The sequence below is a fragment of the Ottowia cancrivicina genome (genome assembly GCF_029813755.1).
Lineage (GTDB): Bacteria > Pseudomonadota > Gammaproteobacteria > Burkholderiales > Burkholderiaceae_C > Ottowia > Ottowia massiliensis.
The window spans coordinates 1-55,408 of record NZ_JARVII010000001.1; the positions used below are offsets into that span (position 1 = coordinate 1).

Annotated in this window: 53 protein-coding genes and 2 pseudogenes (1 of these 55 cut by a window edge); 24 read left to right on the forward strand and 31 right to left on the reverse strand. The window is 65.2% G+C overall.

Translation table 11 applies throughout. The annotated features are described in order from the left end of the window. Positions 1-486 precede the first annotated feature (486 nt). A complete protein-coding gene (locus QB898_RS00010) occupies positions 487-1,374 on the forward strand; it encodes a fumarylacetoacetate hydrolase family protein (protein ID WP_279523297.1) in 888 nt (295 codons plus the stop codon). Positions 1,375-1,399: 25 nt separating this feature from the next. On the opposite strand, the gene ptsP is transcribed toward QB898_RS00010, so the two are convergent. The 4 genes and pseudogenes from ptsP to fdxA form a co-directional block, all read right to left on the reverse strand. Continuing rightward, a complete protein-coding gene (gene ptsP / locus QB898_RS00015) occupies positions 1,400-3,196 on the reverse strand; it encodes a phosphoenolpyruvate--protein phosphotransferase (protein ID WP_279523298.1) in 1,797 nt (598 codons plus the stop codon). Positions 3,197-3,428: 232 nt separating this feature from the next. Next, positions 3,429-3,524, reverse strand: a pseudogene (locus QB898_RS00020) (amino acid transporter); the annotation flags it as partial. 216 nt (positions 3,525-3,740) lie between these two features. Next, positions 3,741-4,829 (reverse strand): NAD(P)/FAD-dependent oxidoreductase, encoded by a 1,089-nt coding sequence (locus QB898_RS00025; RefSeq protein ID WP_428982704.1) that lies wholly within the window; start codon positions 4,827-4,829, stop codon positions 3,741-3,743. A 26-nt stretch (positions 4,830-4,855) separates the two neighbouring features. Further along, the gene (fdxA, locus tag QB898_RS00030) at positions 4,856-5,185 is read right to left on the reverse strand and encodes a ferredoxin FdxA (protein ID WP_050715859.1); all 330 of its coding nucleotides are present in this window, start codon (positions 5,183-5,185) and stop codon (positions 4,856-4,858) included. Positions 5,186-5,401: 216 nt separating this feature from the next. Between fdxA and QB898_RS00035 the strand changes: the two genes are divergently transcribed. After that, positions 5,402-6,748 (forward strand): 3-deoxy-D-manno-octulosonic acid transferase, encoded by a 1,347-nt coding sequence (locus tag QB898_RS00035; protein ID WP_279523300.1) that lies wholly within the window; start codon positions 5,402-5,404, stop codon positions 6,746-6,748. 148 nt (positions 6,749-6,896) lie between these two features. Continuing rightward, complete coding sequence (gene xerD / locus QB898_RS00040) at positions 6,897-7,829, forward strand: site-specific tyrosine recombinase XerD (RefSeq protein WP_050715861.1); 933 nt, start codon at positions 6,897-6,899, stop codon at positions 7,827-7,829. An 11-nt stretch (positions 7,830-7,840) separates the two neighbouring features. Here the strand turns inward: xerD and QB898_RS00045 are convergent, their stop codons facing one another. The 3 genes from QB898_RS00045 to map form a co-directional block, all read right to left on the reverse strand. Then, positions 7,841-9,040 (reverse strand): mechanosensitive ion channel family protein, encoded by a 1,200-nt coding sequence (locus QB898_RS00045; RefSeq protein ID WP_279523301.1) that lies wholly within the window; start codon positions 9,038-9,040, stop codon positions 7,841-7,843. A gap of 359 nt (positions 9,041-9,399) precedes the next feature. Next, positions 9,400-10,203, reverse strand: a complete 804-nt coding sequence (locus QB898_RS00050) for an SDR family NAD(P)-dependent oxidoreductase (RefSeq protein ID WP_279523302.1) — start codon at positions 10,201-10,203, stop codon at positions 9,400-9,402. A gap of 97 nt (positions 10,204-10,300) precedes the next feature. Next, entirely contained in the window at positions 10,301-11,101 is an 801-nt protein-coding gene (gene map, locus QB898_RS00055; RefSeq protein ID WP_279523303.1) for a type I methionyl aminopeptidase, read from the reverse strand. Positions 11,102-11,466: 365 nt separating this feature from the next. Here map and tolB point away from each other — a divergent pair, with 365 nt between their 5' ends. The 7 genes from tolB to rplI all read left to right on the forward strand — a co-directional run bounded on the left by tolB (position 11,467) and on the right by rplI (position 15,749). Beyond that, entirely contained in the window at positions 11,467-12,762 is a 1,296-nt protein-coding gene (gene tolB, locus QB898_RS00060; protein WP_279523304.1) for a Tol-Pal system beta propeller repeat protein TolB, read from the forward strand. Positions 12,763-12,805: 43 nt separating this feature from the next. Continuing rightward, complete coding sequence (gene pal / locus QB898_RS00065) at positions 12,806-13,318, forward strand: peptidoglycan-associated lipoprotein Pal (protein WP_279523305.1); 513 nt, start codon at positions 12,806-12,808, stop codon at positions 13,316-13,318. Between the two features lie 3 nt (positions 13,319-13,321). Beyond that, entirely contained in the window at positions 13,322-14,152 is an 831-nt protein-coding gene (ybgF, locus tag QB898_RS00070; protein WP_279523306.1) for a tol-pal system protein YbgF, read from the forward strand. 112 nt (positions 14,153-14,264) lie between these two features. Next, positions 14,265-14,636 (forward strand): 30S ribosomal protein S6, encoded by a 372-nt coding sequence (rpsF, locus tag QB898_RS00075; protein WP_102282964.1) that lies wholly within the window; start codon positions 14,265-14,267, stop codon positions 14,634-14,636. A 45-nt stretch (positions 14,637-14,681) separates the two neighbouring features. After that, a complete protein-coding gene (gene priB / locus QB898_RS00080) occupies positions 14,682-14,975 on the forward strand; it encodes a primosomal replication protein N (RefSeq protein ID WP_050715868.1) in 294 nt (97 codons plus the stop codon). 10 nt (positions 14,976-14,985) lie between these two features. After that, positions 14,986-15,267 (forward strand): 30S ribosomal protein S18, encoded by a 282-nt coding sequence (gene rpsR / locus QB898_RS00085; protein WP_050715869.1) that lies wholly within the window; start codon positions 14,986-14,988, stop codon positions 15,265-15,267. Between the two features lie 26 nt (positions 15,268-15,293). Next, entirely contained in the window at positions 15,294-15,749 is a 456-nt protein-coding gene (gene rplI / locus QB898_RS00090) for a 50S ribosomal protein L9 (RefSeq protein ID WP_102282962.1), read from the forward strand. On the opposite strand, the gene QB898_RS00095 is transcribed toward rplI, so the two are convergent. Then, a complete protein-coding gene (locus tag QB898_RS00095; RefSeq protein ID WP_279523307.1) occupies positions 15,731-15,979 on the reverse strand; it encodes a hypothetical protein in 249 nt (82 codons plus the stop codon). The genes rplI and QB898_RS00095 overlap by 19 nt on opposite strands. Positions 15,980-16,380: 401 nt before the next feature. Between QB898_RS00095 and dnaB the strand changes: the two genes are divergently transcribed. Both dnaB and QB898_RS00105 read left to right on the forward strand, forming a co-directional pair. Beyond that, the gene (dnaB, locus tag QB898_RS00100; RefSeq protein ID WP_279523308.1) at positions 16,381-17,898 is read left to right on the forward strand and encodes a replicative DNA helicase; all 1,518 of its coding nucleotides are present in this window, start codon (positions 16,381-16,383) and stop codon (positions 17,896-17,898) included. Positions 17,899-17,952: 54 nt separating this feature from the next. After that, positions 17,953-18,285 (forward strand): cupin domain-containing protein, encoded by a 333-nt coding sequence (locus QB898_RS00105; protein WP_050715871.1) that lies wholly within the window; start codon positions 17,953-17,955, stop codon positions 18,283-18,285. Between the two features lie 226 nt (positions 18,286-18,511). Here the strand turns inward: QB898_RS00105 and QB898_RS00110 are convergent, their stop codons facing one another. Then, on the reverse strand, positions 18,512-20,632 hold the full coding sequence (locus QB898_RS00110; RefSeq protein ID WP_279523309.1) for an ATP-dependent DNA helicase: 2,121 nt from the start codon (positions 20,630-20,632) through the stop codon (positions 18,512-18,514). Positions 20,633-20,790: 158 nt separating this feature from the next. Here QB898_RS00110 and QB898_RS00115 point away from each other — a divergent pair, with 158 nt between their 5' ends. Genes QB898_RS00115 through QB898_RS00125 form a run of 3 tightly spaced genes read left to right on the forward strand, consistent with a single transcriptional unit; the run spans position 20,791 to position 23,282 of the window. Then, positions 20,791-21,612, forward strand: coding sequence for a PP2C family protein-serine/threonine phosphatase (locus tag QB898_RS00115; RefSeq protein WP_050715873.1), 822 nt, complete (start codon positions 20,791-20,793; stop codon positions 21,610-21,612). Between the two features lie 39 nt (positions 21,613-21,651). Next, positions 21,652-22,431: an oxygen-binding di-iron domain-containing protein gene (locus tag QB898_RS00120; RefSeq protein ID WP_050715874.1), complete on the forward strand. Its 780-nt coding sequence runs from the start codon at positions 21,652-21,654 to the stop codon at positions 22,429-22,431. A gap of 59 nt (positions 22,432-22,490) precedes the next feature. Next, entirely contained in the window at positions 22,491-23,282 is a 792-nt protein-coding gene (locus QB898_RS00125) for a cobalamin biosynthesis central domain-containing protein (protein WP_346429786.1), read from the forward strand. Here QB898_RS00125 and QB898_RS00130 read toward each other — a convergent pair. Next, positions 23,252-23,611, reverse strand: coding sequence for a DUF4870 domain-containing protein (locus QB898_RS00130; RefSeq protein WP_279523310.1), 360 nt, complete (start codon positions 23,609-23,611; stop codon positions 23,252-23,254). The two genes, QB898_RS00125 and QB898_RS00130, sit on opposite strands and share 31 nt — an antisense overlap. Before the next feature lie 155 nt (positions 23,612-23,766). Here QB898_RS00130 and QB898_RS00135 point away from each other — a divergent pair, with 155 nt between their 5' ends. Then, on the forward strand, positions 23,767-24,207 hold the full coding sequence (locus tag QB898_RS00135) for a cobalamin biosynthesis protein (RefSeq protein ID WP_279523311.1): 441 nt from the start codon (positions 23,767-23,769) through the stop codon (positions 24,205-24,207). A 4-nt stretch (positions 24,208-24,211) separates the two neighbouring features. After that, complete coding sequence (gene cobJ / locus QB898_RS00140) at positions 24,212-25,231, forward strand: precorrin-3B C(17)-methyltransferase (protein ID WP_279523482.1); 1,020 nt, start codon at positions 24,212-24,214, stop codon at positions 25,229-25,231. Positions 25,232-25,609: 378 nt separating this feature from the next. Here cobJ and QB898_RS00145 read toward each other — a convergent pair whose 3' ends face one another. From QB898_RS00145 to QB898_RS00180, 8 genes are all read right to left on the reverse strand, one after another. Then, positions 25,610-26,482, reverse strand: a complete 873-nt coding sequence (locus tag QB898_RS00145; RefSeq protein ID WP_199170925.1) for a hypothetical protein — start codon at positions 26,480-26,482, stop codon at positions 25,610-25,612. Positions 26,483-26,505: 23 nt separating this feature from the next. Further along, entirely contained in the window at positions 26,506-27,051 is a 546-nt protein-coding gene (locus QB898_RS00150; protein WP_050715877.1) for a GTP-binding protein, read from the reverse strand. Positions 27,052-27,057: 6 nt separating this feature from the next. Continuing rightward, on the reverse strand, positions 27,058-28,281 hold the full coding sequence (locus QB898_RS00155; protein WP_279523312.1) for a hypothetical protein: 1,224 nt from the start codon (positions 28,279-28,281) through the stop codon (positions 27,058-27,060). Continuing rightward, a complete protein-coding gene (locus QB898_RS00160) occupies positions 28,278-28,877 on the reverse strand; it encodes a hypothetical protein (protein WP_279523313.1) in 600 nt (199 codons plus the stop codon). The genes QB898_RS00155 and QB898_RS00160 overlap by 4 nt, the downstream gene beginning before the upstream one ends. A gap of 34 nt (positions 28,878-28,911) precedes the next feature. Next, positions 28,912-29,664, reverse strand: coding sequence for a phosphate/phosphite/phosphonate ABC transporter substrate-binding protein (locus QB898_RS00165; protein WP_279523314.1), 753 nt, complete (start codon positions 29,662-29,664; stop codon positions 28,912-28,914). Further along, positions 29,661-30,158 (reverse strand): PAS domain-containing protein, encoded by a 498-nt coding sequence (locus tag QB898_RS00170; RefSeq protein ID WP_050715881.1) that lies wholly within the window; start codon positions 30,156-30,158, stop codon positions 29,661-29,663. The genes QB898_RS00165 and QB898_RS00170 overlap by 4 nt, the downstream gene beginning before the upstream one ends. 21 nt (positions 30,159-30,179) lie before the next feature. Continuing rightward, positions 30,180-30,542: a roadblock/LC7 domain-containing protein gene (locus QB898_RS00175; RefSeq protein ID WP_050715882.1), complete on the reverse strand. Its 363-nt coding sequence runs from the start codon at positions 30,540-30,542 to the stop codon at positions 30,180-30,182. A 307-nt stretch (positions 30,543-30,849) separates the two neighbouring features. Next, positions 30,850-32,157 (reverse strand): replication-associated recombination protein A, encoded by a 1,308-nt coding sequence (locus QB898_RS00180; protein WP_279523315.1) that lies wholly within the window; start codon positions 32,155-32,157, stop codon positions 30,850-30,852. A 342-nt stretch (positions 32,158-32,499) separates the two neighbouring features. Here QB898_RS00180 and QB898_RS00185 point away from each other — a divergent pair, with 342 nt between their 5' ends. Beyond that, positions 32,500-32,901 carry a YccF domain-containing protein gene (locus QB898_RS00185; protein ID WP_050716568.1) on the forward strand — a complete coding sequence of 134 codons (402 nt, stop codon included), beginning with the start codon at positions 32,500-32,502 and terminating at the stop codon, positions 32,899-32,901. 249 nt (positions 32,902-33,150) lie between these two features. On the opposite strand, the gene QB898_RS00190 is transcribed toward QB898_RS00185, so the two are convergent. Continuing rightward, positions 33,151-34,452: a pyridoxal phosphate-dependent aminotransferase gene (locus QB898_RS00190; protein ID WP_279523316.1), complete on the reverse strand. Its 1,302-nt coding sequence runs from the start codon at positions 34,450-34,452 to the stop codon at positions 33,151-33,153. Positions 34,453-34,502: 50 nt separating this feature from the next. On the opposite strand from QB898_RS00190, the gene QB898_RS00195 reads away from it, so the two are divergent. The 4 genes and pseudogenes from QB898_RS00195 (at position 34,503) to prmB (ending at position 38,974) form a co-directional block, all read left to right on the forward strand. After that, positions 34,503-34,880, forward strand: coding sequence for an Mth938-like domain-containing protein (locus QB898_RS00195; protein ID WP_050715885.1), 378 nt, complete (start codon positions 34,503-34,505; stop codon positions 34,878-34,880). A gap of 98 nt (positions 34,881-34,978) precedes the next feature. After that, positions 34,979-35,467: pseudogene (locus QB898_RS00200) on the forward strand (peroxiredoxin); the annotation flags it as partial. 656 nt (positions 35,468-36,123) lie between these two features. Next, positions 36,124-37,803 carry a PhoH family protein gene (locus tag QB898_RS00205; protein WP_279523317.1) on the forward strand — a complete coding sequence of 560 codons (1,680 nt, stop codon included), beginning with the start codon at positions 36,124-36,126 and terminating at the stop codon, positions 37,801-37,803. 277 nt (positions 37,804-38,080) lie between these two features. Next, a complete protein-coding gene (gene prmB / locus QB898_RS00210) occupies positions 38,081-38,974 on the forward strand; it encodes a 50S ribosomal protein L3 N(5)-glutamine methyltransferase (RefSeq protein ID WP_279523318.1) in 894 nt (297 codons plus the stop codon). 288 nt (positions 38,975-39,262) lie between these two features. Here prmB and QB898_RS00215 read toward each other — a convergent pair whose 3' ends face one another. Next, entirely contained in the window at positions 39,263-41,053 is a 1,791-nt protein-coding gene (locus QB898_RS00215; RefSeq protein ID WP_279523319.1) for an acyl-CoA dehydrogenase C-terminal domain-containing protein, read from the reverse strand. 354 nt (positions 41,054-41,407) lie between these two features. Then, a complete protein-coding gene (locus QB898_RS00220) occupies positions 41,408-41,860 on the reverse strand; it encodes a hypothetical protein (protein WP_279523320.1) in 453 nt (150 codons plus the stop codon). Positions 41,861-42,097: 237 nt separating this feature from the next. Between QB898_RS00220 and QB898_RS00225 the strand changes: the two genes are divergently transcribed. Beyond that, positions 42,098-42,904, forward strand: a complete 807-nt coding sequence (locus tag QB898_RS00225) for a TatD family hydrolase (RefSeq protein ID WP_050715891.1) — start codon at positions 42,098-42,100, stop codon at positions 42,902-42,904. Continuing rightward, on the forward strand, positions 42,901-43,590 hold the full coding sequence (locus QB898_RS00230) for an ankyrin repeat domain-containing protein (protein WP_279523321.1): 690 nt from the start codon (positions 42,901-42,903) through the stop codon (positions 43,588-43,590). The genes QB898_RS00225 and QB898_RS00230 overlap by 4 nt, the downstream gene beginning before the upstream one ends. 792 nt (positions 43,591-44,382) lie before the next feature. Here the strand turns inward: QB898_RS00230 and QB898_RS00235 are convergent. The 10 genes from QB898_RS00235 to QB898_RS00280 form a co-directional block, all read right to left on the reverse strand. Then, positions 44,383-44,706 carry an integration host factor subunit alpha gene (locus QB898_RS00235; RefSeq protein ID WP_279523322.1) on the reverse strand — a complete coding sequence of 108 codons (324 nt, stop codon included), beginning with the start codon at positions 44,704-44,706 and terminating at the stop codon, positions 44,383-44,385. 355 nt (positions 44,707-45,061) lie between these two features. Then, complete coding sequence (pheT, locus tag QB898_RS00240) at positions 45,062-47,497, reverse strand: phenylalanine--tRNA ligase subunit beta (protein WP_279523323.1); 2,436 nt, start codon at positions 47,495-47,497, stop codon at positions 45,062-45,064. A gap of 25 nt (positions 47,498-47,522) precedes the next feature. Then, the gene (locus QB898_RS00245) at positions 47,523-48,194 is read right to left on the reverse strand and encodes an FxLYD domain-containing protein (RefSeq protein WP_279523324.1); all 672 of its coding nucleotides are present in this window, start codon (positions 48,192-48,194) and stop codon (positions 47,523-47,525) included. A gap of 4 nt (positions 48,195-48,198) precedes the next feature. Continuing rightward, the gene (gene pheS, locus QB898_RS00250; RefSeq protein WP_279523325.1) at positions 48,199-49,269 is read right to left on the reverse strand and encodes a phenylalanine--tRNA ligase subunit alpha; all 1,071 of its coding nucleotides are present in this window, start codon (positions 49,267-49,269) and stop codon (positions 48,199-48,201) included. A gap of 112 nt (positions 49,270-49,381) precedes the next feature. Further along, on the reverse strand, positions 49,382-49,741 hold the full coding sequence (gene rplT, locus QB898_RS00255; RefSeq protein ID WP_050715897.1) for a 50S ribosomal protein L20: 360 nt from the start codon (positions 49,739-49,741) through the stop codon (positions 49,382-49,384). 25 nt (positions 49,742-49,766) lie between these two features. After that, positions 49,767-49,970, reverse strand: a complete 204-nt coding sequence (gene rpmI / locus QB898_RS00260) for a 50S ribosomal protein L35 (protein WP_050715898.1) — start codon at positions 49,968-49,970, stop codon at positions 49,767-49,769. Between the two features lie 179 nt (positions 49,971-50,149). After that, complete coding sequence (gene infC / locus QB898_RS00265; RefSeq protein WP_279523483.1) at positions 50,150-50,767, reverse strand: translation initiation factor IF-3; 618 nt, start codon at positions 50,765-50,767, stop codon at positions 50,150-50,152. Between the two features lie 44 nt (positions 50,768-50,811). After that, entirely contained in the window at positions 50,812-52,728 is a 1,917-nt protein-coding gene (gene thrS / locus QB898_RS00270) for a threonine--tRNA ligase (protein WP_279523326.1), read from the reverse strand. 460 nt (positions 52,729-53,188) lie between these two features. Continuing rightward, entirely contained in the window at positions 53,189-54,061 is an 873-nt protein-coding gene (locus QB898_RS00275; RefSeq protein WP_279523327.1) for an energy transducer TonB, read from the reverse strand. A 55-nt stretch (positions 54,062-54,116) separates the two neighbouring features. After that, a protein-coding gene (locus tag QB898_RS00280) for a ribonuclease catalytic domain-containing protein (RefSeq protein WP_279523328.1) crosses the window boundary here: on the reverse strand, positions 54,117-55,408 show its 3' portion. The gene runs 832 nt beyond the window's last position; only the last 1,292 of its 2,124 coding nucleotides appear in the window; the start codon falls outside the window, past its right edge — the gene reads right to left on this strand; its stop codon occupies positions 54,117-54,119.

The following is a 55,408-nucleotide window of genomic DNA, read 5'->3' on the forward strand; positions in this document are numbered from 1 at the left end:
TCTGGATGGCTTTGCGCTCGGCTTCCAGCGCGCGGAAGGCCGCTTCGTCCAGAAAAGGCTGCGGGTTTTTGCGGGTGGCCAGGCGCTGGAGCACGTCCTCCAGGTCTTTGCGTAGGAGTTGGGGATCAAGCATGGAGCGCGATTGTAGGAAGGCGCTTGCCCGGCCCAGGCCCGCTGCCAGAGGCCCGCCGCGCCAGTTTCAGCCCGGTTTTCAGCCCCACTGTCACCGGCCGCCGCCAGGCTGCCCGCTGGAAGGCATCAAAAACAGGAGCGAATCCAGGGCGCCAAAAAGCTGGTCTGCGCTGGTTCCACTAGGACGGACAGCTATGGATAGAGGAGCGAAAAGCAGCCCGCTTCTGCTCATGTGCTGGCGCGCCCTGAGCCGCCTGAACCGCTCTTTTGGCGCTCTGCGCCAGGCATGAGGGCCTGCCCAGAGCGCCGCAGGGCCTGCTCTTTGGCCAAGGGAAAGCCGCCATACTTGCCCGCATGAAATTGGCCTCTTTCCACGACGGCTCGCGCGACGGGCAGCTCGCTGTCGTCTCGCGCGATCTGGGCAGCGCCTGCTACGCCAGCGGCATTGCCGCCACTTTGCAGCAGGCGCTGCAAGACTGGAACTTCATCGCTCCGCAATTGCAAACGCTGTCTGACGCGCTCAACAGCGGCCACGCCCGTCACGCCTTTGCCTTCGACCCCGCCCTGTGTCTGGCCCCGCTGCCGCGCGCCTTTCAGTGGGCGCTGGCAAGCTGCGCGCCAGAGGAGAGCGCGCCGCCAGGCCACGCGCCAGACGGCGCCGCTCCCGCTCTCTTTCTGGCTGCGGGCGATACCTTGCGCGGCCCTTGCGGCCCTCTGCCCGCCCTGCCCGGCGCGCTGGACTTTGAGCCGCAGCTGGCCGCCATCGTGGCTGATGCGCCCCGCGCCGCCACCGCCGATCAGGGGCAGGACGCCATTCGCCTGCTTGCGCTGGCCTGCCCCTTGCGCCTGCGCGAAGCGCCCTGGGCCGATAGCTGCCCTGCCACCGCTTTCGCCCCCGTTGCCCTCACACCCGATGAACTCGGCCCCGCCTGGCAGGCGGGCGTGGCCAGCCTCACTCTCCAGGCCAGCCTGAACGGGCGCAAAACCGGCCTGCTCGATACCCGCCGCGCCTGGCCGCTGGGCCAGCTGGCCGCCGCCTGCGCCCGCACCCGCGCGCTGACGGCCGGCAGCCTGCTGGGCGCAGGCCCCACGCCTGCCGCCTCCGGCCACTCCAGCATTCAGCAGCGCCGCGCCAGCGGCCTGCAAGCTGCCTGGCTGCAAGCTGGCGACGCCCTGCACCTGCAAGCCAGGGCCAAAGACGGCGCGCCCCTGTTTGGCGCCATTGACTTGCGCCTGTCCTGAGCGCCTGTTCAGGGCAAGCAGGCGCTCAAGGCCGCTGCGCCAGCAATTCGGCCGGTTCGTCGCTGGCGATGACGGCCTGCGCCCAGGCGGCCAGGCGGGAGGCGTCGGATTGCAGGATTTGCTGTTTGACAGCGAGGATGCGCGCCGGGTGCATGGAAAAACTGCGCAGGCCCAGGCCCAGCAGCAGGGCGGTCATGGCGGCGTCGCCCGCCATTTCGCCGCACACGCACACGGGCTTGCCGTGGGCGCGCCCTGCGGCGATGGTGCCGGCAATCAGGCGCAGCACGGCGGGGTGCAGGGGGTCGTACAGGTGGGCCACGGCGGGGTCGGCGCGGTCTATGGCCAGGGTGTACTGCACGAGGTCGTTGGTGCCGATGGACAGAAAGTCGAAATGCCGCAGAAACAGCGGTGCGGTGAGGGCGGCGGCCGGAATTTCGATCATCGCGCCCACCGCGCAGGGGCCGTGCGCCTGCCCGCGCGCCTGAAGCTGCGCGCGCGCTCTGGCGATGAGTTCCAGCGTCTGGCGGATTTCGCTGCCGTGCGCGAGCATGGGAATGAGCATTTGCACGGGGCCGTGCGCGGCGGCGCGCAAGATGGCGCGCAGCTGAACCAGGAACATGGCCGGCTCCGACAGGCTCCAGCGTATGGCGCGCAGGCTCATGGCCGGGTTCTGGTGCGGGCTGGGGTGGCGCGCGTCCAGCGGCTTGTCTGCGCCCACGTCCACGGTGCGGATGGTCACGGGCAGGCCGCGCATGCCCTGCACGGCGGCGCTGTAGGCGGCGTATTGCTCTTCTTCGTCAGGCAGGCGGCCTTCGCGGCCCATGAAAAGGAATTCACTGCGCAGCAGGCCCACGCCCACGGCGCTGGCGGCCAGGGCGGCGGCGGTGTCGGCGGGCTGCTCGATGTTGGCCAGCAGCTCGATGGGCTGGCCGTCTTGCGTGACGGCGGGGGTGCTGGCAATTTGCGCCAGGCGCTGCCTTTGCCGCTCGGCCTGCTGGCGTCTGCCCCGGTATTCCTCCAGCATGGCAGGGCCGGGGTTCACATGGATGAGGCCCGCATCGCCGTCGATGATGACCACATCGTCTTGCCGGATGCGCTGGCTGGCCTGGCCCGCGCCCACGACGGAAGGAATGTCCAGGCTGCGGGCGACGATGGCCGTGTGGCTGGCGCTGCTGCCCTCGTCGGTGGCAAAGCCGGCGAACACGCGCTTTTTGAATTGCAGCATGTCGGCGGGCGAAAGGTCAGACGCAATCAGCACCAGGCTGGCCTCGCTGCCGCCCGCTGGCGCGGGCAGGGCCGCTGCCGCGCCGTCTTGCAGGGCCTGCAGAGGCGCGGGCGCGGACAGGGGCGAAGCCGGCACGCCGCGCAGCTCGCGCAGCAGGCGCGCCGCCACCTGCGCCACGTCGGCCTTGCGCTCGCGCAGGTAGGCGTCTTCCATCTCGTCGAACTGGCGCGAGAGCACTTCCAGCTGCGTGGCAATGGCCCACTCGGCGTTGTAGTGGCGCTCGCGCACCCAGCGGGCGGTTTCGGCGGCCATCACCTCGTCGAGCAGCATCATCAGGTGCACATCCAGCATGGCCGACAGCTCGGCGGGCGTGTCGCGCGGCATGTCAGCGCGCAGGCGCTGCAAGCGGGCCGCCACGGCCTCGCGCGCGGCAGCCAGCCGGGCCAGCTCGGCGGGCACTTGCGCGGGGGTGATGAAGTCATGCGCCACATCCATGCGGCTGGAAGGCGCCAGCACGGCGCGGCCTATGGCGATGCCGCGCGCGGCAGGCTGGCCTGCGAGGGTGAAGCTCGTGTGGGTGTCCGTGGGCGTGTTCATGGAGGCGAAAAAACGGGTTTGCGCCCGTTCAGCCATGCAGCGCAGGCAGAGCGGAAAACGGGAGCGGAAAACAGGGGGAAGAAAAGCGCAGGAGCGTTAAAAAAGGCGTGGCCCAAACAGGCGTCAGCTCCGGCAGGTTACTTCATTGCGGCAGGGCTGCCCATGCGGCCAGCCAGACATGCTGCGCCAGCGCGGCGGCCAGCGCCCACATGAGCAGGCCGATGAGCGCGTCCAGCGCCTGCCGCAGCACGAAGGCGTTTTGCGCGCCAATGGCGACGATCAGGCCCCGCGTGGTGGCCAGGCCCTGAATGAATGAGGTGAGCGGCATCAAACAAGAAGCAAGAAGCGGGCCGCCGCGCTGCGCCAAAGGGAGAAGCGGCAGCCATGCATCCAAAACAGGAGCAAATTCAAGCGGGCCAAAAACAGCTCTTGCGCCCGTTCCACTAGGACATCATGCTATGGAAAACGGAGCAAAAAAACACCTTTCGCCTCATCTTCCCTGCGCTCCGCTCGCGAACAGGCCCCGGGAGCCGCCGCGCGGGTCTCACAAGTCCGACAAATCGGGCGATACGCCCAGCGCGCGGTGCAGGTTGGGGCTGGTGGTGGTGTATTGGAAGAACACGTCTTTGCCCGGAAACAAAAAGGGCAGCGCGCCGTAGGCAGCCAGCGTGGCTTCGTGAAAGCCGCTGAGGATGAGCTTTTTCTTGCCCGGGTAGGTGTTGATGTCGCCCACGGCGAAGATGCCCGGCTCGCTGGTGGAGAACTTTTCGGTATCTACCGCCAGCTGCTTGCGCTCGATGGCCAGGCCCCAGTCGGCAATAGGCCCCAGGCGCGGACTCATGCCGTGAAAGACGAGCAGCGCATCCAGCGGCAGGCGGCGCGTGACGCCGTCTACGCCCGTAAGCTTGAGGGCGGCCAGGCGGCTGGCGTCGCCTGCGCTGCCTTCCAGGCCGGTGATCTGGCCGATGGCCAGCTGCATGCGGCCTTGCTCGCACAGCGCGCGCATGCGGCTGACGCTGGCCGGGGCGGCGCTGAAGGCATCGCGCCGGTGAATGAGGATGACGCCCGCCGGGGCCGTTTGCGGCGGCAGCCCGGCCAGGTGGTTGGCCCAGTCCAGCGCCGAATCGCCGCCGCCGGCCACGGCCACTTGCTGGCCCGCGAAGGCTTCGGGCTTTTGCACGCGGTAGAGCACGTGCCGCCCTTCAAAGGCTTCAACGCCCGGCACTTTCAGCGGCCGGGGCTGGAACGCGCCCACGCCTGCGGCAATGAAGACGGCGCGCGCCAGGCCGCGCACGCCCTGTGTGGTTTCCACCAGAAAGCGCCCGTCGGCCTGCCGCTGAAGCCGGCTGACTTGTTGGCCCAGGTGGAACACGGGCTTGAAGGGCGCAATCTGCTTCATCAGCGCCTCGGCCAGCTCGCGGCCCGTGCACACGGGCACGGCGGGAATGTCGTAGATGGGCTTGTCGGGATACAGCTCCACCGGCTGGCCGCCCACTTGCGGCAGTGCGTCAATGACGTGGGCGCGCGCTTGCAGCAGGCCCAGCTCGAACACCTGAAACAGCCCCACCGGCCCTGCGCCGATGATGATGGCGTCGGTTTCAAAGCAGTCGGCAGCGGGTTCGGTCATGGGCATGGCGGGTGATCAGGGAGAAAAAGCGCTTAGCGCAGCAGCTCGCCCAGTTTGTCGGTGCGGTCGCGCCACTCTTCGGCATCCGGCAGGCTGCCTTTGCGCTTGGTGATGGGCTTCCAGTCCGGCAGGTGCGACAGCTCGGCGTTGAGTTCGGCCATGTGCTCCTGCCCGCTGGGAATGTCTTCTTCGGCGAAGATGGCGTCCACCGGGCACTCGGGCACGCACACGCCGCAGTCGATGCACTCGTCCGGGTCAATGGCAAGAAAGTTGGGGCCTTCGTGGAAGCAGTCCACGGGGCAGACATCTACGCAATCGGTGTACTTGCAGCGGATGCAAGCTTCGGTAACGACGTGGGCCATATGCTTTTTTTAGGGTCGGGAAAAAGGAACAAGGCCGGATGCCGCATGTTTGCAAACGTGTCCGGCGCTGGATGGCGGGATTCTAAGAATTTCACTTGCCAGACGGGGTTATATGGATATGGCGATGCGCATGGCAGCGCGACGCATGCCCATTCGCCCGCCAGCCCCCGCGAAACGGGCGCAGGCAGCTATCAATAATGAAGTAACCTGCCCGCCATGCACGCCCTCTACAACCTCGCCGCCTGGATGGCCCAGCCGCTGCTGCGCCGCAAACTGGCTGCCCGCGCGCGCGCCGAGCCGCTGTATGGCCAGTGGGTAGCCGAGCGTTTCGGGCGCGCTTATGCCGCCCCCGCCGTTTCGCGCGAAGACGAGCGCCCCTTGTGGATACACGCCGTCTCTTTGGGCGAAACGCGCGCGGCGGCCATCCTGGCGCAGGCGCTGCGCGCCAGACGGCCCGGCTTGCGCCTGCTGCTCACGCACGGCACCGCCACGGGGCGCGCCGAAGGCGCCAAGCTGCTGCAAGCCGGCGACGCGCAAGCCTGGCAGCCGTGGGACACGCCCGCTGCCGTGGCGCGCTTTCTGGCGCACTTTCGCCCCCGCGCGGGCGTGCTGATGGAAACCGAAATCTGGCCCAACCTCATCGCCCAAAGCGCCGCGCAAGGCGTGCCGCTGGCGCTGGCCAACGCGCGGCTGTCAGAAAAGTCTCTTCGCGCCGCGCGCCGCGCCGCCTGGCTCATGCGCCCCGCCTACGCACGGCTGGCCGCCGCCTGGGCGCAGACGGATGCCGACGCCGCCCGCCTGCGCCAGATGGGCGCGCCCGTGGCAGGCGTGTTCGGCAATTTGAAATTCGATGCGCGCCCTGACCCGGCCCTGCTCGCGCTCGGCCAGCGCTGGCGCGAACAGGCCCGGCAGGCGGGCCGCGCCATCGTCATGCTGGCCTCATCGCGCGACGGCGAGGAAGCCGCCTTGCTCTGGTGCATACGCCAGGCGCGGGCAAGCGACGCGGCGGGCCTGGCCGACATCCAATGGCTCATCGTGCCGCGCCATCCCCAGCGCTTTGACGAAGTGGCCCAGCTGGCCCAATCCCACGGCCTGAGCGTCAGCCGCCGCAGCGCCTGGCCGCAAAGCGCAAACGGAAGCGCACACGAAAGCGCCAATGCCGCGCCGCCCGCCGCCGACCTCTGGCTGGGCGACTCTTTGGGCGAAATGCCCGCCTACTACGCCGCCGCCCGCGTGGCCCTGCTGGGCGCGAGCTTTGCGCCGCTGGGCGGGCAAAACCTGATTGAAGCGGCCGCCTGCGCCTGCCCCGTGGTCATGGGGCCGCACACCTTCAACTTCGCCCAGGCCGCCGAAAGCGCCCAGGCCGCAGGCGCCGCCCTGCGCGCGCCCGACATGCCCGCCGCCCTGGCCGCCGCCCTCACGCTGGCCCGCGACGAAGCTGCGCACGAGCGGGCCGCCCAGGCCGCACTCGCCCTCATCGCCGCCCATCGCGGCGCAGCCGGTCGCACAGCCGATGCCGTGCTGACGCTGATGGACGAAGGCCAGCGCCAGACGCCGCCGTGAAAGTCTGCTCAAAGCCTTCCCCCGAGAAATGAGAAGTTCGAGGGGAAAGAAAAGTGACTCAAGCGACATCGGCTGTGAGCAATTCAAGCGCATCAAGCCCTTGCTGGAGAGTGCACGCAAGAAAACGGCTGCCGTGTATCTTTGCCGCATGCCTGATACATCTTCACCCGGCCCAGCGGAGCCGGATTTGCCTGATATTGATGCTTTTTGCGACGCGCTTTGGCTGGAAGACGGCCTGGCGGCCAACACGCTGGCCGCCTACCGGCGCGATCTGGGCCGGCTGGCGCGCTGGCTGCGCCAGCAGCACGGCGTGGCGCTGCTGGCGGCGCAAGAGCGCCACTTGCAGCACTACTTCGCTGACAGCCACGCCAGCAGCCGCGCGACCACGGCCAACCGCCGCCTAGCGGCATTCCGGCGCTTTTTCCAGTGGGCGCTGCGCGGCGGGCTGAGGGCGGATGACCCGACGCTCAAGCTTTTGCCTGCGCGCACGCCTGCGCGCATTCCCAAGACGCTGGGCGAGGCGCAGGTGGAGGCGCTGCTGGCCGCGCCTGACACGCAGACCGCGCTGGGCCTGCGCGATCGCGCCATGCTGGAGCTGATGTATGCCAGCGGCCTGCGCGTGAGCGAGCTGGTGTCGCTCAAGGTCTTTCACATCAGCCTGAACGACAGCGCCCTGCGCGTGACGGGCAAAGGCAGCAAGGAGCGCATGGTGCCCTTTGGCGAAGAGGCCGGGCGCTGGCTGCGCCGCTACCTGACAGAGGCGCGCGCCGGGTTGCTGGGGCCGCGCCAGAGTGATGACTTGTTCGTGACCAGCGCCGGCCCTGCGCCGGGCCGCGCCATGTCGCGCGTGATGTTCTGGAACCTGATCAAACGCTACGCCGTGCAGGCGGGCATTGCCGCGCCGCTGTCGCCCCACACGCTGCGCCATGCCTTTGCCACGCACTTGCTCAACCACGGGGCCGATCTGCGCGTGGTGCAGCTGCTGCTGGGGCATGCCGATATTTCAACCACCACGATCTACACCCACATTGCCCGTCAGCGGCTCAAGGAGCTGCACGCGCAGCACCACCCGCGCGCGTGACGGGCAGTGCGCTATTGCGCGCCAGCGCCGGGCGCGGGCCGCGATGGCGCGGCGCTGCCGGGGGGCGCTGCGGCAGCGCTCATGGCCTGGCGCGGGCTTTCGGCCTGCATGGCGGCTTGCGCGGCGGCGTCGCCTTCGCCGCCAGCCATGTAGAGCGTGCGGGTGGGGAAGGGGAATTCGGCGCCGTGGCGGGCGACGATGTCCATGATTTTCAGCATCACATCCTGCTTGACGGCGTGATACGGCACCCATTCAGTCGTGCGCGTATAGCAATACACCATGAAATCCAGGCTGGAGGCATTGCAGGTCATGAAATGAACAATAATCGTCTGCTCATTTGCAATATCGGGGTGTTTTTCAAGCATGCCGCGCACATCGTCGCAAATGGCGGCCATTTTGTCCGCATCAGAATAGCGAATACTCAGCGTTTCATAAATGCGCCGGTTCATCATGCGCGAGGGGTTTTCAACGGCAATGTTGCTGAAAATCGAATTGGGCACATAAAGCGGCCGCATCTCGAAAGTGCGAATGCGGGTCATGCGCCAGCCGATTTCTTCCACCACGCCTTCGATATTGCGGTCAGGCGAGCGAATCCAGTCGCCCACGGTAAAAGGCTTGTCCAGATAAATCATCAGGCCGCCAAAAAAATTGGAAAGCATGTCCTTGGCGGCAAAACCAATGGCCATGCCGCCAATGCCGCCAAAAGCCAGCAAACCCGAAATGGACATGCCCAGCGCCTCGGCCACGGCCAGCGCGGCAATGGCCAGCGCGCACAGGCGCAGCAGCCTGCCCACCGCATAAACCGTTGTCGCATCCGGCAGGCGATGGCCGCTGCCCGCACGCAGCAGCCCTTTTTCCATGTTGGCGATAAAGCGCGTGATGAACAGCGCGGCAATGCCAATCAGCATGACGCGCCGCGCTTGCAGCAGAAAGTTGTGCAGCCACAGCGGCTCAATGGCGTGCAGAAGGCTCACGGCCGCCGACAGCCCGCCCACCCACATCAGCAGCCGCAGCGGCAGGCGCGCCGCTTTCAGCAAGGCGCCGTCCCACACGCCCGGGGCATGGCGCTTTTTCTCCTTGCGGCCAAAAAAGTCCAGCAGGCGCAGCAGCACGAAGTTGCAGCAGATGGTGATCACGCCAATGAGCAGCAGCTGCACGGTCCAGATGGCCGGGTCAGGCGAGAGCTTGAAGTAAGGGGCGATGAGTTCCATAAGGAGCAGCGGAAACGGGGCAGGGCAGGGCGGGTGAGGGGCGCGATTCTGTCACCCGGCTGCGTGCGTCAACGGGCGCTGGCAGGCGCTGGAAAGCAAGATGACTTGCTCCTGCATCAATAGCATGAGGTCCTGGTGTGGCGGGCGCAAGCGCCGTTTTCAGTCCCTTGAATTTGCTTCTGTTTTTGATGTGATTCAGCCTTCTTCACGGCTTGGCCGCAAAGGCATGACGGCGGGGCACAGCGGGCTTCGGGTTCCGGGCCGTGCCGCGCTTTCCGCACCCATGGACAGACTGGAAGCAGGTTTCCGGGGAATGCGTAACGTGAACCGGCCGTGAACCGGCCCTTGGCGGCGCTGGTTCAGCCGTGGCGGCGGATGTCGTCCACCGCTTCGCTGCCGAAATCGGGCCGCGCCAGATAAGCCAGCAGGCGCCGGGCGGTGTCTTCGGCGCTGGCCAGCTGCCCATCGGCTTTGAGGGCGGCAAAGCGCCCCTGGCCCGGAAAGTCCTGCGCGCTGGCGCCGCGCAGCTGGGCCTGCATATCGGTGTCGATCACGCCGGGGGCGATGGCGCACACGCGCGCGCCCTGGCCATCAGGGCGCGCGGCCTCTTCCAGCGCCAGGCAGCGGGTGAGGTGATCCAGCCCCGCCTTGGCGGCGCAGTAGGGCGCTTGCGCGGCCAGCGGGCGGCGGCCCAGGCCCGATGAAATATTGAGCACCTTGCGCCCGGCGGGCCACTGGCGCGTGGCCGACAGGAAGGCCGCGCACAGCAGCAGCGGCGCTTCCAGCCCGGCGCGGATGGATTGCGACAGCCCGGCCAGATCGGCCGCGTCGCTGCCGGCCGAGCGTGTGTCGCCCAGCCTGCTGATGCGCGGAATCACGCCCGCGTTGTTGATGAGCGCGGCGCTGCCAAAGCGCCCCGGCGGCACGGCTTGCAGCCACTCGGCCAGGCGGCGGGCGGCGGCGGGCGCGTCCGTCAAATCCTGCTGCCACTGCACCAGCTGCGCGCCGCTTTGCCGCGCCTGCTCTTGCAGCGCCGCCAGCGGCTGGCGCGAGAGGGTCAGCAGCGTGCAGCCCGCTTCGCGCAGCAGCTGCTCAGCCAGCGCCCGCCCCAGGCCGCGCGACGCGCCGGTGAGGATGAAGAGCTTTTCCTGTCGTTCCGCCATGGCAGCCTACTCAAAAGAAGGAGCAAATCAAGAGGGGTGGAAAATGGCTCCGGCGCTCTTTCCACTAGGACGTAATGCTATGGGAAAAGGAGCTAATTCATGCCTTGACGAAGTCTGGCGGCGGTGGGCTACCGGCCGAGAGCGTGAGCACTTCGTAGCCCGTGGGCGTGACGAGAACGGAGTGCTCCCATTGCGCCGAAAGTGAATGGTCTTTGGTGACGACGGTCCAGCCGTCGCCCAGCGATTTCACGTCGTGGCGGCCCAGGTTGATCATCGGCTCGATGGTGAAGATCATTCCCGGCTCCAGCTCTTCGCCCGTGCCCGCCTTGCCGTAGTGCAGCACCTGCGGGTCTTCGTGAAAGCTTTGGCCCACGCCGTGGCCGCAGTATTCGCGCACCACCGACAGGCCGTGCCCTTCGGCGAATTTCTGGATGACGTGGCCGATGTCGCCCAGCCGCGCGCCGGGGCGCACTTGCATGATGCCCAGCCACATGGCCTCATACGTCAGGCGGCTGAGCCGCCGCGCGGCTACCGAGCATTCGCCCAGCTCGAACATGCGGCTGGTGTCGCCAAACCAGCCGTCCTTGATGACGGTGACGTCCACATTCAGCACGTCGCCTTTTTTCAGGGGGCGCTCGTTGGGGATGCCGTGGCACACCACGTGATTGACGGAGGTGCACACGTGCCCCGGATAGGGCGGATAGCCCGGCGGCTGGTAGCCGATGGTGGCCGAGCGCGTGCCCTGCTGTTGCATGTGCTGCGCGGCCAGCCGGTCGATTTCAAGCGTGGTGATACCGGGGCGGATGTGCGGCGTGATGGCGTCCAGCACTTCAGAGGCCAGGCGGCACGCTTCACGCATGGCGGCAATGCCTGCCGCGTCTTTGATGATGATGCTCATGGGGCGGCGATTATCGTGAGCGCTCCGCGCGCAATGCCGCTGACGCACGCCTTTGTGGGCGCTCTTTGCGCTGCGTCAGCAACAGCCGGACTCCATGCGACTCTTTCACTGCGAAAGCGATCGCTGCGGCCAGGCAGCGAAAAACCGCTTTCCGGCGTCTGGAATCCGCTGCGCCGCAGCTGGCAGCTTATTCGCTTATTCATGAAACAAGCTCTTACACCAATATGTGCAAGTCACAACCGTAGACACTTTTGGCAACGGTGTCTTGAACCAACTGTGTACCATCCCGCCCGCAATGCCGCCTTCGCACTGCGCTGCGGAGGCGGTTTTTGATGAATGAATCTGCACGACAGGATTTGCACCGCATGACACGTTTTCTTGCTCGCATCACCCGCCGCCGCCTGGCGCAGTCGATTGCCGTGGCGCTGGCCCTTCCATCCGCCGCGCCCGTGCTGGCGCAGTTCAGGGTGGAAGTCTCGGGCGTGGGCCTGCGGCAAATGCCCATTGCGCTGCCTCCCTTCCGGGGCGAGGATGGCGCGCCGCAGAAACCGGCCGCCATCGTGCAGGCCGACTTGGAGCGCAGCGGCCTGTTTCGCGCGGTGAATGCCAGCGGCCAGGCGCCTGATGAAACCACCGTGCCTGACATGGCCGTGTGGCGCGAGCGCGGCGCTGACTCCCTGGCTGCCGGCAGCGTGCAGCGCCAGGGCGATGGCCGCTGGCAAGTGCGCTTTCGCCTCTGGGACGTGGTGCAGGGGCAGGACTTGGGCGGGCGCGGCTACACCGTGCCGCAATCCGATTTGCGGCTGGCCTCGCACAAGGTGGCCGACTACATCTATGAAAAGCTGACGGGCGAAAAAGGCGTGTTTTCCACGCGCCTGGCCTATGTAACCAAGGCCGGCTCACGCTACACGCTATGGGTGGCTGATTCCGACGGCGAAAACGCCCAGGCGGCGCTCTCCAGCCCTGAACCCATCATCTCGCCCAGCTGGTCGCCTGACGGGCGGCAACTGGCCTACGTGTCATTCGAATCGCGCAAGCCCGTGATTTACGTGCATGACGTGGCCTCCGGCCGCAGGCGCCTGCTGGCGAACTTCCGTGGCTCCAACAGCGCGCCCGCCTGGTCGCCCGACGGACGCAGCCTGGCCGTGACGCTCTCGCGCGATGGCGGCTCGCAGCTTTATCTCATCAGCGCCGGCGGCGGCGAGCCGCGCCGTCTGGCCAAAACCAGCGCCATTGACACCGAACCCGTGTTCTCGCCGGATGGCAGCTCCATCTATTTCGTGAGCGACCGTGGCGGCGCGCCGCAGGTGTACCGCATGCCCGCTGGCGGCGGCGCCGCGCAGCGCGTGACCTTTTCGGGCAACTACAACATCTCGCCTTCCATCAGCCCGGATGGCCGCTGGATGGCCTACATCAGCCGCTCGGCAGGCTTTCGCCTGCACGTGATGGAGCTGGCCACTGGCAACACCACGGCCATCACGGATACAACCGAAGACGAAAGCCCCAGCTTCGCCCCCAACAGCCGCCTGATCGTGTACGCCACACGCCAGGGCGGCCGCGACGCGCTGATGACCACCACGCTGGATGGCAAGATCAAGGCGCGCCTGGCAGGCAAGGGCGGTGACATCCGCGAACCGGCCTGGGGACCGTTCCAGAACTGATTTCCCAACGACAGCGTTTTATTTCAAGCAAAGGAGCAAACCCATGTTCAAACGCTATTTCATTGCCGCCGCCGCCCTGGCCCTGCTGAGCGCCTGCAGCACCACCGACAACCTGGATGCGTCTGCTGGCAATGCAGGCGACGCATCGCGCACCACCTTGCCGGGCGACAGCCACGTCGCCCCCGTGCAGGCAGACCATGCCATGCAGGAAGCTGACGGCCCCGCTGGCGTGGCGAAGGTGATCTACTTCGACTTCGACAGCTTCGTGGTCAAGCCCGAATACCAGTCCGTCATTGACGGGCACGCCCGCTACCTGCAAGCCAACCGCAGCCGCCATGTTGTGCTGGAAGGCAACACCGACGAGCGCGGCGGCCGTGAATACAACCTGGCGCTGGGCCAAAAGCGTGCTGAAGCCGTGCGCCGCGCACTGGGCCTGGTCGGCGCTTCTGACGCGCAAATTGAAGCCGTGAGCTTTGGCGAAGAAAAGCCCGCCGTGATGGGCAGCGACGAAAGCGCCTGGTCGCAAAACCGCCGCGTTGAAATCAAGTACCGCTAAGCCGTGAAGCACGCAAAACCCCTGCGCCTGACGGCGCTGGCGCTGGCGCTGGCGCTGGCGGCAGCCAGCTTCAGCGCTCACGCGCTGTTTGGCGATGACGATGCCCGCCGCGCCATTCTGGATTTGCGCCAGCGGCTCGACACCGCCATCACGGCCCAGAACAAGCTGGTGGAAGACAACGAGCAAATGCGCCGCAGCATGCTCGATCTGCAAACGCAAATCGAGACACTGCGCAACGAACTGGCCCAGTCGCGCGGCATTCAGGAACAAGCTTCGCGCGAACTGGAAGACTTGCGCCGGCGCCAGCAGGAAGCTGCGCAGGGCATGGAAGACCGGCTGCGAAAAATGGAATCCGGTGACGCGCCGCCTGCCAGCGGCATGGACGGCGCTGAAGCCGCTGATGACGCCAGCGCCCGCAGCCAAGCTCCCCAGCAGGCCAGCGCCGAGCCGGACCGCAGCGCCGCCGAACGCAAGGAATACGACGCCGCCTTCGCCGCTTTTCGTTCTGGCGACTACCGCAACGCGCAAACCCGGCTGGCCCGTTTTGTCAAGAAATATCCGCAAAGCAGCTACGCGCCATCGGCCCTGTTCTGGCTGGGCAATGCGCAGTACGCCACGCGCGACTACAAGGAAGCCATCACCAACTTCCGCTCTCTGCTGAGCAGCGCGCCCAAGCATGACAAGGCCCCTGAAGCCTTGCTGTCCATTGCCAATTGCCAGATTGAGCTGAAAGACACGCGTGCTGCCCGCGCCACGCTGAACCAGCTGGTCAAGGCCTATCCGCGCTCTGAAGCCGCCCAGGCTGGCCGCGAGCGGCTGACGCGCCTGCGCTAAAATCCCACGTTTTTCGCCTTGCCGCACCCTGCCGACGCCGGGGGCGGCTTTTTCTGTCTGGGGCCTTGCGCCTTGCGGGGTTCCGGACTCATTGCATCCACAAGGAGTCTGAATGCGTCATTACGAAATCATTTTGCTCATCCACCCGGATCAGAGCGAACAAGTGCCCGCCATGCTCGAGCGCTACAAGGGCATGATCACCAGCGGCGGCGGCCAGGTGCACCGCGTTGAAGACTGGGGCCGCCGCCAGCTGGCCTATCAGATCAACAAGCTCTCCAAGGCCCACTACTTGTGCCTGAACATCGAGGCCGGGCGGGACGTGATGGACGAGCTGGAGCACGCCTTCCGCTTCAACGATGCCGTGCTGCGCCACCTCACCGTGCAAAAGGCCAAGGCTGAAACCGGCCCGTCTTCCATGATGAAGACTGTTGAGCGCGAAGAAGCCCGCAAGGCCCAGCAAACCGCCGAGCAAGCCACCGAATAAGGCCGTCACGCACACCTCCCAGGCAGACTGCAAGACAAGGCGAGCGTGAACCGCATCGACATTGCCGGCGTCATCGAAGAGCGCGGCGCATTGCGCCACACCCCGGCGGGCCTGCCCGCGCTGGATTTGCGCCTTTGCCATGAGTCCGAGCAGCCCGAAGCCGGGCAGCCGCGCAAAGTCAGCCTCACGCTCAAGGCTGTCGCCATCGGCCAGGTGGCGCAGCGGCTGGACCGTCAGGCGGCAGGCGCTCAGGCGCGTTTCACGGGCTTTCTCGCCAGCCCCCGCCAGTCACGCCAGGTTGTGTTCCACATTCAGGATTTTCAGCAAGATTCGTTTTAAGGAGGCCCCCATGGCCACGTTCAAGAAATTCAACAAAGACAAGCGCCCGAAGCGCAACACCCAGTCGCTGCTGTTCAAGCGCAAGCGCTTTTGCCGCTTCACTGTTGCCGGCGTCGAGGAAATTGACTACAAGGACATCGACACCCTGCGCGATTTCATCGCCGAAAACGGCAAGATCATCCCCGCCCGCCTGACCGGCACGCGCGCCCTCTATCAGCGCCAGCTCAACACCGCCATCAAGCGCGCGCGTTTCCTGGCCCTGCTGCCCTATACCGACAAGCATCGCGTCTGACACGGGGCTGAAAGGAGAAACACACCATGGAAATCATTCTTCTGGAAAAAGTCACCAACCTGGGCGGTCTGGGTGACATCGTCAAAGTCAAAGACGGCTATGCCCGCAACTTCCTGATTCCTTCTGGCCGCGCGCGCCGCGCCACCGCCGCCAACAAGGCCGAGTTTGAAGCCCGCCGCGCCGAGCTGGAAAAGCAGGCCGCCGAAAAACTGGCCGCTGCCCAGCAGCAGGGCGGAAAGCTGGCTGGCGCCATCATCAAGCTCACGCAAAAGGCTGGCGTCGATGGCCGCTTGTTCGGCTCCGTCACCAACTACGACATTGCCGAAGAGCTGAAAAAGCAGCACGGCGTGGAAGTGCACAAGTCGCAAATCCGCCTGCCTTCCGGCCCCATTAAGACGGTGGGCGATTCCACAGTCGTCATCGCCCTGCACACGGACGTGCTGGCTGAAATCACCGTGGCCGTTTACGGCGAAACAGCCTGATCCGGGCGCTGGCCCGTCGTGCCAAAGCCGCTGGGCTGTGCCTGGCGGCTTTTTTCTTTGAGCCTGGGCAGCCTGTTCATGATCTGGCCGAGAGGGGCAAAAGCGCGAATCGGGATGGGCGGCAAGGCGCAGACGGGTCTTGCAACCCGGCGCGGATTTGCAACGCCGCAGAGCGCCCGAATCCGCGCTTTCGCGCCCGCAGACTCATCGTGGGCAGATTCAAAGGCCATATTTCGCTCCTTGATTCATAGCGTAATGTCCTAGTGGAAAGAGTGCGGGACACATTTTCGGCCCCATGAATTTGCTCCTTTTTTTGATGTGGCTTCGCTCTGTGCCTCAAGAGCCTGTTCAGAGTCTGCCCGTGGAGCCTTGCGGATCGGGATGGAGGCAGCAAGGCCCAAGACCGCCCAAGTTCGCGCTTTTCGCGCCTGCGGGCGGGCTTTGAACTGATTCTTGGCTTCCGGGCCGCTGCCTTCCAGGCCCCCGCCGCCCGGCCCCGGTTTCCAGACCGTCTTCTGCTTCTCCCCCAGCTTCCCCCCAGCTTCTCCCCAGCCTGTCCACGGTTTATCCACCGCGCATCCACAGCCTTGCGCAATGACAGGCGCGCCCACGCTGCCTATGCTCGCCGCCCATGCCTGATGAACTGAACCCTCCCCCATTCGACGCGTTTGACGCGCCGCCGCCCGCAGCAAGCGGCCATTCCGGCCCGCCTGACGACGCCCCCTATGCCGCTGCGCCGGAGCCTGCCGATTTGCCAGAGCCTGCTGATCTGCCGCCGCCCGCAGATCCGCAAGTGGCCCAGCTGCGCATTCCGCCGCATTCGCTGGAGGCCGAATCCAGCGTGCTGGGCGGGCTGCTGCTGGACAACGGCACCTGGGACCGCGTGGGCGATCTGCTCATCGACAGCGACTTCTACCGCCTGGAACACAAGCTGATTTACGCCGCCTGCGGGCGTTTGATCAACGACAGCAAGCCGGCAGACGTCATCACCGTTTTCGAGGAATTGCAGCGCCAGGGCCGCGCCGAAGCGGCAGGCGGCATTGCCTACCTCAACGCGCTGGCGCAATACGTGCCCAGCGCGGCCAACATCCGCCGCTACGCCGAAATCGTGCGCGAGCGCGCCATTCGCCGCAAGCTGATCGCCGCCAGCGACGAAATCGCCACCAGCGCCTTCAACCCCCAGGGCCGGGGCGTGGACAAGATCCTGGACGAAGCCGAGCAGCGCATTTTCAAGATTGGCGAAGAAGGCTCGCGCATGAAAGAGGGCTTTCAGTCCATGGACCTGCTGGTCACCCAGCTGATTGACCGCGTGCAGGAGATGGCCGACAACCCCAACGACATCACTGGCGTGCCCACCGGCTTCATTGACCTGGACCGCATGACCGCCGGCTTGCAGGCGGGCGACTTGGTGGTGCTAGCCGCGCGCCCTTCCATGGGCAAAACCGCCTTCGCCATCAACATTGCCGAGCACGTGGCGCTGGAAGCGGGCCTGCCCGTGGCCGTGTTTTCCATGGAAATGGGCGCGGCGCAGCTGGCCGTGCGCATCGTCGGCTCCATCGGCCGCATTGACCAGAGCCACCTGCGCACGGGCCGCCTGACCGACGAGGAATGGCCGCGCCTGACCGAGGCCATCGAGCGCCTGCGCACGGTTTCGCTGCACATCGACGAAACGCCGGGCCTGACCCCGTCGGAGCTGCGCGCCAGCGCCCGCCGCCTGGCGCGCCAGCAAGGCAAGCTCGGCCTGATCGTGGTGGACTACTTGCAGCTGATGACCGGTTCCGTGAGCGAGGGCGAAAACCGCGCCACCGAGCTGGGTGAAATCTCGCGCGGCCTCAAGGCCCTGGCCAAGGAGCTGCAATGCCCCGTGCTGGCCCTCTCGCAGCTCAACCGCAGCGTGGAGCAGCGCACCGACAAGCGCCCCATGATGAGCGACTTGCGCGAATCGGGCGCCATCGAGCAAGACGCCGACATCATCATGTTCATCTACCGCGACGATTACTACAACAAGGAAAAATCCGCTGAGCCGGGCGTGGCCGAAATCATCATCGGCAAGCAGCGCAACGGCCCCACCGGCACCGTCAAGCTCACCTTCGTCAAGCCCCTCACCCGTTTTGAGAATCTGGCGCTAGGCTCGCCGGACGACTATTGAAGCGGCGCGGCGCCCGCCGCCCCGGCTGTTTTTCACTTTCAAGGAGCACTCATCATGGCCCAGCCTCATCTCACTCCCGGCCAGCTTGGCAGCGTGGCCCCTTTGGGCGCCGCTGCCGCCAGCACGCCCTCCTTCGCGCTGGTCAAAGGCCGCCAGCTGGAAGTCATGCGCCTGGTGCTGCCCGCAGGCAAGGCCCTGCCGGCACACAGCGCGCCGGGCGAAATCACCGTGCAATGCCTGGAAGGCCGCGTGCAATTTGAAGCCGCCGGCCAAACGCATGCCATGCAGGCTGGCGACTTCCTCTGGCTGCCCGCAGGCGAGCCGCACGCCCTGCGTGCCGAAGCCGACGCCTCGCTGCTGGTCACCGTCAGCCTGCCGCAGCCATAGCCGCACTGGCGGCCCCGCTCAACCCGCCCGTGGACGCGAAAAGGCCGCCCCGAAGCGGCCCGTGCAGCCTGAATGAATCAAAAACAGGAGCGAATTTGAAGGGCAGTAAATGCCATTCTGCGCACGTTCCACTAGGACCTCATGCTCTGATTTCAAGAGCGAAATATGAACGTCTGCCGTCTGCGCTTTGCTCATTCCGGCGCTTTGCCTGGAAGGCGGGCTTTTTTCAGGCTTCGCTGACGGCCAGCACATCCAGCGCCTGCATGAGCTGGGCTTCGTCTGCCAGGCGGCGCATGGGCGGCAGGGCGGCGAGCAGGCGTTTGCCGTAGCTCATGCTGATGAGGCGGGTGTCGCAAATCGCCAGCGCGCCGGTGTCGGTTTCGCAGCGGATGAGGCGGCCCGCGCCTTGCTTGAGGGCCACGGCCGCTTCGGGCAGGGAAATGGCGGCAAAGGCGCTGCCGCCTGCGGCTTCGATGCGGCGGCAGCGCGCTTCAATCAGCGGATCGCCCGGCGGCGGAAAGGGAAGTTTGTCGATGACGACGCATTGCAGCGCGCGGCCGGGAATGTCCACGCCTTCCCAGAAAGAAGCAGAAGCCACGAGCACGCAGCCTTGCGCCTTGCTTTGCCCGGCCGCGCGAAAGCGCTCCATGAGCACGCGCTTGGGGTATTCGCCTTGCGCCAGCACAGTGATGGGCGCGCCTTCGCCACGAAAGCGTTCGGCCAGCGCCTGGCTGATGCCGCGCAGCGCGCGCAAGGTGGTGGTGAGCACGAGGGTGCGCCCGCCCAGGCGCAGCGCGGCGTCGCCTGCCAGGCGGGCCACGGCGGCGGGGTGCGCGGCGTCTGCCGGGCGGGGAAAGGCGGCGGGCGCCGGGATGTAGAGCACGGACTGGCGGGCGTAGTCAAACGGGCTGCCCACGCGCAGGATGCGCGCCGCGCCTTCCAGTCCGCAGGGGCGGGTGAACCAGGTGAGCTGGGCGTCATCGCCCAGCGTGGCGGAGACGAAAACCCAGGCGCGCGGGGCGGCCGGGGCGGCGGACGGGGCGAAGGGGTCTTCTTCACCCACGGCGGCGAAGGGCGGCTGGCCTTCAGGCGGGGCTGGCGAATCGGACGGATCTGACGAATCTGGCGGCGCGATGCCCAGCAGGCGCTCGCGCACGGTCTGGGCGATGTCCAGCGGCGATTCGGTCAGTTGCAGGGTGTAAAGGCCCACTTCCAGCCAGCGGGCCGCATCCGCCGTGGCGGGCTGGGCAAAGTGCGCGGCCAGCCGGGCCAGGCGCTGGGCGCGGACGAGCAGGCGGGGAAAGTCGGCGGCGGCGTCTTGCACGGCTTCGCAAGCGGCGGCAATGGACTCCAGCGCGGCTTGCAGGCGGGCCAGGGCGGCCAGCCAGCCTGCTTCAGGCACGCCTTCGGGCGCGAGAGCGTTCCAGCGCAGGCGGGCATTGCCGCCGGGCGGGCTGGAAGGCGGATTGCCAGCGGCCAGCCGCAAATCGCGCAAGGCGTTTTCAAGGCCGCCAGCCAGCGCGCTCCAGTCTTGCAGGCCGCGCGCGTGCTGCAAACCGGCGGCAAGCAAATCACGCGCGAAATCCTGCAACTGGCGGTGGCCAAGCTGGCGGCCCAGAAACTGGATGCCGGTTTCGTTGAGCTGGTGCGCTTCGTCAAACACCACGGCGCGGACGGCGGGCAGCAGCTCGGCCATGCCCGATTCGCGAATGGCCAGATCGGCAAAAAACAGGTGATGGTTGATGACGACCACGTCGGCGGCCAGCGCCTCGCGCCGCGCGCGGGCCACGTGGCAGTCGCGAAACCGGGGGCATTCGCTGCCCAGGCAGTTGTCGCGCGTGGAAGTGACCAGGGGGATGACGGGCGAGCGCTCGTCCAGCTCTGGCAGCTCGGCCAGATCGCCCGTGGCCGTGGCCTGCGCCCAGCGCTCGATGCGGGCCAGCTCGCGCGCGGCGGCGGCGCTGGCGGGCGCTTCATGCCGGGCCAGCTCCAGCCGGTAGGGGCACAGGTAGCTGCTGCGGCCTTTGAGCAAGGCCGTGCGCACGGGCAGGCCCAGCGCGCCAATCAGGCGCGGCAAATCGCGGCCATACAGCTGGTCTTGCAGCGTTTTGGTGGCCGTGGACAGCAGCGCGCGCTCGCCGCCCAGCAGCACCGGCGCCAGATAGGCAAAGGTCTTGCCCACGCCCGTGGCCGCTTCGGCCACCAGCGCGCCGCCTTCGCGCAGCGTTTGCGCCACGGCCAGCGCCATTTGTACCTGGCCGGGACGGGGGCAAAAAGCGCCATCGGCCGCAGCCAGCGGCCCATCGGGCGCGAAAACGGCGGTAACGCGGCTGGCGAGATCAGGCAAGGCGAAAGGGTGCGGAAAAAGACGCGAGGCGGCGACGAAAGGCCGAATGGAAAGACCTCGCGCCTGTTTCATTCAGCTTTACAACTGATAATACGCAGCTTCACTTTTGGCAGCGCCAAAAAATCAGGTCATATACATAAGCACACATTGCGCACAACATGAACAAGGACAAGGGCTTCCGGCTCGCTGCCGCCACAGGCCTGCACAAGGGCGACCGGGACTATCAGCAAGATCAGCTCGGCCTGTTTGCCCACCCGCGCGTGCCCGGCTGCGTGCTGGGCGTGGTGGCCGACGGCATGGGCGGACGCACCGGCGGGCGCAAGGCGTCTGACCAGGTCATCATGACCGCGCGCCAGCTCTTTGAAAGCTACGACCCCGCCCACGAAGACGCCGCCGCCTTGCTGCGCCAGATTGGCGAAGAGGCGCATCTGGTCATCCGCCTCACCGCCATCGCCGCCGAGCAGGAGCCGCACAGCACGCTGGCCGCTTTTCTCACCACCGCCAAGGGTGCCTGCCACTGGGTGCATTCGGGCGATTCGCGCCTGTATCACTTTCGCGGCAGCACGCTGCTGCGCCGCACGCTGGACCACTCCTACGTGCAGGCGCTGGTCGAGCGCGGCGAAATCACCGCCGAAGAAGCCAACACCCATCCGCAGTCCAACATGCTGCTCAGCTGCCTGGGCGCGGACGAGCCGCCCCGGCTGGATGCGCACTACATCCCGCGCCTGCAACTGGGCGACACCATCATGGCGTGCAGCGACGGGCTGTGGCACTACTTCACGGTCGATGAAATCGGCTCCGTGCTCAACGCCTTGCCGCCGCGCGACGCCAGCGAATTCCTGGTGGAAAAGGCGCGCGAGCGCGCGATGGGCGGCGGCGACAACCTCTCGCTCATCATCGTCAAGCTGGAGCCGCTGCAGGCGGACAAGCCCATGATCGGCTCCGGCTTCGTTCAACTGGGTGCCAACACCCAGCATTGAGCGCGGGCGCGCCTTCGGGTTTGCGCTGGCCTTGCCGCCATGACCATCCAGCTCTACGCCAAGGACGGCCACGAATGCATCATGTTTCACGACCTGGTGCAGGCTGACGCCGACGCCGTGCAATCCAACCAGTTCATCGTCTGCCACGGCGACCACATGGCCGTCATCGACCCCGGCGGCATGATGACCTACAACGCCATCTTCCTGCGGCGCATGCAGTGCTTTCCGAAGTCGCAGGTGGACTACATCATGGCCTCGCACGCCGACCCTGACGTGGTGGCTTCGCTCAACCGCTGGCTGGTGCAAACCACGTGCAAGCTCGTCATTCCCGCCGTGTGGTCGCGCTTCGTGCCGCACTTTTGCACCCACAGCATTGAAAACCGGCTGGTGCCCGTGCCTGACGCCGGCGGCATCTTGCCGCTGGGCGAGGCGCACATCATCGTGCTGCCCGCGCACTTTCTGCACTCCGAAGGCAATTTCCAGTTCTACGACCCCATCTCCAAAATCCTGTTTTCGGGCGATCTGGGCGCATCGCTGGTCAGCAACGAACAAGCGGGCCAGCCCGTGACCGACTTTGACGCGCACATTCCCAACATGCTGGGCTTTCACAGGCGCTACATGAGTTCGCGCAAGGCCTGCCAGTACTGGGCGCAGATGGTGCGCGGGCTGGACATCAAGATGATCGTGCCCCAGCATGGCTCCTGGTTTCGCGGCCGTACCATGTCGCGCCGCTTCATTGACTGGGTGGAGCAGCAGGAATGCGGGCTGGATCTGATGACGCAGGAAAACTACCGCCTGCCCGCCAAAAAGCTGCTCTGAAACCGGCTTTGCCCCCGGCGCAGCGAATCGCCATGAACTCCCCGTCTTCACCTGGCGCCTTGCCCCGCATTGCCCTGCTGGCCATCACCCGCCAGGGCGTGGCGCTGGCCGCGCGGCTGGCGCGGCACTGGCCGCAGGCCACGGTGTGCGCTCCGGCCAGGTGGGCCGCGCCGCTGGCGGAGCTGCCCAACCCCCGGCGCATTTATGAAGGCGCTCTGCGCGGCGAAATCGGCCCGCTGCTGGCCGCGCATGAGCAGCTGGTGTGCTTTGTTTCGCTGGGGGCGATGGTGCGGCTGCTGGCGCCGCACCTCAAGTCGAAGGCGGAGGACCCCGGCGTGGTGGTGGTGGACGAAGCGGGGCGCTTTGCCATTGCCGTGCTCTCCGGCCACGTGGGCGGCGCCAATGAATGGGCGCAGCGCGTGGCGGCGCTGCTGGGGGCTGTGCCGGTCATCACCACTGCGTCAGACGTCATGGGCACGCTGGCCGTGGACATTCTGGGCCGCGAGCACGGCTGGCGGGCCATTGCGCCCAAGGAAAACCTCACGCGCGCCGCAGCCTGCGTGGTCAATGGCGAGCCGGTGGCCTTCGTTCAGGAAGCGGGCTGCCTGCGCCACTGGTGGCCGCACGCCGCGCCGCTGCCCGCCAACATCCGTGTTTTCAGCCGCATGACCGACGTGCCGCTGGATGCTTTCGCCGCCGTGCTCTGGGCCACGGCGGACGCTGCGGCGATCCAGTCTGAATGGTGGGAAAAGGCCAAAGGCCGCCTGGTGCTTTATTTGACCCCGCCCGAATCGTCACTCCGGAAAGACAAAGAGCCGCTTTATTTGATGAGCCGCAAAGTCAGCGGATAGCGCCAGATCTGGCCGTTGGCCGCCTTGATGGCGGCGATGATGATGCAAACGCCGCCGTAAAGGCCCAGCAGGGGCAGCAAAACCAGGCCGATGACGGCAAAAATCAGAATGCCGCACACCATGCCCGCAATGCAGAGCGTGATCTGGAAATTGAGCGATTCACGCGCGTTGCCAGCGGCGAATTGTTCGCCGGGTTCATCCTTGGTGAGCAGGTAAATGACCAGCGGCACGAGAATGGGAAAGAAAAAACAGCCCAGATGGGCGAAAACGGCGAACAGATTGCTGCTGCCGCTGCGGCGGGGCGGCATGGGAGAAAGAGGCGGTTGCACGGCGCGTTGCTCCTGAAAAATGAGGCGGCGCAAATTGTAAGAACCTGTTCAGAATCTGACGGGCTGCGCCTGAAACGCCGCTCCCGGAATGGCCCCGGATGGATATTCAAGGCATATGCCACGATTTTGTTTTCATTGATCTTGGATTCAGCCGCATGACTTCTTTCTTTGCCGTGGGCCTGGGCTGCGACAGCCGAACGCCCCTTGAAACCTTGCGCGCCGCGCTGGAGCAGGCGCTGGCGCGCGCGGGCATTGCGCCCGGGCACATCGTGGCGGCCGCCAGCATCACGCTCAAGGCAAAAGAGCCGGGCCTGCTGGCGCTGGTGGACGAGCGCGGCTGGCCCATGCGCTTTTACACGCCCGCCGAACTGGCCGCCGTGCCCGTGCCCAATCCGTCTGAAACCGTGCTGCACTACACCGGCACGCCATCGGTCAGCGAGGCAGCCGCGCTGCTGGCAGCGGGCGGCGGGCAGCAGCCCGCGCCCATGAGCGCGCTGGTGGTGGAAAAACACCGCCTGCGCGGCCCCGACGGGCGCAACGCCACGGTCTCCATCGCGCGCGTGCCGCCAAAATCGGCCGCTTTGCCCAATGACTGAACCCATGAACGACGCCAACCCGCTTTCCCCTTCTTCTTCACCCGCGCCCGCCCGCAGCGGCTCCATCGCGCTGGTGGGCATCGGCCCCGGCCATGCCGCGCACATGACTGCGCGCGCGCGCGAAGCCATTGCCCAGGCCGATGTCGTCATTGGCTACGTCACCTACATCAAGCTCGTGGCCGATTTGCTGGAGGGCAAGGAAGTCATCCGCAAGGCCATGACCGAAGAGATTGACCGCGCCATCAGCGCCCTCGAAAAAGCCCGCCAGGGCAAGAAAGTGGCGCTCATCTCCTCGGGCGACGCGGGCGTTTACGGCATGGCCGGCCCCACGTATGAAGTGCTCTTTCAGGCCGGCTGGACGCCCGATGACGACGTGACGGTTGAAATCATCCCCGGCGCATCGGCTCTCAACAGCTGCGCGGCGCTGGTGGGCGCGCCGCTCACGCACGACTTTTGCGCCATCTCGCTCTCGGACCTGCTCACGCCCTGGCCCGCCATTGCCCGCCGGCTGGAAGCGGCGGCGGCGGCCGATTTCGTCACCGCGCTCTACAACCCCAAAAGCGGCCGCCGCACGCGCCAGATCGTGCAGGCGCAGCGCATCTTCTTGCGCCACCGCAGCCCCGGCACGCCCGTGGCCATCGTCAAAAGCGCGTGGCGCCGCCGCCAGCACATTGCGCACACCACGCTGGCGCACATGGCCGAAGCCGACATCGGCATGCTCAGCACCGTGCTCATTGGCAACAGCCACACCTTCACGCGCCACGGCCTGATGGTCACCCCGCGCGGCTACGCCAACAAATACGGCGTCAGCGGCGAAGGCCGCGTCACCCACGAAGGCGAAAAAGCGGGCCGCTCGCTCTCCAGCGGGCTGGACGGCTGGCTGCAATCGCTGCGCGAAGACCTGGCCGCCGGGCACAGCCTGCAAGCCCTGGCCGCGCGCGACGGCCTGCCGGCGGATTACCTGCAAGCCGCCCTGGCTGACCCTCCGGAAGACGCTGCGGCAGCCGAAACGGGCCAAGGCTGACGAAGGCGGAAAGCGGACTTCCCGCAGCTTCAGGGCCTGTAGGCAATCTGCCTGCGGGCGCGGAAGGCGCGGCCTCAGGCGCTCGTGAGTCTTGCAAACCCTCGGCTCACCAGACCCGTCTGCGTCTTGCAGCCCTTCCGATCCGCAGCCCCTCACGGCCAGACGCTGAACAGGCCCTAAAAACAGGAGCAAATATGAGGGCCTGAAATGCCGTTTCGCGCACTTTCCACTAGGACATCATGCTATGGATTCAGGAGCGAAATAGCTTGGTTCCTTCTTTGTGAATGCCGCGCCTGTTCCGGGCCGCGTTTTCCGCGCAGCGGGCGGATGGCGGGACGCTGCTGCTTGAATCGGCCCCTTGCCCGCAGGCTCAAAAGCTCAGGCTTGGCCCTTGAGAATGGAGGGCGCTTGCTCCAGCACAACTTCGCCTTTGAGGATGGAGGGCTTGTGCGTGTCCTGAACCTCGCCTTTGAGGATGGAGGGCGCTTGTTCAATGCGCACTTCGCCCTTGAGGATGGAAGGCGCCTGCTCCAGCGTGACCTCGCCTTTGAGAATGGAAGGCTTGTGCGTGTCTTGAACTTCGCCTTTGAGGATGGAGGGGCGGCGCTCGGTTTTCATTCTGAAGCGCACGCCTGCCGCGCGCAGGCCCCACACCAGTTCCACGAAGGCGTTGTTGTTGAGCAGCGGCTCGCCGCCCACGATGATCCAGTAGCCGATGCCGTCCACCCAGAAGAGCATGAAGGTGGTGCGGGGCATGAGCATGTCAAGGTCTTCGTGCATGCAAATGGCCTGTCCGCCGCGCCAGCCGCGCTGCTTTTGCCGGGCGGCGAAGTCAAAGAACTCCACGGCGGCGGCGCACAGGGTCTCGGCTTCGTCTTCGCTGTAGCCCACGCGGGCCAGGCAAAAGCCTTCGTCGGATGAGAGCGCGGCCATGCGCTCGCCTGACAGGCCCGCGATGGCGTGCGGCAGGTAGCTGTCCAGCGAGACGTTGGGCGCGGCCAGGGGATGGGCCATTTCCTGCACCCAGCCTTTTTGCAGCGCCTCGGTCAGCAGGGCGCGGCGGGCGGGCGATTCGGCCAGCCAGGCGCTGCGCAGGGGCGCGCCCAGGCCGTTCATCAGCGTTTGCAGCTCGGCGCCGTCTTTGTCAGGCTGCGCCCTGGCATGGGCGCGCAGCGCGCCAGCGGGCGTGAGCATCAAAAACGGGTCGCGTGGGGCGGCTTGCGCGCCCTGCGGGGCTTGCGGGTTCAGCATGGTGAGCGGGGCAGGCTGCCGGTTCAGGACTCGACGCCGGTGAAGGGATCAATGCCGTAGATGAGCGCTTTGACCAGCGCCGACATGTGCGCGCGGCTGCGGGCGTCGGTGTCCATGACGGAGGCCGACAGGCCCATCTGGTCCAGCTCGCGGGCCAGGCGCTGGCGTGTGTCCCAGCTGCCGTTTTCAACGTGCGTGAGACCCACCACGAGCGCCGTGCTGTCTATGAAGCTGCGGAAGGCGTTCACGTAAGAGCGCAAGTCGTCCACCGGGTCGGGCGAGGCGGCATTGAGCATGAGCACCAGGCCCAGGGCGTTTTCAGTGAGGATGTCCCACATGAAATCAAAGCGCTTTTGGCCAGGCGTGCCAAAGAGGCGCACCTGATCGCCGTTGGGCAGGTTCATGCGCCCGTAGTCCATGGCCACGGTGGTGGTTTGCTTGAGCAGGCGCACTTCGTCGGTGGCGTTGGCCTCCGTGCGCACCACTTCGATGTCCGACAGGGACTGGATGGCCGTGGTTTTGCCAGCGCCTACCGGGCCGGCAAATACGAGCTTGTAAACATTCGCCATAAAAGATCAGAAAAGCTTGTCGAGCAGTGATTTGAAAAAGCCCTTGCGCGCGGCCTGGGCGTGGGCAGGCTTGGCAGCTGCCGCAGGCACGGGCGCGGGCGCGGCAATGGGCGCGGAAGCCGGCAGTGCCACGGCCGAACCGGAGACGATGCACAAAATGGCAAAGCGCGCAATGTCGGCTGGGTCGTGCTGTGGAAAGCTGCGGCAGAGTTTTTCCAGCGACTGGGGCGCGCGCGAGCAGATGGCCGCCAGCTGGATTTCAAAGTTGCTGGTGTTGGGCAGCAGCGTGAAATTGGGAAAGCGCCGCAGGCGAAAGCGCAGATCGGCCCTGCGCTGCGGCGGGTTCTGCCGGAGCGTGCTGTCGGCCAGCACCCAGCACAGAAAATCCAGCGGCTTTTGCGCCTGCCGGAAGCCTTCGCCAAAGTGCCGGCGCAGCTCTTCTTCCACCTGATGCGGGGGCAGCGGCGTTGCCTTTGCGCTGCCCAGCAGGCTGGAAGAGGCGGCCATCTTGGCCATGCTGGCCAGCGGCAGGGGCGATGCGATCCAGCCCTCGCGCGGCGCGAGGATGAAGAACATTTCATCGCCAAAGGTCAGAACCTGCGGCCCTTCATGGCTGATGATTTGCTGCACCAGCCTGAAAAACGGATTGCCCTGCAAGTCGGGAAACGCATGCAGAAGAATGGGGATGGCGCCTTTGAGCAGGCCGACTTCCTTGTCGGGCGCAGGCCCGGGCGCGGGGCCGCTGCCCGTGCGGGCCTGGCTGAGGATCTGGCCCAGGCCGCCGGAAGACGCGGCAGAGGCGCGGCCCGCTGGCGCAGCGGCCATTTCCGCCGGCGCCTTGCCTTCCCGCACCTTGCCCAGCGCCGTTTTCATGTCGTGGCTGGAATAGGGCATGACCAGCAGCTCCAGCACCTGGCCGGCAGCCAGAGGCAGCTTTTGCCCCGTCCAGCCGCCGCCATCGGCGCCCCAGGCCAGCGCCACGGCGGAGCGGCCGCCCAGAAAGGCCATGAGGCGCTCGGCGTTTTCGGCGCTGTATTTGCGCATGCCCAGGCCGAACAAGTCCACCACGCAATGCGTGCAGGCCAGCGCCTCGGGCGTTTGCTCGGGCATGGCCAGCGAAAGGCTGCGGCGCAGCACGGTGCATTGGGCATCGCGCCAGTTCATGCCAATCATGATTTCGATGGCGGCCGCTTCCTGGTCCGTCAGGCCGACCAACAGTATCTTCTTCATTCTTTTTCTCCTTGGAGAAAGGCAAACACGCGCATCCATTCGGGGCCTGGCTCTATGCCCTGCCGCAGCAACGCGCGGCGCGCCAGCATGAAGGCCAGTGCATCGTGGGCGCCCTCGCAATGCGCCAGAAAATGCTGCTCCTCCGAGGTGTCTCCGCTGCCGATGGCCCGCAAGGCCGTGGCAGCCATGTTTCTGGAGTCATCCGCGCCGCACAGCAGCGCGCGGCGCGGGCCGTCCAGCGCGGGCGCGGCCAGTACGCACCAGCGCGTGGCATAGCGGCTGACGCGGGGCAGCGCCTGCCCGCTGCGGCCCGCCTGATGGAGAGACTTGGCTGTCAAAGGGGCGAGCCGCCTGGCCACGCCCAACTGCTGCCACTTCGTCTCAAAGTCTGCGGCGTCAGGCGGGCAGGCGTGAAGCATGTCCACCAGCGCGCCCTGAACGGGTTCGCTGCCGGGCAGCGCCAGCGCGGCCTGCACCCGCTGCCAATGCGCTTCGCGCCGGGCCGGATCGCGCAGCACGCGCCGCCCGGCAGCGCGAAAGCTGGCGCGCGCATGCCAGCTGGCGGTTTCCGGCGCTTGTGGCAAAGGGGTTTGCATGAGCGGCGTCAGGCAAGCCAGGCGAAAGCCAGGCTCACTCCAGCAAGGTGTCCATCAGGTCGATCATGAATTCGGCGTCTTCTTCGGCCATGACCTCGAAGCCGCCGCTCATGCCCAGCTCGTCCAGCACGGGCTGGCCGTCTGGCGTGCCCTTGAGCTCCAGCAGGGCTTGCGCGAAGCGGGCGCTGTCTTCTGCGGAAATGCGCGAATTCAGCAGAAACACGTGGGTGATGTCGGCCAGCTTGCTTTCCACCAGCACCTTCATCTGCTTGCGCGTCAGGCCGGAAAGCGAGTTGTAGGCTTCGGCCAGGAAAAAAGCGGCATCCACCTCGCCCTTGATGGCCAGGCGCGCGGCAGCCTGGTAGTTTTCCACCAGGTTCCACTTGATGTCAGCCTCTTTCAAATCGGCCACTTCCAGCAGGCGCAGGCCGATGAGCTTGACGTCGCGGTTGTCCGTGAGGGCAATGGTGCAGCCGGGCTTGAGGTCGCGCGCCGCTTCGTAGGCCGTGTTGGCGCCAGTGGCGATCACCATTTCGTCCGACTTGGCGATGGGGCGCGCGATGGCCTTGTAGCCAGCATCGCGAATCATGGAAGCCGCGTCAAACGGATTGGCGTAAACGCCATCGACTTTGCCGGAAGCAATCAGCTCGGCCTGCTCGGCGGCCGAAGCGGGCGTCATCAGATGGATGTGAATGCCCGATTTTTTTTGCAGCAGCGTGTTGAGCATGTGCCAGCCCGCAAAGCGTTCAGGCGCGAAGTCGGGAGCAATCAACAAGTTCAGCGTCATGCCTGGCCTCCTTTTTCTTCCGCCAGCATCTTCTTGTACAGGGCGGTCATTTCCTCGATCTTCTTGCGCGAAGGCTCGCGGCGCACGGAGGTGTAGCCCACCACCTGGCCGTTGCGCACGTTGGGCACGGCCGTGGCGTACACCCAGTAGTGGCCGCCGTCCTTGCGCAGGTTTTTCACGTAGCCGAACCACTTCTTGCCGGCCTTGAGGGTGTCCCACAGGTCTTTGAAGGCGGCTGCGGGCATGTCGGGGTGGCGCAAGATGGCGTGGGGCTGGCCGATGAGGTCTTCACGGTTCCAGCCGGACAGCTCCACGAACGCCTCGTTGGCGTGGGTGATGATGCCGTTCAGGTCCGTGCGCGAGATGATGAGGCGCCCTTCCGGATAGGGAAATTCCTTTTCCGTCACGTACAGCGTGCGGGTTGCGCCGTCAAAGTACTTGTATTCACATTGCCGCGCCGGCTCGGCGGGCGGCTGCATGGTTGGCATGGCCATGATGTTTCAAGCCTCCTGCAATCAGACCATCTTGGCCAGGGCTTCTGCGGCGCGCTTGATGTCCAGAAACAGCAAGCCCAGCTTGGCGTTGTGGCGCGCCAGCACCGTCAGCACGGCTTCGCTGCCAGCGGAACTCATGATCACGTAGCCGCGCTCGCCTTGCAGCAGCACGCGCTCCAGCGTGCCGCGAGCCAGTTCGCGCGCTGCGCGGTCACCCAGGGACAGCAGGGCGGCTGACATGGCGCCTACCCGGTCTTCGTCCATGCCGTTGGGCAGGGAGGAGGCAATCATCAGACCGTCGGTCGAGATCAAAGCCGAGGCTTCGACGTCTGCGGAAGAGCCTTTGAGTTCTTCCAGCACCTGTTGAAACATGTCAGTGCGCATGAGTTTTTCCTATCTTTGGAGTTGGCGTGAAACGAAAGGGGAGACCGGCATGCGCTGCGCAGAATGTGTTACAGACTTCATGCCAGTTGTATCCGCAAGAAAACCGGCGGATTTCTGCATGATACCTAGGCCACCGCCGTTTATGGCCCCGCTGCCGGGGCCGGGCGCAAATTCATTTGGGAAATGCCAAATAGTTACAGGGTTTGATGGTTTGTAAGCAACACCCCTTCCGCCGGATTTCGGGTTTGCCCTTGGCTTGCCGGGGCTTGTCTGGCCTTGCCCGCGCGCGTTCGCTTCGGCTGCGGCTTCATTCCGCTGGCGGGCCGCCTGCTGCGGCCTGATTGCGCCGCGCCAGCTCGGCCAGTTTTTCGCCAATCCTGATTTCCAGCCCGCGCGGCGCGGGTTCGTAAAAGCCGGGCGGCGCCATGCCGTCGGGCAAATAGCGCTCGCCAGCGGCAAAAGCGTCCGGTTCGTCATGCGCGTAGCGGTAGCCCGCGCCGTGGCCCAGCTGCTTCATCAACTGGGTGGGCGCGTTGCGCAAGTGCATGGGCACGGGGCGGGTGCCGTCTTCGCGCACGAAGGCGCGGGCGCGCTTGTAGGCCACGTAGGCGGCGTTGCTCTTGGGGGCCACGGCCAGATACAGCGCGCACTGGGCCAGCGCCAGCTCGCCTTCGGGGCTGCCCAGGCGCTCATAAACCTCGGCAGCGTCCAGCGCCAGGCGCAAGGCGCGCGGGTCGGCCAGGCCGATGTCTTCACTGGCCATGCGGATCAGGCGGCGGGCGATGTAGCGCGCGTCCACGCCGCCATCGAGCATGCGCGCCAGCCAGTACAGCGCGGCGTCCGGGTCGCTGCCGCGCACGCTTTTGTGCAGGGCGCTGATGGTGTCGTAGAACTGCTCGCCGCCCTTGTCGTAGCGGCGCAGGCGCTCGCCCAGTACTTTCAGCAGCCACTCATCCGTGATGAGTGCGCGTTTTTCGGCGCGCGCGGCCACCGCCAGCGTCTCCAGCGTATTGAGCAGGCGGCGCGCGTCGCCATCGGCATAGGCCACCAGGCGGTCAGATGCGGCCGGCTCGGCAGCCAGACCGTCCAGCGCGGCCAGGGCGCGGGCCAGGATTTCGCGCAAATCCGCTTCTTCCAGCGCCTTGAGCACATACACCGCCGCACGCGAAAGCAGGGCGGAATTGACTTCAAACGAGGGGTTTTCCGTGGTGGCGCCGATGAAGGTGAACAAGCCGCTTTCCACGTGCGGCAAAAAGGCGTCCTGCTGGCTTTTGTTGAAGCGGTGCACTTCATCCACAAACACGATGGTGGCCTGCGGCGCAAGGCCCTCTTGCGCGGCCTGGGCGCGCTCCACGGCTTCGCGGATGTCTTTCACGCCGCCCAGCACGGCGCTGATGGTGATGAACTGCGCGTCAAACGCCTGCGCCATCAGCCGTGCGATGGTCGTTTTGCCCGTGCCCGGCGGCCCCCAGAGAATGCAACTGTGCGGCTGCCCCGATTCAAACGCCAGCCGCAGCGGCATGCCCTCGCCCAGCAGGTGCTGCTGCCCCACCACTTGCGCCAGGGTGCGCGGGCGCAGGCGTTCAGGCAAGGGCACGTGGAGAGCTTGGGGCATGAAGAGAAATATGCCATACGCGAAAGCACGCCAGCGCCCTGTTCTTCCAGACGGCCCGGGCCGCCGCCGCAAGCGGTTTCACATCAAAAACAGGAGCGGATTCAAGGGATTGAAAACGGCCTTTGCGCAGTATCCACTAGGACATCATGCTATGGATAAAAGAGCGAAAACAGGGTGAAAGCGCCTGCTGACCGCAGCCCGTCTGCTTTCTTGCGCGCTGACTTGCATGCGCCTTGCCTGGCGTTGCCTATATTCCACCGGCCGCCGCCAGCCGGGCTGGCGGTCTTGCGGGGTTGGCCTGCCCGCTTGCTCCCTTCCCACTTTCTGAAAGACGAAAACGCCATGCTGCGCTTCTTGTTCAATCTTCTCTGGTTCATTCTGGGCGGTTTGCCCATGGCGCTGGGCTGGTGGCTGGCGGGGGTGATCATGGCCATCACCCTCATTGGCCTGCCGTGGGCGCGGGCGTGTTTTGTGATTGGGCAGTTTGCCTTGTGGCCTTTCGGGCGCGAGGCGGTGGATCGCCGCCAGGTCACGGGCCGCGATGACCTGGGCACGGGCGCGCTGGGCTTGCTGGGCAATCTCGTCTGGTTCGTGTTTGCGGGCCTTTGGCTGGCCCTGGGCCATCTTGGTTCGGCGCTGGTGTGCTTTGTCACCCTTATCGGCATTCCCTTCGGCTGGCAGCATCTGAAGCTGGCTGCCATCGCGCTCATGCCCATAGGCAAAACCATCGTGGTCAGGCGCTGAGAGCCGGTTCAGGGCAAGCGGCAGGCCCGCGCGTGGAGCGGAGTGCAGGCAGGGCGCAGGCCGCGACAAGGGCTGGGCGGGTGCGCCTGGTTTGCTCCTCTATCCGTAGCAATAGGTCCTAGTGGATATTGCGCGAAGCGGTATTTCGACCGGCCTGAATTTGCTCCTGTTTTTGGTTCATTCTGGCGGGCAGGTTTGCGGCGCGGGCTGCCTGCTGGCTCGCGCCTTGCGGGCGGATCGCGGGCGGGCTTATGCGGCGGGTGCCGGTTTTGTTTCTTTCGGGGCGGCTTTGGCTGCGCCCGGGCTGGCGGGCGCGGCAAGGGTTTCGCCCGTGTGGCGCTGGCGGTATTGCTCCAGAAAGCGGGCCAGGCGCCCCAGGGCTTCGCGCAGGTCGTCTTCATAAGGGAGGAAGACGAGGCGGAAGTGGTGGTTGTCCGGGTAGTTGAAGCCGCTGCCTTGCACGAGCATGACGCGCGTGGCGCGCAGCACTTGCATGAAGAACTGGCGGTCGTCGGCGATGGGGTACATGCGCGCATCCAGCCGGGGGAACATGTACAGCGCCGCCTGCGGCTTGACGCAGGTGACGCCCGGTATGGCGGTGACGAGCTGCCAGGCCAGATCGCGCTGGCGGCGCAGGCGGCCGCCTTCCTTGACGAGGTCTTGGATGCTCTGGTAGCCGCCCAGCGCGGTCTGGATGGCGTATTGGCCGGGCACGTTGCTGCCCAGCTTGAGGTTGGCGAGCATGTTCAGGCCCTCGATGTAGTCGCGCGCCATGCTTTTGTCGCCCGAAATCACCATCCAGCCGGCGCGGTAGCCGCAGGAGCGGTAGGCCTTGGACAGGGAGTTGAAGGTGAGCACGAGCACATCCGTGCAGAGGCTGGCCAGGGCGGTGTGGCGCGCGCCGTCGTAAAGAATCTTGTCGTACACCTCATCGACCAGCAGCATCAGGCCCTTTTCACGGGCGATCTGGATGATGCCCCGCAGCGTTTCATCAGGGTAGAGCGCGCCGGTGGGGTTGTTGGGGTTGATGACGACGATGCCCCGCGTGCGCGGCGTGACTTTGCGGCGCATGTCGTCCAGATCGGGCAGCCAGCCATGCTCTTCATCGCACACGTAGTGCACGGGCTTGCCGCCAGCCAGGCTGACGGCGGCTGTCCACAGCGGATAGTCGGGCGAAGGCACGAGCAGCTCATCGCCATCGTTGAGCAGCGCCTGCGTGGCCATCACGATCAGCTCGCTGGCGCCGTTGCCCAGGTACACGTCCTCCAGCGTGACGCCCGCCACGCCCTGCTGCTGCGAGTAGTGCATGACGGCCTTGCGGGCGGCAAACAGGCCCTTGCTGTCGGAGTAGCCCGCCGAATTGGGCAGGTTGCGGATCATGTCCTGCTGGATTTCTTCGGGCGCGTCAAAGCCGAAGGGCGCCATGTTGCCGATGTTCAGGCGGATGATCTTCTGGCCCTCGTCTTCCATCTGCCGTGCGGCATCGACGATGGGGCCGCGCACGTCATAAAGCACGTGGGCCAGCTTGGCTGATTTGCGGATGGGGTTCATGGCTGCGGAGCAAAATCGCGGGAAAAAACCGCCATTTTGAACCTGCCTCCATGAAATTCCAGCCCGAACCCGCTCACGCCCACACCATTACCGCCTACGGCCCCGGCTGGATCGCCCTTGGCGCGGAGCGCATCGGCCAGAGCCTGATCCTGCAAGCAGGCCAGCCGTGGACGCCGTGGGGCGTGAATTCATTCGAGGCGCTGGATGCAGCCGCTTTTGCCGGCCTGGCCGAAAAAGGGCCGGAGCTGGTCATTTTCGGCAGCGGGCAGCGGCTGCGTTTTCCCAAGCCCGCATGGATCAGGCCATTGGTGGAAAAACGTATCGGCCTGGAAACCATGGACACGCCCGCCGCCTGCCGCACCTTCAACATCCTGGCCGATGAAGGCAGGCGCGTATTGCTGGCCTTACTGATGGAGCCAATCGGTTAAAATCGCCCGCTTTGATGTGCAGTGCGCATGCCTTGAGGCTTCAAAAGGCCCAAAACAAGGCGCTGTCTGGTCCCTCCTCCAAGAAAGCAAGAATTTCAATGGCGATCGTCATCAACAAACCTCTGCCCGAATTTGAAGCCATGGCCACCGGAGGAGTCCAGGTCACCAACATCTCTCATGCGGGGCAGGTGCTGGTGCTCTACTTCTACCCGAAGGACGATACCCCCGGCTGCACGGCTGAAGCCTCGCATTTTCGCGATCAGCACGAAGAATTCGTCAAGGCGGGCGCCACCGTTTTCGGCGTCTGCCGCGACAACATGAAATCGCACGACGCCTTCAAGGCCAAGCTGAAACTGCCCTTCGAGCTGATTGCCGATACCGAAGAGAAAATGTGCCATATGTTCGGCGTGGTCAAAAACAAAATCATGTATGGCCGCAAGGTAAAAGGCATTGAGCGCAGCACTTTCCTCATTAATGCCGAAGGCGTTCTCGTGCAGGAATGGCGCCGCGTGAGCGTGAAGGACGATGATCACAGCCACGTGGACGAAGTGCTTGAGGCCGTCAGGGCCTTGAGCGGGCATAAGGAAAAATCCGCCCTTCGGAAAACGGCCGAAAAAGCCGCGAAAAAGCCTGCAAAAAGTGAAAAGCCAGCCGAGGCTGAAAAACCAGCCAGGGCTGAAGAAACGGCCAAGGCGGAGAAACCGGCCAAAACCGCAAAGGCTGAAAAGCCCGTAAAAGCGCAAAAGAGCGAAAAAACGGCCTCAACCGCCAAAACCGCAAAAGCAGATAAACCCGTAAGAGCGCCCAAATCCGCCAAGGCTGAAAAAGCCACACAAACCGCGAAAACCGGGAAAGCGTCCCAATCTGCCAAAGCCGAAAAAGCGCCTGAAAAAACCCCGAAAACCACGGAAACTGCGAAAACCACAAAAACCGCGAAGGCGGCAAAAACCACGAAAACCGTGGAAGCTGAAAAGGCCGCAAAATCTGAAAAAGCCCCTGAAACCGCAGCCAGCGCCAAAACGGCAAAAGCCGTGAAAAAAGCCGCTCCGGCAAGCAGGGCGGCCAAATCCGCCAGCGCCTGAGCGCCAGCTTGACCGTTCAAGCCGCCCCAACCGTTCCAATGCATGCAGCCGCTCCGCCCCAAAACGGAGCGGCTTTCTTTTCGCCGCACATTCAAACGTTTTCATGCCTTCACGCGCTGCGGCTTTTTTGAGCGCGCTGGCCATGATCCGGAGAAACACACATGCCGCCCCTGCCACCCGCCCCAGCCAAGCGCGCCGCCGTTTTGCCTGCGCAGGCTTATACCGATCGTGATGCCCATAACGCCGCCGCCCGCAAAACCCGCAGCGCCAGGGCCGCGCCCGCCAAAAGCAGAAAAACCGCCGCACAGGCCACGCAAGCGCCAGCCCTTGCGCTGAACGCCGCCGTGCCCGCAGCGCCGCCCGCCGCCCAGCCGCCTGCAAGCCAGCCGCCTGCCGCCCGGCCCGCCGTCAAAACGCCCGCGAAGGCCGCAAAAAGCCGCCGCGCCGCCGCGCCGGAAGCCGTCAAGCTCTTCGTGCTGGATACCAATGTGCTCCTGCACGACCCCACGGCCCTGTTCCGCTTTGAAGAGCACGACATCTTCCTGCCCATGGTCGTGCTCGAAGAGCTGGATGCGCACAAAAAAGGCGCCAGCGAAATCGCCCGCAACGCGCGCCAGGTCAGCCGCCAGCTTGACCTGCTCGTGGCCCATGCCGACATGGCCGCCGGCCTGCCCCTGTCCGCAGGCGGGCACCTTGAGGCGGGCGGCAAGCTCTGGTTTCAGACCGCCCCGCTGCACGCCGCCACGGCCCAGCTGCTGCCGCAGGGCAAGGCCGACAACCAGATTCTGGAAGTTGTCGCCGCCCTCGCGCAGCAACACGCGGGCCGCCCTGTCGTTCTTGTCACCAAAGACATCAACATGCGCGTCAAGGCGCGCGCCGTTGGTCTGGCCGCCGAAGACTATGAAAACGACAAAACCTTGCAAGATGGCGACTTGCTCTACAGCGGCGCGCTTGCGCTGCCCGAAAACTTCTGGGCCGATCAGGGCAGCCGCCTTGAAAGCTGGCCCGACGGCGCGCACACCTTCTATCGCATCAGCGGCAAGCTCGCCGCCAGCCTGCTGCCCAACCAGTTCGTCTGGTACGAAGCCCCGGGCCAAAGCAGCCTTTACGCCCGCGTGACCGAAGTGGACGGCCAAAGCGCCACCTTGCAAACCCTCAAGGACTACACCCACCCCAAAAACGCCGTCTGGGGCGTCACGGCCCGCAACCGCGAGCAAAACCACGCGCTCAACCTGCTCATGGACCCCGGTATTGACTTCGTCACCATCACCGGCATTGCGGGCACCGGCAAAACCCTGCTGGCCCTGGCCGCCGGGCTGGCGCAAGTGCTTGACGAGCGCCGCTACACCGAAGTCATCATGACCCGCGCCACCGTCAATGTGGGCGAAGGCATCGGCTTTCTGCCCGGCACCGAAGAAGAAAAAATGGCCCCGTGGATGGGCGCGCTGGATGACAACCTTGAATTTCTCACCCAGGGCGCGGGCAGCGCCGCTGGCGACTGGGGGCGCGCCGCCACGGGCGACCTCATCCGCAGCCGCATCAAGATCAAGAGCATGAACTTCATGCGCGGCCGCACCTTCCTCAACCGCTGGGTCATCATCGACGAAGCGCAGAACCTCACCCCCAAGCAAATCAAAACCCTGATCACCCGCGCCGGCCCCGGCAGCAAGATCATCTGCATGGGCAACCTCGCGCAAATCGACACCCCCTACCTCACCGAAGGCTCCAGCGGCCTGACCTACGCCGTGGACCGCTTCAAAGGCTGGCCCCACGGCGGCCACATCACCCTGGCCCGTGGCGAGCGCTCGCGCCTGGCCGATTACGCCAGCGAGGTGCTGTGAGGCGGGCTGGCATGCACGGGAAAAGAGCCTTGTTTCGCTCTTTTTTACATAGCATGACGTCCTAGTGCAGCCAGCGCGAAACGGCATTTCGATGCCCTTGAATTCGCTCCTTTTTCTGATGCGCCCTGGCCAGCAAGAGGCCACGCGGCAGGAAGAGGCCAGGGGAAAAGCTGCCCGCAAGCGGGGCGCGCCCCGCTTGCGGGCACTTGCGCCCCGGCGGCGAGCAGGCTTCTGGCAAAACCAGCGCCCGCAACGCTTTTTTCATGAACCAAACGCCATGATCACCCTCGCCCAGCTCGTGCAAGACACCGAACGCCAACTGCAAGCGGCCGCCGTCAGCTACGGCCACGGCACCTGCTGCGCGCGCGATGAAGCCGCCTGGCTTGTGCTGCATGCGCTGCAATGGCCGCTGGAAACCGATCTGGCGGGCGATGCGGGCGCGGCGGCCGTGCCGCCCCAAGCGCAAGCCCGCGCCGCCGCGCTGCTGCAAGAGCGCATCGCCAGCCGCAAGCCCCTGGCCTACCTCATCCGCGAAGCCTGGCTGCAAGGCGTGCCTTTTTATGTGGATGAGCGCGCCATCGTGCCCCGCAGCCTGATCGCCGAAGCGCTGGCCGAGGGGCAAATTGACGCCTGGCTGCCGGACGAGCCGCGCCGCGCGCTGGACTTGTGCACGGGCAATGGCAGCCTGGCCGTGCTGGCCGCGCTGGCCTGGCCCGGCTGCGCCGTGGACGCCGCCGACCTCAGCGCCGATGCGCTGGAAGTGGCCCGCATCAACGTGGCCAAACACGCGCTGGCAGGCCGCATCAGCCTGCTGCAAGGCGACGGGCTGGCCGCCTGCCAGGGCCGGCCGGCGTACGACCTCATCTTGTGCAACCCGCCCTATGTGAACGCGGACAGCATGGCCGCCTTGCCGCCCGAATACCGCGCCGAGCCGCACATGGCCTTGAGCGGCAACCAGCGCGGCGGGCGCGACGGCATGGACTTCATCCGCCCCCTGCTGCAAGAAGCCGCCGCCCGCATGCAGCCCCAGGCGGCGCTGGTGCTGGAAATCGGCCACGAGCGCGGGCACTTCGAGGCGGCCTTTCCCAGCCTGAACCCCGTGTGGCTGCCCACCAGCGCGGGCGACGATCAAGTGCTGCTGCTCACCCGCGAGGCGTTGCAGGCCGCGTGACGGCGCGGCTTTTCGCCCGCCAGCAGGCCAAACGCCTTGGGCTGGAGGCTGATTCAGCTCCTCGATTCATAGCATGAGGTCCTAGTGAAACCAGCGCAAAACGGGTTTTGGCGCCCCTGAGTTTGCTCCTTTTTCTGATGAAAAGAGCGGTTTGCGGGTTGGCACGGCGCCGGATGAAAGGGCAGGGCAGAGCGCAAAAAAAGCCGCCAGTCCGGCTTGCGGCGCTGGCGGCTGGGAGGAAAGGGCCATTCAAGGCCCTTCAGGCTCTAGGCGAGTCCGTTTTCTGGCTCAGAACGAATCCAGCGCCATTTCCATCACGCTGGCAGCGCCGCCGGTGATGGCGTCGCGCAGCGACGAAGTGCGCGGCAGGATGTGTTCCGCATAGAAGCGGGCCGTGGCGATCTTGGCCTTCATGAACTCGGCATCTTGGCCGGCGGCCAGTTGCTTTTCGGCCACCAGCAGCGCGCGCGCCAGTTGCCAGCCCGCCACCAGATTGCCCGTCAGCATCAGGTAAGGCACGCTGGCGGCGTAAGCGCCGTTGGGGTTGGGCTTGGCGTTGGTGGCCACGTATTCCACGGCGTCCAGGAAGGCCTTGCGGGCGGCGGCCAGATTCTTGGCGGTGGACTTGGCGGCTTCGCTGCCGCTGGCCAGCAGCTCTTTTTCGGTCGCTTCGATTTGCGCGGCCACGCCCTTGGCGAACTGGCCGCCATCGCGCGCGGTCTTGCGGCCCACCAGGTCATTGGCCTGAATGGCGGTGGTGCCTTCGTAGATGGGCAGGATGCGCGCGTCGCGGTAGTACTGCGCGGCGCCCGTTTCTTCAATGAAGCCCATGCCGCCATGCACTTGTACGCCCAGACTGGTGACTTCCAGGCTGATTTCCGTGCTGTAGCCCTTGACCAGCGGCACCAGGAATTCATAGAAAGCCTGGCTTTGCTTGCGCGTGGCCTCGTCGGGCGAGTGGTGCGCGGTGTCATACGCGGCGGCGGCCACGCTGGCGGTGGCGCGCGTGCCTTCGGTGAGGGCGCGCATGGTCATGAGCATGCGGCGGATGTCGGGGTGGTGAATGATGGGCGCGCTGCCGGGCAGGCTGCCATCCACGGGGCGGCTTTGCACGCGCTCGCGGGCATAGGCCACGGCTTTTTGGTAGGCACGGCCCGAAATGGCCACGCCTTCCAGGCCCACGGCGTAGCGGGCGGCGTTCATCATGATGAACATGTATTCCAGGCCACGGTTTTCTTCGCCCACCAGGTAACCCACCGCGCCGCCGTGGTCGCCAAATTGCAGCACGGCCGTGGGGCTGCCCTTGATGCCCAGCTTGTGCTCGATGCTCACGCAATGCACGTCATTGCGCTGGCCCAGGCTGCCGTCGGCGTTCACCAGGAACTTGGGCACGATGAACAGGCTGATGCCTTTGACGCCTTCGGGCGCATCCGGCAGGCGGGCCAGCACGAGGTGCACGAGGTTTTCCGCCATGTCGTGCTCGCCGTAGGTGATGAAGATCTTGGTGCCGAACACTTTGTAGGTGCCATCGGCCTGGCGCTCGGCGCGGCTGCGGATCAGCGCCAGATCGCTGCCGGCTTGCGGCTCGGTCAGGTTCATCGTGCCTGTCCATTGGCCGGAGACGAGTTTTTCCAGATAGGTGCTCTTGAGCTTTTCGCAGCCCGCAATCAGCAGCGCCTCAATGGCGCCGTCGGTCAGCATCGGGCACAGGGCAAAGCTCATGTTGGCCGAGTGCAGGATTTCGGCGCACGCGGCGGCGATGGTTTTGGGCAGGCCCTGGCCGCCATAGGCTTCGGGGTGCTGCACGCCCTGCCAGCCGCCTTCGGTGAACTGGCGGTAAGCCTCTTTGAAACCGGGGGTGGTGGTCACCTTGCCATCGGCGAAGGTGGCGGGCTGCTTGTCGCCGGCCACGTTCAGCGGCGCGACCACGCCTTCATTGAACTTGGCGCACTCTTCCAGCACCGCCTGGGCGGTTTCCAGCCCGGCCTCCTCAAAACCGGGCAGCTTGGCAACCTGGTCGATGCGGGCCAGATGCTCGATGTTGAACAGCAAATCCTTGACGGGAGCCTGAAAGCTCATGGTTGTCTCCTGAAAGTTAGGGAAAAACGCCTTTGCGCCGGGCGCAAGGGACATTGCGAGTGTAAGTCTGGCAGAGGGCGTTTCGACGATTTGCGAGCGTTTGGGCGGCCACTCGCGCGAGCTGAAAGACTGTCCAAAAGCTGCCCGTGAGTGAATGGGAAAAGCGCGGCCCCAGGCGTTCTGCGGCGTTGTCAGTCCTTGCCGGGCCGCACGCAGGCATCTGGCCCGTCTGCGCCTTGCAGCTCATTGCGTTTCATGGCCCTTTACGGCCAGATTGCAGGCGGGTTCTGAAAAAAGGGCTTGCCGCCACGCGCGGCAAGCCCTGCCAGGCCGCTGCCTTTAAGTTGATTCAGGTCAATTCAATGAGGGGTCGCGCGCCAGCGTGTAGTAGCCGATCAGGCAATTGCCGCTGCTGTCCACCGGCTGCTGGCTCATGACCAGCGCCTCGGCGCGCAGGCGCTTTGCGTCGGCCCACAGCTCCACCCAGTCTTGCCCCACGCGCCGGCCCGGGAGTTTCTGGCGCTCGCCCTTCCAGGCCGCCGCCGCGCTGTCGCCCTGGCTCACGAAAGAGTTCCATTCGGCAGAAGGCGCGAGGTAATAGCTGCGCCGCGTGATGGCGTAGCCCGATTGCAGCAGCGCGACCGCGCCGCTGCTCTCCAACGCCTGGATTTCTTCGGCAAAGCGGCCCGGCTCCACGGGCTGCATGAAGTGGCGCGGATCGGCCGCTGAAATGCGCCCCGCCGCCTGCGCGGCAAGGTGGCAAGCGCCCAGGCAGCCCAGGCACAGAACGAATAAGCGACGCTTCATTGAAACACCCTGATATTTGTAAAACTCTGAAATAGACACAGGCCGCAAGCTGTTTCACGAACCTGAATTGACTATAGAAGTTTTACCTATTCTGGTCAATGAAACGGTTATTGAGCGGCAACCTTGCGGGAAGGCGCACGGAAAGCGCCACGGAAGGCGTCACGGAAGGCGCCAGCCCGGCCTGCGGCGCAGCACAATCGCCGCATGAACGCGGTGTTCTCCGCTGAGACCTGAACCATGTTTACCGACTCACACTGTCATCTCAACTTCCCCGAACTGGCGCAACGCCTGCCGGACGTGCTGGCGGCCATGCAGGCCGCGCAAGTCACGCGCGCGCTGTGCATCAGCACCACGATGGAGGAATTTCCCGCCGTGCGGGCGCTGGCGGCGGCGCATCCGCACATCTGGGCCAGCGTGGGCGTGCACCCTGACAGCGAAGGCGTGCAAGAGCCTGCCGTGGCCGACTTGCTGGCCGCCGCCGCCTTGCCGCGCGTGGTGGCCGTGGGCGAAACGGGGCTGGACTACTACCAGCTGGCCGAGCGCAAGGGCGGGCGCAGCGTGGCGCAGCTTCAGTGGCAGCGCGATCGCTTTCGCACCCACATCCGCGCCGCGCAGGCCGCGCGGCTGCCGCTGGTCATACACACCCGCGCCGCAGCCGATGACACGCTGGCCATCTTGCGCGAAGAAGGCGAAGCCGGCCCGCAGCGCGCTGGCGGCGTGTTTCACTGCTTCACCGAAAACCGCGAAGTGGCCCGCGCCGCGCTGGAGCTGGGCTACTGCGTGTCTTTTTCCGGCATCGTCACGTTCAAAAACGCGCATGACGTGCATGAAAGCGCCCGCTACGTGCCCGATGACCGCCTGCTGATTGAAACCGACAGTCCCTACCTGGCCCCCGCGCCGCATCGCGGCAAAACCAACTCGCCCGCTTGGGTGCCGCTGGTGGCCGCGCGCCTGGCCGAGCTGCGCGGCCAGAGCGTGGAACACATCGCCCGCATCACCAGCGACAATTTCAGCCGTCTTTTCACCAAAGCCGCCCAGTCATGACCAAACACCTGCCTGCCCGCGCCCGCGCCGCCGCCCTGGCGGCCCTTTTCGCGTTTTCCGCCTTTGCCGCCAGCGCCCTGGCGCAAAGCCCCGGCGAATTTTTCCGCGCCATCAAATCCGACAACGCCAGCGCCATGCGCGAGCTGCTGGATCAGGGCATGGACCCCAACACGCGCGACGAGCGCGGCCGCCCCGGCCTGTTCGTGGCCTTGCAGGAAGAGTCCATGAAAGCGGCTGACGCGCTCATGGCCTCGCCCCGCCTGCGGCCCGACGAGCCAAACGCCAGCGGCGAAACCCCGCTGATGATGGCCGCGCTCAAAGGCCAGCTTGACGTGGCCCGCCGCCTGATCGCGCAAGGCGCGGCCGTGAACAAAACCGGCTGGACGCCGCTGCACTACGCCGCATCCAGCGGCCACATGCCCATGCTGGAGCTGCTGCTGGAACACCATGCCGACCTCAATGCCCCCTCGCCCAACGGCACCACGCCGCTGATGATGGCCGCCGGTTACGGCAGCCCCGAGGCCGTGCAGCGTCTGCTCAAGGCAGGCGCGGATGCGCAGCTGCGCAACCAGAAAGGCATGACAGCCCTGGACTTTGCCCGCCGTTACGAACGCCCCGACGCGCGCGCCATCTTGCAAAAAGTGAAAAAGCAAAGCACCCCGCCCGCGCAACGCGGCCAGTGGTGACGGGCCGCGCCTGCGCCAGCCAAGCCCGCGAAACCAGCTTGCGGCTTGGTTGCGAACGGGTTTTCAGAACTTGGCTCCGGGGTTTGACGCGCGGCCAGCCGGCTTTCCCTGGCTGCCAGCATGGGCGCTTCGTTCTCAAAAAGCGGAGCGAATTCAGGGGCATGAAAACGGCTTTTGCGCACGTTCCACTAGGACATCATGCTATCAATTGAGGAGCTGATTCTTTTCTCCCGTAGCCTTTCGTCTTCACCCTTTCCTTGCCAGCGCGGGCGTGTGATCCGGCAGAGCCAGGGGGAGCGGAAGCGGCGCTTCTTCATCAGCCCAATGGGCATCATCTGCCTGCGGCGAAGCGCCTGGCCCGCTCTGCCGCAGCGTGCTTGATTCTTGGCGCGACTCTGCCGCCGTGGTGAAGCCTGCGGCCTGGACTGCACCGTGCTGCGCCCCGGCCGGTCTGGAATCTGTTCAAGGTTCGTTTGCGCTTTCTGCCTTCACGGACAGGCCGGGAACAGGTTCTCAGCCCCGGCATCGTCTTCAGCCCGCAGGCCGAATTCACCATGGGGCCGAACGGCGGCTGCATCAGCGGCAGCGGCTTTTTGATTGACGGCGGGGCTGCGGCAAATTTCTTCTTCGGGCCGAAAAACCGGGAACCCGCCCAGAGTCTGGCCGCAAGGGGCGAAAGCGCGGATTGGAATGAGCGGCAAGGCGCAGGCGGAGCTTTTGCGCTTGTTTGCAGCCTGCCGAGGATTTGCAAGACTGCGCTTTGCGCCCACGGCCGGGCTGCGGACAGACGCTTTAGCGCCCGCCGTCGCTGCTTTGTGCCTGTTGCACCGCTTCTTTCAGGCGCTGGCTGGCGTGGAAGGTGACCACGCGGCGGGCGGCGATGGGCACGGTTTCGCCCGTGTGCAGGTTGCGCCCCGGGCGGGGGGCCTTCATGCGGGTGCTGAAGTTGCCAAAGCCGGTGAGCTTGACTTCTTCGCCTGCGGCGAGGCGTTCGCTGATGAGGGCGAAAAAGACGTCCACGGCTTGTTTGGACTCGCGCTTGGTCAGGCCGATTTGCTCGAATAGCGCATCGGCCAGTTCGGCTTTGGTGAGGGTGTGGGCGGTTTGTTCTGGCATGGGCGGCTTTGGCGGGGCGGGGCTTGAGGAAGGCTGGATGTTGCCAGCTTGCGCGAAGCGGGCAGATGAGGCTATATCAGAAAGAGGAGCGGATTAAAGGGGTGTCAAAACGGCTTTCGCGCAGTTTCCACTAGGACATCATGCTACTGATTCAAGAGCAAAATAGCTTGACCAGAGCCTGGCGGGCGCGCTTTCAGAACCGTTCAGAGTCTGGCCGTGAGGGGCTGCGGATGGGGGTGGGCGGCAAGGCGCAGACGGGCCTTGCTGTCCGTTTGCCGAGCGGCGAGGATGGGCCGGGCCGCAGGGCGCCCGAGGCCGCGCTTTCTGCACGCACGAGCAGACTTTGGGCAGGCTCTCAAGCCCGCAGCCGCGCGCCCAGGTCTTTTTCCAGACGGATGAGGATGGCGGCGACGGCGGCGTCGAGTTTTTCGTCGGTCAGCGGGGCCTGATCGTCGCCCAGGGTCAGGCGCACGGCCAGGCTTTTTTCGCCAGCATTGACGCCGCTGGCGCTTTGGCCGCTCTTGGGGCGGTAGATGTCAAACAGCACGGCGGCCTTGAGCAACCCTTGCGTGGGCGCGGCGTGAATGGCCTGCATGAGCGCGGCGTGGGTGACGGCTTCGGGCACGACGATGGCCAGGTCGCGCTCGCTGGAGAGCTGGCGGGGCAGGGCGCTGGCGCGGGGCAGCGGGTGCTGCAAAACGGCTTCCAAATCCAGCTCAAAGAGCACGGGCGCTTGCGGCAGCTCCCACTGCTGGCGCCAGCGCGGGTGCAGCTCGCCCAGAAAGCCGATGGGCTGGCCTTGCAGCAGCACGCGGGCGCAGCGGCCCGGGTGCAGGGCAGGGTGGCTGGCGGCTTCAAATACGGGCTGGCGGGGGGCGAGCAGGGCTTGCACGTCGCCCTTGACGTCGTAAAAGTCAGCGGCGGGCTGTTTGCCTTGCCAGCCCTGGATGGCGGCGGGGCCGCATACCAGGCCCGCCACGCGCATGGGCTGGCGCACGCCGCGCACGCTGGCCGCGCTGCCGGGCACGCTGGCGTCGCGCGTGAAGACGCGGCCTATTTCAAACACGCGCACGCGCTCGGCGCGGCGGTCGGCGTTGTACTTGAGCACTTGCAGCAGCGAGCCGATGAGGCTGGAGCGCATGACGCTCATCTGGCTGGCAATGGGGTTGAGCAGGCGGATGGGGTCGGCGTTGCCCGCCAGATCGCGCTCCCAGCTTTCTTGCACAAAGCTGTAGTTGATGGTTTCCAGATAGCCCAGCCCGGCCAGCTGATGCCGCAGGGCGAAGGGGCTGCGGCGCGTTTCGGCGCGCGCGCTGGAGCGGATGGGCGCAACGGGCGGCGTGTCAGGCAGGGTGTTGTAGCCAGTCAGGCGGGCGATTTCTTCGATGAGATCGGCCTCGATGCGCAAGTCAAAGCGCCAGCTGGGCGGGGTGACGGTGATTTGGCCTTCGCCTTCCGTGAAGGCCATGCCCAGGCGGCGGAAGATGCTGGCGCACTGCGCTTGCGTGAGCGGCACGCCGATGACTTTGGCCGCGCGCGCCACGCGCAAGGTGATGGGAGCAGGCTGCGGCAGGCCGGCTTGCTGGTCGGTGACGGGGCCTGCTTGCGTTTGCGGCGTGCCGCAGATGTCCAGAATGAGGCGGGTGATGCGCTCGATGACGCGCGTGGTTTGTGTGGGATCGACGCCGCGCTCGAAGCGGTGGCCTGCGTCGGTGGCGAAGTTGAAGCGGCGTGAGCGGCCCGCAATGGCATCGGGCCACCAGAAGGCGGCTTCCACATACACGTCTTGCGTGCTGCCAGAAACGGCCGTGGCTTCGCCGCCCATGATGGCGGCCAGCGACTGGACCTGGCGTTCGTCGGCCACGACGCCCACGGTTTCGTCCAGCGCCACGGTGGCGCCATTGAGCAGCTTGAGCGATTCGCCCGCGCGGCCCCAGCGCACATGCAGGCCGCCGTGAATTTGGGCGAGGTCAAAAATGTGCGAGGGCTGGCCGGTTTCAAACATCACGTAGTTGGAAATATCGACCAGCGCCGAGACGCTGCGCTGCCCGCAGCGGGCCAGGCGCTCGACCATCCACGCGGGCGTGGCAGCCTGCGTGTTCAGCCCACGAATGACGCGGCCTGAAAAGCGGCCGCACAAATCAGGCGCTTCGATGGTGACGGGCAGCGCGTCGTCCACCGTGGCGGGCACGGCGGCCAGGCCCTCGCTCCAGCTTTTGAGCGGCGCATCGGCCAGCGCGGCCAGCTCGCGCGCCATGCCATGCACGCTCAGCGCGTGGCCCAGATTGGGCGTGAGCTTGAGGGTGAGCAGCGTGTCATCCAGCCGGAGGTATTCGCGCAGGCTCTGGCCCACGGGCGCGTCGGCGGGCAGCTCCAGCAGGCCCGCGCCTTCATGCGAAATGCCCAGCTCGCTGGCGGAGCACAGCATGCCGTGGCTTTCAACGCCGCGCAGCTTGCCCAGCTTGATGCGAAAGGGCTTGCCATCTTCGCCCGGCGGCAGCTCGGCGCCCACCAGCGCGCACGGCACTTTGATGCCCGCCCGCGCGTTGGGCGCGCCGCACACGATTTGCAGCGGCTGGCCGCCCGCATTCACCTGGCACACGCGCAGACGGTCGGCATTGGGGTGCTGCTCGGCCGATTGGATTTCGGCCACCACGATCTGGCTGAACGGCGGCGCGGCCGGGCGGGTTTCTTCCACCTCAAAGCCGCCCATCGTCAGGGTGTCAGCCAGTTGCTCGGTATTCAGCGGCGGGTTGCAGAATTCGCGCAGCCAGGATTCGGGGAATTGCATTTTCGGGGCCTCAATGTCGGATATTTCAATTGCGCAGGTTTTGTGTTTCTTGCATTTGCGCGATTTTTTCAATGGCGGCGGCCTGCCGCTCCAGCGTCTGGTTTTGCTCTTTCATCAGATCAATCAGTCGATTCTGATAATTGCAGGCATTGGATCGTTTGATAAGCCATAGCCATACGCCAATCAACATCAGTATCGGCCCCCAGGACATGAAAAGCTGGATCAATATGGCCGGAATGCCTGAATGACGGGTTGAATCGGATGGCGGCTCTACATTTTCAAATTCGCCTGAAGCCAGACGAATCTGGGCGCTTGCGTAACGGTCAGGGGCATAGCGCGCCTGATCGCTGATGCGCACCATGATTTCCTGGCCCGGCAAAAGGCCGAGGCTGAAAGTCGAATCATTGAAAGCGTCAATCAGCTTGCCGCTGGCGTCAAAAAAACGGGCTTCAAAAACCGCGTGGTCCAGTTTCCGGCGGCCTGTATTGGTGGCTTTGCCCAGGACGGTGAGCGTGCCGCAGCAGCTTTCTTCTTCCGAGTCTGGGTGGTAGCTGTAATCGATGTCTGAAAACCGGATATCGGAATCGTCGGCAGGCGATGGCGCTTCGCTTGCCGAAACGCTGGCGCAGGCGAGAAACAGCAGGCACGAGAGGAGAAATCGCTTGAACATCGCAGAATTTTCGCGGTGGCGATTCAATTCATCAGGCGAATTGCCTCAAAAAGCGCACGTCGCCTTCAAAAAACTGGCGCAAATCACTCACGCCGTAACGCAGCATGGCCAGGCGGTCAATGCCGGAGCCGAAGGCAAAGCCAATGTGGGTTTCAGGGGCCAGCCCCATGTTTTTCACCACTTGCGGATGCACCTGGCCGGAGCCGGAAACTTCCAGCCATTTGCCTGCCAGCGGGCCATCGGCAAATTGAATGTCAATCTCGGCGCTGGGTTCGGTGAAGGGGAAATAGCTGGGGCGAAAGCGCAGGGCGAGCTGGTCGGTTTCAAAAAAGGCGCGGCAAAAATCCAGATACACGGCCTTGAGGTCTTTGAAGCTGACGTTTTCGCCCAGCCACAGGCCTTCAACCTGGTGAAACATGGGGGAGTGGGTGGCGTCGCTGTCCACGCGGTAGGTGCGGCCAGGGGCGATAACGCGGATTTCACGCACGCGGCCTGCGGCCAGATCAGCAGCATGGCGCTGCGCGGCGGCCGATGCGTAGCGAATCTGCATGGGGCTGGTGTGCGTGCGCAGGCAGTAGGGCTGGCCGTCTTCGCCGTTCATGTCCACATAGAAGGTGTCCTGCATGGAGCGGGCAGGGTGGTTGGGCGGGTTGCCCAGCGCGGTGAAGTTGAACCAGTCGTTTTCGATTTCGGGGCCGTCGGCAACATCGAAGCCCATGCTGCTGAAGATTTGCTCGATGCGTTCCCACGCGAGGGAGACGGGGTGCAGGCCGCCTGCGCCGCGCTGGCGGCCCGGCAGGGTGACATCCAGCGCCTCGGCCTGCAAGTGCTGTTGCAGCTCGGCTTCCTGCAATGCCTGGCGGCGCGCGGTGAGCGCGGCTTCAATGGCTTGCTTTGCCTGGTTGATGGCAGCGCCGCGCGTTTTCTTTTCTTCAGGCGCGAGCTGGGCCAGCTCTTTCATCAGCGCGGTGACGCGGCCCGCCTTGCCCAGAAATTGCGCCTTGGCGTTTTCCAGGTCAGCCGGAGAGGGGGCTTGGGCAAAGGCGGCGGTGGCAGCGGACACCAGGGCATCAAGTTCGCTGCTGGCAGGCAGGGCGCTCATGGGGCAGGGCAGTAGGGAAGGGAAAAATGAAAAAGGGATTGGGCGCCGTGCGGCCCCCAATCCCTGAAACGCCATGTGGCGCAAAGGCCGCTGGGGCCTGGTGCGCGAGGCTTCAGGCGGCCAGCTTGGCCTTGACTTGCTCCACGATGCGGGCAAAAGCCGCTTCGTCGTGAATAGCGATGTCGGACAGCACCTTGCGATCCAGACCCAGCCCGGCCTTGTTCAGCCCGTTGATGAACTGGCTGTAGGTCAGGCCCAGCGCGCGGGTGGCGGCATTGATGCGGGCAATCCACAAGCGGCGGAACACGCGCTTTTTGTTGCGGCGGTCACGGTAGGCGTACTGACCAGCCTTCATCACCGCCTGTTTGGCGATGCGATAGACGTTGCCACGGCGGCCACGGTATCCCTTGGCCAGGGCAAGAACTTTTTTATGACGGGCGCGAGCCGTCACACCACGTTTGACGCGAGGCATTCGTTTTCTCCTTGTTCGTCAGTGATTACAGGCCGCATTTGGGCAGCATTTGCGCGATCTGGCCGAGATCGGCCTCATGCACATTGACTGCGCCGCGCAGTTGCCGCTTGTTCTTGGTGGTCTTCTTGGTCAGGATGTGGCGCTTGAAGGCCTGGCCGCGTTTGACGGTACCGCCGGGACGAACGCGAAAACGCTTTTTCGCGCTGCTCTTGGTTTTCATTTTGGGCATTTGAAATGCTCCTTCTGGCTTGTGCTCGAGAGGCGTGCGCAAAGACCTTCGCGCCCTTGATGGCCCCGAGCCACTTTTGTGTGCGGCTGCCGCCCAAAGCCGTCAGGCCCAAGGCGAAAGCTGCACTTTTCTCCGGCGCGGTCAAACGCCGGAAAACCCGCAATTATCTACGATTGCTTTCAGTTCTGCGCCGCTTCAGCAGGGGCGGGCGCAGACGCTTCGGCGGCCTTGGCTGCGCCGCCGGCTTTCTTGCGCGCGGGGGCGAGCATCATGATCATCTGCCGGCCTTCGAGCTTGGGAAATTGCTCGACCTGGATGACATCCGCCAAGTCTTCACGAATGCGGTTGAGCAGATCAAGCCCCAGATCCTGGTGCGTGATTTCGCGGCCGCGAAAACGCAGGGTCACTTTCACCTTGTCGCCATCGCCCAGGAAGCGGCGGATGTTGCGCAGCTTGATGTTGTAGTCGCCATCGTCCGTGCCGGGGCGGAATTTGACTTCCTTGATTTCGATGACCGTCTGCCGGGCCTTGGCTTCGGCGGCGCGCTTTTGTTCCTGGTACTTGAACTTGCCGTAGTCGATCAGGCGGCAGACCGGCGGGCTGGCCGCTGCGGCGATTTCAACCAGGTCCACATCCATCTCGCCCGCCATGCGCAGCGCTTCCTGCAGGGGAAAGATGCCCAGGGACTCGTTGTCAGGGCCGTTCAGGCGCACTTCGGGCGCGGTAATTTCACGGTTGAGCCGGTGGGCGCGTTCTTCGCGCTGGCGGCGGTCACGAAAGTTGGTAGCTATGGCGATTACCTCAGAAATGAAAGGAATGAAAAGCGGCAGCGCGCAGGCATTCAGCTTTTTGCTGCAATGTCCTGCAATACGCGGCTGGCAAAAGCTTGCAGCGGCATGACGCCCAGATCGGCATTGCCCCTGCCGCGCACCGCCACGGTTTTGGCCTCTTTTTCCTTGTCGCCGACGACGAGGATAAAGGGCGGTTTTTGCAGCGAATGCTCGCGTATTTTATAGGTGATTTTTTCGTTGCGGAGATCGGTTTGTACCCGAATACCGCGCTCACGCAACGCGGCGGCCACATATTCCACGTAATCGGCTTGCGCGTCGGTAATGCCGGTGACGACCACTTGCACTGGCGCCAGCCAGACGGGCATGGCGCCTGCGTGCTGTTCAATGAGAATGCCGATGAAACGCTCCAGACTGCCCACAATGGCGCGATGCAGCATGATGGGGCGGTGGCGCGCGCCGTCTTCGCCCACATATTCGGCGTCCAGCCGCTCCGGCAGGTTGGGATCGACCTGAATCGTGCCGCATTGCCATTCGCGGCCAATGGCGTCTTTGAGTGTGTATTCGATTTTCGGGCCGTAAAAAGCGCCTTCGCCAGGCAGATAAGTGAATTCGCAGCCTGAGGCGCGCAGTCCTTCGGCTAGCGCGTTTTCAGCCTTGTCCCAGCTTTCGTCGCTGCCGATGCGTTTTTCGGGGCGGGTGGAGAGCTTGTAGATGATGTGGTCGAAACCAAAATCTTTGTAAACCTTTTGCAGCAGCGTGGTGAAGGCCGTGACTTCAGATTGAATCTGGTCTTCGGAGCAGAAAATGTGCCCGTCATCCTGCGTGAAAGCGCGCACGCGCATGATGCCGTGCAGGCCGCCGGAAGGCTCGTTGCGGTGGCAAGCGCCGAATTCGCCGTAGCGCAGCGGCAAATCGCGGTAGCTTTTCACGCCCTGTTTGAAAATCAGGATGTGGCCGGGGCAGTTCATGGGCTTGAGCGCGTAGTCGCGCTTTTCGCTTTCGGTGGTGAACATGTTTTCCCGGTATTTGTCCCAGTGCCCTGTTTTTTCCCAGAGCGATTTGTCCAGGATTTGCGGGCCTTTGACTTCCTGATAGCCGTTTTCGCGGTAAACGCGGCGCATGTACTGCTCCACTTCCTGCCAGATGATCCAGCCTTTGGGGTGCCAGAACACGGTGCCGGGCGAGTGCTCGTCAATATGGAACAAATCCAGCTCGCGCCCCAGCCGGCGGTGGTCGCGCTTTTCGGCCTCTTCCATGCGCTTGATATAAGCGTCCAGGTCTTTTTTATCGGCCCAGGCCGTGCCGTAAATGCGCTGCAATTGTTCGTTTTTGGCATCGCCGCGCCAGTAGGCTCCTGCCAGTTTGGTTAATTTGAATGCCTTGAGAAAGCGGGTATTGGGCACGTGCGGGCCGCGGCACATGTCCACATATTCCTGATGAAAATACAGGCCCATTGCCTTTTCATTGGGCATGTCGTCAATCAGGCGCAATTTGTAATCTTCGCCACGTGACTGGAAAACGCGAATGACTTCCGCGCGCGGCGTCATTTTCTTGATCACGTCGTAATCCTGCGCAATCAGCTCTTTCATGCGCTTTTCAATGGCGGCCACGTCTTCCGGCGTGAATGGGCGTTCGTAGGCGATGTCGTAATAAAAGCCTTCTTCGATAACCGGGCCGATCACCATTTTGGCGGTGGGATAAAGCTGCTTGACGGCGTGGCCGACCAGGTGCGCGCAGGAGTGGCGGATGATGTCCACGCCGTCTTTGTCTTTGGGCGTGATGATTTGCAGGCGGGCGTCGTGGTCAATCACGTCGCAGGCGTCCACCAGTTTGCCGTCCACGCGGCCTGCCAGCGTGTTGCGGGCCAGGCCGGGGCCGATGGACTGGGCGACTTCAGCCACGGAGACGGGGCCGGGATATTCGCGTTGCGAGCCGTCGGGAAGGGTGATGCGGACGGGGTGGGTCATGAGCGTTCTCTTTTCTTTCGGGCAATAAAAAAGCGCGGCAGCAGGCCCGCGCTTTTGGGTTCCGGCAAGTGATTCAGGCGCGCGCGAACCGGCGTTTCTCGCGGCCCGTGCATGCAAGGGCCGCGCAGATGGCGTGCGGGCGGGTTCGCGGTGTCATAACCAGATGTGCCTTTCCCGTTCCTTGTTGAATGTGGGGAGCCAAGCGGGCTTGAAAGCAGCGGATTCTAAAACCGCCGCATAGCGAAACGCTATAGCCGCCTCGCGGCAGGCGGCGGCATGAGCGGGGAGTTGGCCGGCTGTTTGCTATTAGAAAAAAAGCAGATTGAAAGCATGAAAAAAACGTTGAGGTCCTAGTGAAACTTGAAGAGTTTGCTATTAATAGATGAGCTATCTTTCTGCCGCTGCCCGGATCGATGAGGCTGGGAAGACAGACTGCTCGCAAACCAGCCATGCCAGGCCGTCAATTGCCCAGCAGCTGTGTTTGCAGGCGTTCGTCGCGCGTGAAGCGAAAGCGCGAGACCATGATGAGCTGGTCGGCGCGGTTGCGCATGGCCAGGCCGAAGGACTCGAAGGGGCCGGAAGATTGGGCGATGGCTTCGGCCAGGCGGTCGAGGTGGCGGCTGCCGGAAGACTCGACGACTTCGGTGTCGAACACGCGGCCATCGTGGTTCACGGTGATCATCATGGTCAGCTCGCCGTAGAGCTTGCGGCCATTGATTTCGGGAAAGTTGCTGGTGCCGCGCGCCTCGATCTTGCGGCGCACGGTGTCGTAATAAAGGGCGTACATCTCCTCGCGCGTGGCGGGGCTGATGAAGCGCTTTTTGGGGCGGGAGTTTTCTTCTTTCACCGCGCGTTCGATTTCGGCCAGCATTTGCGACAGGTGCTTGCGGCGCTCTTCCTGCTCGATCACGTCGGGGTCGTTTTTGGGCTTGTCGGGCGAAGGCTTGGGCAGCGCGGCCACTTGTTTTCGCAGCTGGTCGAGCAGGCGGTTTTGCTGCTCGCGCATGGATTCGATCTGGCGCTGGGCTTCTTCGGTGGCGGCGTCGCCCAGCATGGCCTGCAAGGCAGGGGGCAGGGGGGTGGTGGCGCGCACGTCGGGCAGGGGGCTGTCGCCGCCGCCAGCCAGGTTGGCCTGGGCAATGGCCTGGGCCTTGGCGGGCGCTTCGTCGCCACGGGCATTGACGAGGATGACCTCCAGCGGCAAATCCTCGAACACGCGCCGGAAGCCTTCAGGATTGACGAAGCGGATGGTGAGCAGGCTGGCATGGATGAGCACCGAGACGATCAGCGCCCATTGCAGCGTGGAGAGGGATTTGAGACGGTCGAGATTCACGGGGCGGGATTATCCATTTGTTACCGGCGGCCGCCGCGCTGCTTTCCGGCCTTTTTCAGCCTGCCGCAGCCACGCCCGGGGCTTGTTCGCCATCGCCATCGGCCAGATCGACGGCAATGGCGATGGGGCCGGCGCCGGCTTCTTCGGCCTCGTCTTCGGCTTCCGGCGGGGCGCTGGCAGGCGATGCGCTGAGCACTTCGGTCACGCTGCCGCTGACGTCCAGCGCGATGTCGTCAATGTGGCCGAGCTTCACACGCACGAGCGAGCCGCGCGCCATGCCGCCGGTGCCCATCACGGTCAGGGTCAGCGGCAGTTCTTCGGCGCGCACCAGCCACGCGCCGCCAGCTTGCTCGCGCAGGGCGCTGGCGGTGAGGTGGGTGATGGCGTTCTGGCGCAGGTATTGCAGCGTCCAGAAGCGCTCCATGGCGGCCTGGTTTTGTGCGTAGGCGGTGTAGGCGGCGTCAAAGGCGCTGATGATGGCAAACAGCTGCGCGTCTTTGGGTTTGAAAGGCGCGGCCAGCGCGGCGGTGGCGCCGTGGCGCGCGCAGGCGATGAGCTGCCACTGGTTCACCAGATCGACATAGCGGCGCAGCGGCGAGGTGCTCCACGCATAGCTGGGCACGCCGATGCCCGCGTGCGGCAGGGCCTTGACGCCCATGCGCACCTTGATGCCGGGCGCCAGGCTGGCCTGGCTGCGGTAGATGGCGGGCACGCCCAGGCTGGCCAGCCACTGGCCCCAGGTGCTGTTGGCCAGGATCATGGCTTCGGCCACGATCAAGTCCAGCGGCGCGCCGCGCTGGCGCTGGGTGATGCGCACGCGCTCGCTGCCGGTGGGCAGGGCAGGGGCGGCTTCGCTGTCCGCGCTGTCTGCTCCTTGCGCGCTTTCCAGCGCAAAGCTGTAGTCGGGGCGGCTGAAGTTTTCGGGCTTGCCGCGCACGGCTTCGCGCTGGGCTTTCAGGTGCAGCGCCAGGCGGTAGAGGAAGGCCAGCGTCTGGCGCGGTATGGGCAGCCCGGGCGGCTGTTCGTCCTGTGGTTCGTCTTGTTTTTGGGCGGGAGCAGTGAGCCATTCTTCGGTGATCAGGCCGTCCAGCCGGTCATGCCGCAAATTGGCGGCCACGGCCACGCGCTCCAGCCGGGTTTCGTGGCGCTGGATTTCCAGCGTGGCTTCGTCCAGCGTGACGTAGAGCGACACTGCCGGGCTGGCCTGGCCCGCGTCCAGCGTGCAGGCGGCGACCACGCTGTCGGGCAGCATGGTGATTTTGTTGCCGGGCATGTAAACGGTGGACAGGCGCGTGTGCGCCACGCCGTCCAGCACGTCGCCGGGCGCAATGGCCAGCGCCGGCGCGG

What these genes read in the sequence shown, in the direction of transcription:
- QB898_RS00010 (WP_279523297.1), top strand. Translation starts at nt 487, where the DNA reads ATGAAATTGGCCTCTTTCCACGACGGCTCGCGCGACGGGCAGCTCGCT.
- ptsP (WP_279523298.1), bottom strand. Translation starts at nt 3,196, where the DNA reads ATGAACACGCCCACGGACACCCACACGAGCTTCACCCTCGCAGGCCAG.
- QB898_RS00025 (WP_428982704.1), bottom strand. Translation starts at nt 4,829, where the DNA reads ATGCCCATGACCGAACCCGCTGCCGACTGCTTTGAAACCGACGCCATC.
- fdxA (WP_050715859.1), bottom strand. Translation starts at nt 5,185, where the DNA reads ATGGCCCACGTCGTTACCGAAGCTTGCATCCGCTGCAAGTACACCGAT.
- QB898_RS00035 (WP_279523300.1), top strand. Translation starts at nt 5,402, where the DNA reads ATGCACGCCCTCTACAACCTCGCCGCCTGGATGGCCCAGCCGCTGCTG.
- xerD (WP_050715861.1), top strand. Translation starts at nt 6,897, where the DNA reads ATGCCTGATACATCTTCACCCGGCCCAGCGGAGCCGGATTTGCCTGAT.
- QB898_RS00045 (WP_279523301.1), bottom strand. Translation starts at nt 9,040, where the DNA reads ATGGAACTCATCGCCCCTTACTTCAAGCTCTCGCCTGACCCGGCCATC.
- QB898_RS00050 (WP_279523302.1), bottom strand. Translation starts at nt 10,203, where the DNA reads ATGGCGGAACGACAGGAAAAGCTCTTCATCCTCACCGGCGCGTCGCGC.
- map (WP_279523303.1), bottom strand. Translation starts at nt 11,101, where the DNA reads ATGAGCATCATCATCAAAGACGCGGCAGGCATTGCCGCCATGCGTGAA.
- tolB (WP_279523304.1), top strand. Translation starts at nt 11,467, where the DNA reads ATGACACGTTTTCTTGCTCGCATCACCCGCCGCCGCCTGGCGCAGTCG.
- pal (WP_279523305.1), top strand. Translation starts at nt 12,806, where the DNA reads ATGTTCAAACGCTATTTCATTGCCGCCGCCGCCCTGGCCCTGCTGAGC.
- rpsF (WP_102282964.1), top strand. Translation starts at nt 14,265, where the DNA reads ATGCGTCATTACGAAATCATTTTGCTCATCCACCCGGATCAGAGCGAA.
- rpsR (WP_050715869.1), top strand. Translation starts at nt 14,986, where the DNA reads ATGGCCACGTTCAAGAAATTCAACAAAGACAAGCGCCCGAAGCGCAAC.
- rplI (WP_102282962.1), top strand. Translation starts at nt 15,294, where the DNA reads ATGGAAATCATTCTTCTGGAAAAAGTCACCAACCTGGGCGGTCTGGGT.
- QB898_RS00095 (WP_279523307.1), bottom strand. Translation starts at nt 15,979, where the DNA reads ATGGCCTTTGAATCTGCCCACGATGAGTCTGCGGGCGCGAAAGCGCGG.
- dnaB (WP_279523308.1), top strand. Translation starts at nt 16,381, where the DNA reads ATGCCTGATGAACTGAACCCTCCCCCATTCGACGCGTTTGACGCGCCG.
- QB898_RS00105 (WP_050715871.1), top strand. Translation starts at nt 17,953, where the DNA reads ATGGCCCAGCCTCATCTCACTCCCGGCCAGCTTGGCAGCGTGGCCCCT.
- QB898_RS00115 (WP_050715873.1), top strand. Translation starts at nt 20,791, where the DNA reads ATGAACAAGGACAAGGGCTTCCGGCTCGCTGCCGCCACAGGCCTGCAC.
- QB898_RS00120 (WP_050715874.1), top strand. Translation starts at nt 21,652, where the DNA reads ATGACCATCCAGCTCTACGCCAAGGACGGCCACGAATGCATCATGTTT.
- QB898_RS00135 (WP_279523311.1), top strand. Translation starts at nt 23,767, where the DNA reads ATGACTTCTTTCTTTGCCGTGGGCCTGGGCTGCGACAGCCGAACGCCC.
- cobJ (WP_279523482.1), top strand. Translation starts at nt 24,212, where the DNA reads ATGAACGACGCCAACCCGCTTTCCCCTTCTTCTTCACCCGCGCCCGCC.
- QB898_RS00145 (WP_199170925.1), bottom strand. Translation starts at nt 26,482, where the DNA reads ATGCTGAACCCGCAAGCCCCGCAGGGCGCGCAAGCCGCCCCACGCGAC.
- QB898_RS00150 (WP_050715877.1), bottom strand. Translation starts at nt 27,051, where the DNA reads ATGGCGAATGTTTACAAGCTCGTATTTGCCGGCCCGGTAGGCGCTGGC.
- QB898_RS00155 (WP_279523312.1), bottom strand. Translation starts at nt 28,281, where the DNA reads ATGAAGAAGATACTGTTGGTCGGCCTGACGGACCAGGAAGCGGCCGCC.
- QB898_RS00160 (WP_279523313.1), bottom strand. Translation starts at nt 28,877, where the DNA reads ATGCAAACCCCTTTGCCACAAGCGCCGGAAACCGCCAGCTGGCATGCG.
- QB898_RS00165 (WP_279523314.1), bottom strand. Translation starts at nt 29,664, where the DNA reads ATGACGCTGAACTTGTTGATTGCTCCCGACTTCGCGCCTGAACGCTTT.
- QB898_RS00170 (WP_050715881.1), bottom strand. Translation starts at nt 30,158, where the DNA reads ATGGCCATGCCAACCATGCAGCCGCCCGCCGAGCCGGCGCGGCAATGT.
- QB898_RS00175 (WP_050715882.1), bottom strand. Translation starts at nt 30,542, where the DNA reads ATGCGCACTGACATGTTTCAACAGGTGCTGGAAGAACTCAAAGGCTCT.
- QB898_RS00180 (WP_279523315.1), bottom strand. Translation starts at nt 32,157, where the DNA reads ATGCCCCAAGCTCTCCACGTGCCCTTGCCTGAACGCCTGCGCCCGCGC.
- QB898_RS00185 (WP_050716568.1), top strand. Translation starts at nt 32,500, where the DNA reads ATGCTGCGCTTCTTGTTCAATCTTCTCTGGTTCATTCTGGGCGGTTTG.
- QB898_RS00190 (WP_279523316.1), bottom strand. Translation starts at nt 34,452, where the DNA reads ATGAACCCCATCCGCAAATCAGCCAAGCTGGCCCACGTGCTTTATGAC.
- QB898_RS00195 (WP_050715885.1), top strand. Translation starts at nt 34,503, where the DNA reads ATGAAATTCCAGCCCGAACCCGCTCACGCCCACACCATTACCGCCTAC.
- QB898_RS00205 (WP_279523317.1), top strand. Translation starts at nt 36,124, where the DNA reads ATGCCGCCCCTGCCACCCGCCCCAGCCAAGCGCGCCGCCGTTTTGCCT.
- prmB (WP_279523318.1), top strand. Translation starts at nt 38,081, where the DNA reads ATGATCACCCTCGCCCAGCTCGTGCAAGACACCGAACGCCAACTGCAA.
- QB898_RS00215 (WP_279523319.1), bottom strand. Translation starts at nt 41,053, where the DNA reads ATGAGCTTTCAGGCTCCCGTCAAGGATTTGCTGTTCAACATCGAGCAT.
- QB898_RS00220 (WP_279523320.1), bottom strand. Translation starts at nt 41,860, where the DNA reads ATGAAGCGTCGCTTATTCGTTCTGTGCCTGGGCTGCCTGGGCGCTTGC.
- QB898_RS00225 (WP_050715891.1), top strand. Translation starts at nt 42,098, where the DNA reads ATGTTTACCGACTCACACTGTCATCTCAACTTCCCCGAACTGGCGCAA.
- QB898_RS00230 (WP_279523321.1), top strand. Translation starts at nt 42,901, where the DNA reads ATGACCAAACACCTGCCTGCCCGCGCCCGCGCCGCCGCCCTGGCGGCC.
- QB898_RS00235 (WP_279523322.1), bottom strand. Translation starts at nt 44,706, where the DNA reads ATGCCAGAACAAACCGCCCACACCCTCACCAAAGCCGAACTGGCCGAT.
- pheT (WP_279523323.1), bottom strand. Translation starts at nt 47,497, where the DNA reads ATGCAATTCCCCGAATCCTGGCTGCGCGAATTCTGCAACCCGCCGCTG.
- pheS (WP_279523325.1), bottom strand. Translation starts at nt 49,269, where the DNA reads ATGAGCGCCCTGCCTGCCAGCAGCGAACTTGATGCCCTGGTGTCCGCT.
- rplT (WP_050715897.1), bottom strand. Translation starts at nt 49,741, where the DNA reads ATGCCTCGCGTCAAACGTGGTGTGACGGCTCGCGCCCGTCATAAAAAA.
- rpmI (WP_050715898.1), bottom strand. Translation starts at nt 49,970, where the DNA reads ATGCCCAAAATGAAAACCAAGAGCAGCGCGAAAAAGCGTTTTCGCGTT.
- thrS (WP_279523326.1), bottom strand. Translation starts at nt 52,728, where the DNA reads ATGACCCACCCCGTCCGCATCACCCTTCCCGACGGCTCGCAACGCGAA.